This window comes from Streptomyces sp. NPDC058051 (genome assembly GCF_042885475.1).
Classification (GTDB): domain Bacteria; phylum Actinomycetota; class Actinomycetes; order Streptomycetales; family Streptomycetaceae; genus Streptomyces.
Genome location: NZ_JBHVRW010000009.1, coordinates 226,743 through 284,250 on the forward strand (window position 1 = coordinate 226,743; position 57,508 = coordinate 284,250).

49 protein-coding genes, 1 tRNA gene and 1 pseudogene (1 of these 51 running past the window's edge) are annotated in these 57,508 nt (G+C 70.2%); 17 read left to right on the forward strand and 34 right to left on the reverse strand.

Annotation, left to right across the window (positions count from 1 at the left end; translation table 11 throughout):
* From ACFVUT_RS17220 to ACFVUT_RS17245, 6 genes are all read right to left on the reverse strand, one after another.
* Positions 1 to 1,915, reverse strand: a 1,915-nt coding sequence (locus ACFVUT_RS17220; protein ID WP_389670979.1) for a tetratricopeptide repeat protein, incomplete at its 3' end; no start/stop codon positions are given.
* Positions 1,912 to 2,334, reverse strand: a complete 423-nt coding sequence (locus ACFVUT_RS17225) for a hypothetical protein (protein WP_389648755.1) — start codon at positions 2,332 to 2,334, stop codon at positions 1,912 to 1,914. The genes ACFVUT_RS17225 and ACFVUT_RS17220, both read right to left, overlap by 4 nt.
* Positions 2,335 to 2,526: 192 nt before the next feature.
* A complete protein-coding gene (locus tag ACFVUT_RS17230; RefSeq protein WP_389648752.1) occupies positions 2,527 to 2,781 on the reverse strand; it encodes a hypothetical protein in 255 nt (84 codons plus the stop codon).
* 85 nt (positions 2,782 to 2,866) lie between these two features.
* Positions 2,867 to 3,760, reverse strand: coding sequence for an SDR family oxidoreductase (locus ACFVUT_RS17235; RefSeq protein WP_389648749.1), 894 nt, complete (start codon positions 3,758 to 3,760; stop codon positions 2,867 to 2,869).
* Positions 3,757 to 4,752, reverse strand: a complete 996-nt coding sequence (locus ACFVUT_RS17240; protein WP_389648747.1) for an alpha/beta fold hydrolase — start codon at positions 4,750 to 4,752, stop codon at positions 3,757 to 3,759. Before ACFVUT_RS17240 ends, ACFVUT_RS17235 begins: the two co-directional genes overlap by 4 nt.
* Positions 4,749 to 6,338 (reverse strand): flavin-containing monooxygenase, encoded by a 1,590-nt coding sequence (locus tag ACFVUT_RS17245; RefSeq protein WP_389648744.1) that lies wholly within the window; start codon positions 6,336 to 6,338, stop codon positions 4,749 to 4,751. The genes ACFVUT_RS17240 and ACFVUT_RS17245 overlap by 4 nt, the downstream gene beginning before the upstream one ends.
* 167 nt (positions 6,339 to 6,505) lie before the next feature.
* On the opposite strand from ACFVUT_RS17245, the gene ACFVUT_RS17250 reads away from it, so the two are divergent.
* Positions 6,506 to 7,159 (forward strand): MerR family transcriptional regulator, encoded by a 654-nt coding sequence (locus ACFVUT_RS17250; RefSeq protein ID WP_389649277.1) that lies wholly within the window; start codon positions 6,506 to 6,508, stop codon positions 7,157 to 7,159.
* A 13-nt stretch (positions 7,160 to 7,172) separates the two neighbouring features.
* Here ACFVUT_RS17250 and ACFVUT_RS17255 read toward each other — a convergent pair whose 3' ends face one another.
* Positions 7,173 to 7,991 (reverse strand): exodeoxyribonuclease III, encoded by an 819-nt coding sequence (locus ACFVUT_RS17255; RefSeq protein WP_389648742.1) that lies wholly within the window; start codon positions 7,989 to 7,991, stop codon positions 7,173 to 7,175.
* Between the two features lie 50 nt (positions 7,992 to 8,041).
* On the opposite strand from ACFVUT_RS17255, the gene ACFVUT_RS17260 reads away from it, so the two are divergent.
* A complete protein-coding gene (locus tag ACFVUT_RS17260; RefSeq protein WP_389648739.1) occupies positions 8,042 to 8,521 on the forward strand; it encodes a GNAT family N-acetyltransferase in 480 nt (159 codons plus the stop codon).
* 85 nt (positions 8,522 to 8,606) lie between these two features.
* Here ACFVUT_RS17260 and ACFVUT_RS17265 read toward each other — a convergent pair whose 3' ends face one another.
* The 6 genes from ACFVUT_RS17265 to ACFVUT_RS17290 form a co-directional block, all read right to left on the reverse strand.
* Positions 8,607 to 9,392, reverse strand: a complete 786-nt coding sequence (locus ACFVUT_RS17265) for an SAM-dependent methyltransferase (RefSeq protein ID WP_389648736.1) — start codon at positions 9,390 to 9,392, stop codon at positions 8,607 to 8,609.
* A 274-nt stretch (positions 9,393 to 9,666) separates the two neighbouring features.
* Entirely contained in the window at positions 9,667 to 10,329 is a 663-nt protein-coding gene (locus ACFVUT_RS17270) for a hypothetical protein (RefSeq protein WP_389648734.1), read from the reverse strand.
* A gap of 210 nt (positions 10,330 to 10,539) precedes the next feature.
* On the reverse strand, positions 10,540 to 11,211 hold the full coding sequence (locus ACFVUT_RS17275; protein WP_389648731.1) for a response regulator: 672 nt from the start codon (positions 11,209 to 11,211) through the stop codon (positions 10,540 to 10,542).
* Positions 11,208 to 12,389 carry a sensor histidine kinase gene (locus ACFVUT_RS17280; RefSeq protein ID WP_389648728.1) on the reverse strand — a complete coding sequence of 394 codons (1,182 nt, stop codon included), beginning with the start codon at positions 12,387 to 12,389 and terminating at the stop codon, positions 11,208 to 11,210. Before ACFVUT_RS17280 ends, ACFVUT_RS17275 begins: the two co-directional genes overlap by 4 nt.
* Positions 12,390 to 12,479: 90 nt before the next feature.
* Positions 12,480 to 14,732: an MMPL family transporter gene (locus ACFVUT_RS17285; protein WP_389648725.1), complete on the reverse strand. Its 2,253-nt coding sequence runs from the start codon at positions 14,730 to 14,732 to the stop codon at positions 12,480 to 12,482.
* A gap of 213 nt (positions 14,733 to 14,945) precedes the next feature.
* Complete coding sequence (locus ACFVUT_RS17290; RefSeq protein ID WP_389649274.1) at positions 14,946 to 16,112, reverse strand: nuclear transport factor 2 family protein; 1,167 nt, start codon at positions 16,110 to 16,112, stop codon at positions 14,946 to 14,948.
* 86 nt (positions 16,113 to 16,198) lie between these two features.
* On the opposite strand from ACFVUT_RS17290, the pseudogene ACFVUT_RS17295 reads away from it, so the two are divergent.
* Positions 16,199 to 17,092 (forward strand): annotated as a pseudogene (locus ACFVUT_RS17295) (LysR family transcriptional regulator); the annotation flags it as partial.
* 573 nt (positions 17,093 to 17,665) lie between these two features.
* On the opposite strand, the gene ACFVUT_RS17300 reads toward ACFVUT_RS17295, so the two are convergent.
* The 7 genes from ACFVUT_RS17300 to galU form a co-directional block, all read right to left on the reverse strand.
* A tRNA-Ala gene (locus ACFVUT_RS17300) sits at positions 17,666 to 17,739 on the reverse strand.
* A 96-nt stretch (positions 17,740 to 17,835) separates the two neighbouring features.
* Positions 17,836 to 18,975 carry a gephyrin-like molybdotransferase receptor GlpR gene (glpR, locus tag ACFVUT_RS17305; protein ID WP_389648722.1) on the reverse strand — a complete coding sequence of 380 codons (1,140 nt, stop codon included), beginning with the start codon at positions 18,973 to 18,975 and terminating at the stop codon, positions 17,836 to 17,838.
* A 158-nt stretch (positions 18,976 to 19,133) separates the two neighbouring features.
* Positions 19,134 to 19,745 (reverse strand): GNAT family N-acetyltransferase, encoded by a 612-nt coding sequence (locus tag ACFVUT_RS17310; RefSeq protein WP_389648719.1) that lies wholly within the window; start codon positions 19,743 to 19,745, stop codon positions 19,134 to 19,136.
* 17 nt (positions 19,746 to 19,762) lie between these two features.
* On the reverse strand, positions 19,763 to 20,263 hold the full coding sequence (locus ACFVUT_RS17315; protein ID WP_389649271.1) for a molybdenum cofactor biosynthesis protein B: 501 nt from the start codon (positions 20,261 to 20,263) through the stop codon (positions 19,763 to 19,765).
* Between the two features lie 161 nt (positions 20,264 to 20,424).
* Positions 20,425 to 20,934, reverse strand: coding sequence for a cyclic pyranopterin monophosphate synthase MoaC (gene moaC / locus ACFVUT_RS17320; RefSeq protein ID WP_389648716.1), 510 nt, complete (start codon positions 20,932 to 20,934; stop codon positions 20,425 to 20,427).
* A gap of 122 nt (positions 20,935 to 21,056) precedes the next feature.
* Positions 21,057 to 22,370 (reverse strand): gephyrin-like molybdotransferase Glp, encoded by a 1,314-nt coding sequence (glp, locus tag ACFVUT_RS17325; RefSeq protein WP_389648713.1) that lies wholly within the window; start codon positions 22,368 to 22,370, stop codon positions 21,057 to 21,059.
* Positions 22,371 to 22,374: 4 nt separating this feature from the next.
* Entirely contained in the window at positions 22,375 to 23,277 is a 903-nt protein-coding gene (gene galU, locus ACFVUT_RS17330; protein ID WP_389648710.1) for a UTP--glucose-1-phosphate uridylyltransferase GalU, read from the reverse strand.
* A gap of 105 nt (positions 23,278 to 23,382) precedes the next feature.
* Here galU and ACFVUT_RS17335 point away from each other — a divergent pair, with 105 nt between their 5' ends.
* Positions 23,383 to 23,988 (forward strand): 5-formyltetrahydrofolate cyclo-ligase, encoded by a 606-nt coding sequence (locus tag ACFVUT_RS17335; protein ID WP_389648707.1) that lies wholly within the window; start codon positions 23,383 to 23,385, stop codon positions 23,986 to 23,988.
* Here ACFVUT_RS17335 and ACFVUT_RS17340 read toward each other — a convergent pair.
* Entirely contained in the window at positions 23,978 to 26,725 is a 2,748-nt protein-coding gene (locus ACFVUT_RS17340) for a penicillin acylase family protein (protein WP_389648705.1), read from the reverse strand. The genes ACFVUT_RS17335 and ACFVUT_RS17340 overlap by 11 nt on opposite strands.
* Positions 26,726 to 27,013: 288 nt before the next feature.
* On the opposite strand from ACFVUT_RS17340, the gene ACFVUT_RS17345 reads away from it, so the two are divergent.
* The 5 genes from ACFVUT_RS17345 to ACFVUT_RS17365 all read left to right on the forward strand — a co-directional run bounded on the left by ACFVUT_RS17345 (position 27,014) and on the right by ACFVUT_RS17365 (position 32,898).
* Positions 27,014 to 28,552, forward strand: coding sequence for a potassium/proton antiporter (locus ACFVUT_RS17345; RefSeq protein WP_389648703.1), 1,539 nt, complete (start codon positions 27,014 to 27,016; stop codon positions 28,550 to 28,552).
* Positions 28,553 to 29,090: 538 nt separating this feature from the next.
* A complete protein-coding gene (locus tag ACFVUT_RS17350) occupies positions 29,091 to 30,374 on the forward strand; it encodes an MFS transporter (protein ID WP_389648700.1) in 1,284 nt (427 codons plus the stop codon).
* A 66-nt stretch (positions 30,375 to 30,440) separates the two neighbouring features.
* On the forward strand, positions 30,441 to 30,794 hold the full coding sequence (locus ACFVUT_RS17355; RefSeq protein ID WP_389648698.1) for an FmdB family zinc ribbon protein: 354 nt from the start codon (positions 30,441 to 30,443) through the stop codon (positions 30,792 to 30,794).
* 190 nt (positions 30,795 to 30,984) lie between these two features.
* On the forward strand, positions 30,985 to 31,818 hold the full coding sequence (locus ACFVUT_RS17360; RefSeq protein ID WP_389648695.1) for an S-methyl-5'-thioadenosine phosphorylase: 834 nt from the start codon (positions 30,985 to 30,987) through the stop codon (positions 31,816 to 31,818).
* Positions 31,819 to 32,406: 588 nt separating this feature from the next.
* The gene (locus ACFVUT_RS17365) at positions 32,407 to 32,898 is read left to right on the forward strand and encodes a hypothetical protein (protein ID WP_389648692.1); all 492 of its coding nucleotides are present in this window, start codon (positions 32,407 to 32,409) and stop codon (positions 32,896 to 32,898) included.
* Between the two features lie 286 nt (positions 32,899 to 33,184).
* Here ACFVUT_RS17365 and ACFVUT_RS17370 read toward each other — a convergent pair whose 3' ends face one another.
* From ACFVUT_RS17370 to pflB, 8 genes are all read right to left on the reverse strand, one after another.
* Entirely contained in the window at positions 33,185 to 33,394 is a 210-nt protein-coding gene (locus ACFVUT_RS17370; RefSeq protein ID WP_389648689.1) for a hypothetical protein, read from the reverse strand.
* Between the two features lie 21 nt (positions 33,395 to 33,415).
* Positions 33,416 to 33,802, reverse strand: a complete 387-nt coding sequence (locus tag ACFVUT_RS17375) for a hypothetical protein (protein WP_389648687.1) — start codon at positions 33,800 to 33,802, stop codon at positions 33,416 to 33,418.
* Positions 33,799 to 34,533, reverse strand: coding sequence for a Rieske (2Fe-2S) protein (locus ACFVUT_RS17380; protein WP_389648684.1), 735 nt, complete (start codon positions 34,531 to 34,533; stop codon positions 33,799 to 33,801). The genes ACFVUT_RS17375 and ACFVUT_RS17380 overlap by 4 nt, the downstream gene beginning before the upstream one ends.
* Complete coding sequence (locus ACFVUT_RS17385; RefSeq protein ID WP_389648681.1) at positions 34,530 to 35,132, reverse strand: 4Fe-4S dicluster domain-containing protein; 603 nt, start codon at positions 35,130 to 35,132, stop codon at positions 34,530 to 34,532. The genes ACFVUT_RS17380 and ACFVUT_RS17385 overlap by 4 nt, the downstream gene beginning before the upstream one ends.
* A gap of 7 nt (positions 35,133 to 35,139) precedes the next feature.
* Positions 35,140 to 37,431, reverse strand: coding sequence for a molybdopterin oxidoreductase family protein (locus ACFVUT_RS17390; RefSeq protein ID WP_389648679.1), 2,292 nt, complete (start codon positions 37,429 to 37,431; stop codon positions 35,140 to 35,142).
* Positions 37,432 to 37,544: 113 nt separating this feature from the next.
* Positions 37,545 to 38,693 carry an MFS transporter gene (locus ACFVUT_RS17395; RefSeq protein ID WP_389648676.1) on the reverse strand — a complete coding sequence of 383 codons (1,149 nt, stop codon included), beginning with the start codon at positions 38,691 to 38,693 and terminating at the stop codon, positions 37,545 to 37,547.
* A 231-nt stretch (positions 38,694 to 38,924) separates the two neighbouring features.
* Entirely contained in the window at positions 38,925 to 39,752 is an 828-nt protein-coding gene (gene pflA / locus ACFVUT_RS17400) for a pyruvate formate-lyase-activating protein (RefSeq protein WP_389648674.1), read from the reverse strand.
* A gap of 224 nt (positions 39,753 to 39,976) precedes the next feature.
* Positions 39,977 to 42,247, reverse strand: coding sequence for a formate C-acetyltransferase (gene pflB, locus ACFVUT_RS17405; protein ID WP_389648672.1), 2,271 nt, complete (start codon positions 42,245 to 42,247; stop codon positions 39,977 to 39,979).
* 461 nt (positions 42,248 to 42,708) lie between these two features.
* On the opposite strand from pflB, the gene ACFVUT_RS17410 reads away from it, so the two are divergent.
* From ACFVUT_RS17410 to ACFVUT_RS17420, 3 genes are all read left to right on the forward strand, one after another.
* Positions 42,709 to 43,857, forward strand: coding sequence for a low temperature requirement protein A (locus ACFVUT_RS17410; protein ID WP_389648670.1), 1,149 nt, complete (start codon positions 42,709 to 42,711; stop codon positions 43,855 to 43,857).
* Positions 43,858 to 44,029: 172 nt separating this feature from the next.
* On the forward strand, positions 44,030 to 45,232 hold the full coding sequence (locus ACFVUT_RS17415; RefSeq protein ID WP_389648667.1) for a P1 family peptidase: 1,203 nt from the start codon (positions 44,030 to 44,032) through the stop codon (positions 45,230 to 45,232).
* 182 nt (positions 45,233 to 45,414) lie between these two features.
* A complete protein-coding gene (locus tag ACFVUT_RS17420) occupies positions 45,415 to 46,185 on the forward strand; it encodes a DUF6227 family protein (RefSeq protein WP_389648664.1) in 771 nt (256 codons plus the stop codon).
* A 222-nt stretch (positions 46,186 to 46,407) separates the two neighbouring features.
* Here ACFVUT_RS17420 and ACFVUT_RS17425 read toward each other — a convergent pair whose 3' ends face one another.
* On the reverse strand, positions 46,408 to 47,991 hold the full coding sequence (locus ACFVUT_RS17425; protein WP_389648662.1) for an MFS transporter: 1,584 nt from the start codon (positions 47,989 to 47,991) through the stop codon (positions 46,408 to 46,410).
* Positions 47,992 to 48,228: 237 nt separating this feature from the next.
* Here ACFVUT_RS17425 and ACFVUT_RS17430 point away from each other — a divergent pair, with 237 nt between their 5' ends.
* Entirely contained in the window at positions 48,229 to 49,203 is a 975-nt protein-coding gene (locus ACFVUT_RS17430; protein ID WP_389648659.1) for a helix-turn-helix transcriptional regulator, read from the forward strand.
* Between the two features lie 285 nt (positions 49,204 to 49,488).
* On the opposite strand, the gene ACFVUT_RS17435 is transcribed toward ACFVUT_RS17430, so the two are convergent.
* Positions 49,489 to 50,487 (reverse strand): RNA polymerase sigma factor RpoD/SigA, encoded by a 999-nt coding sequence (locus ACFVUT_RS17435; protein WP_389648656.1) that lies wholly within the window; start codon positions 50,485 to 50,487, stop codon positions 49,489 to 49,491.
* A 148-nt stretch (positions 50,488 to 50,635) separates the two neighbouring features.
* Here ACFVUT_RS17435 and ACFVUT_RS17440 point away from each other — a divergent pair, with 148 nt between their 5' ends.
* Together ACFVUT_RS17440 and ACFVUT_RS17445 are read left to right on the forward strand one after the other, a co-directional pair.
* Positions 50,636 to 51,175 carry a GNAT family N-acetyltransferase gene (locus tag ACFVUT_RS17440; RefSeq protein ID WP_389648653.1) on the forward strand — a complete coding sequence of 180 codons (540 nt, stop codon included), beginning with the start codon at positions 50,636 to 50,638 and terminating at the stop codon, positions 51,173 to 51,175.
* Positions 51,176 to 51,535: 360 nt separating this feature from the next.
* Positions 51,536 to 52,516 (forward strand): questin oxidase family protein, encoded by a 981-nt coding sequence (locus ACFVUT_RS17445; RefSeq protein WP_389649269.1) that lies wholly within the window; start codon positions 51,536 to 51,538, stop codon positions 52,514 to 52,516.
* Between the two features lie 106 nt (positions 52,517 to 52,622).
* On the opposite strand, the gene ACFVUT_RS17450 is transcribed toward ACFVUT_RS17445, so the two are convergent.
* The gene (locus ACFVUT_RS17450; protein WP_389648650.1) at positions 52,623 to 53,402 is read right to left on the reverse strand and encodes a dioxygenase; all 780 of its coding nucleotides are present in this window, start codon (positions 53,400 to 53,402) and stop codon (positions 52,623 to 52,625) included.
* Positions 53,403 to 53,539: 137 nt separating this feature from the next.
* Here ACFVUT_RS17450 and ACFVUT_RS17455 point away from each other — a divergent pair, with 137 nt between their 5' ends.
* The gene (locus ACFVUT_RS17455; protein WP_389648647.1) at positions 53,540 to 54,052 is read left to right on the forward strand and encodes a MarR family winged helix-turn-helix transcriptional regulator; all 513 of its coding nucleotides are present in this window, start codon (positions 53,540 to 53,542) and stop codon (positions 54,050 to 54,052) included.
* Between the two features lie 244 nt (positions 54,053 to 54,296).
* On the opposite strand, the gene ACFVUT_RS17460 is transcribed toward ACFVUT_RS17455, so the two are convergent.
* A complete protein-coding gene (locus ACFVUT_RS17460) occupies positions 54,297 to 55,829 on the reverse strand; it encodes an MFS transporter (protein ID WP_389648644.1) in 1,533 nt (510 codons plus the stop codon).
* A 259-nt stretch (positions 55,830 to 56,088) separates the two neighbouring features.
* Positions 56,089 to 56,751, reverse strand: a complete 663-nt coding sequence (locus tag ACFVUT_RS17465; RefSeq protein ID WP_389649266.1) for a TetR/AcrR family transcriptional regulator — start codon at positions 56,749 to 56,751, stop codon at positions 56,089 to 56,091.
* 311 nt (positions 56,752 to 57,062) lie between these two features.
* On the opposite strand from ACFVUT_RS17465, the gene ACFVUT_RS17470 reads away from it, so the two are divergent.
* Positions 57,063 to 57,508, forward strand: partial view of a M6 family metalloprotease domain-containing protein gene (locus ACFVUT_RS17470; RefSeq protein WP_389648642.1) — the 5' portion only. Its footprint extends 826 nt past the window's final position; 446 of the gene's 1,272 nt are visible here — the first part of the coding sequence; the start codon lies at positions 57,063 to 57,065; the stop codon falls past the right edge of the window.

Consider the following 57,508-nt stretch of genomic DNA (forward strand, 5'->3'; position numbering starts at 1 on the left):
CGGCCTCGTACAACGGGATGGCCCGACCGACATCACCCGCACTCTCGTAGGCACCGGCAAGGTTGTTGCGACTGGTCAGGGTGTCAGGGTGCATCTCACCCAAGACCTCCTCACGCTGAGCAAGAGTGACCTCGTACAACGGGATGGCCCGGCCGAGGTCGCCCGCACTCTCGTAGGCGTACGCGAGGTTGTTGCGACCGGTCAGGGTGTCGGGATGCATGTCACCCAAGACCTCCTCACGCTGAGCAAGAGTGGCCTCGTACAACGGGATGGCCCGACCGACATCACCCACACTCCCGTAGGCGTACGCAAGGTTGTTGCGGCTTGCAAGAGTGTGGGGATGCATGTCACCCAGGACCTGCTCGCTCTGGGCGAGAGTGGCCTCGTACAACGGGATGGCCCGACCGGCATCACCCGCACTCCCGTAGGCGTACGCAAGGTTGTTGCGGCTGGTCAGGGTGTCGGGGTGCATGTCACCCAAGACCTGCTCGCACTGGTCGAGGACGGCCGACAGAAAGGGGATCGCACGCGCCATCTGCCCGGCCCGTCGGGCGTGGCCAGCCGCCCGGTCGAAGAGTTCGAAGGTGGTGTCGGTGGCACTGGCCGGCGGGAGGTTGGCGGCGAGTGCGGTGACGTGGGGCATCAGTTCCTCCCACCGCCGTGTGGCGGTGGGCAGTGCCTCGTCGGGCAGAGGGAGGGCTGCCAGGAGAGCCTGCTCGGCGGCGGTTCTTCCTGAGGAGGAGTGCTCGATGCCTGCCGAGCCCGCTGTGCGCAGGACGACTTGGAGGAGGCGGTGCACGCTGATAGTGGGGCCGGACAGAGTGATCATGTTGTAGGCGTGCAGGACACCGAGCGCTTCGTCCACCGCATCGTCGGCCTCATCCGTTTCGGCGGCGAGGGACGTCAGGAGCGTGCGGGAGATGGTGTCCGGGGCGAGCCACGCCGCAGCGTCGAGGAGAGTCACGGCCAGGGGATCGCGTGCATGGATGGCGTCGATGGACTGGTTCCACACACGGGCCACGGTGCGCTCGGGGTCGATGCCCTCGGAGTGCTTGGACAGCATCCGTGGCAACGTCCTCCGGTAGGCGCCGATTTCCTTGCCGGTCTGATGGAGATAGGCACCGGCCTGTTCCAGGGCGAGCGGCAGATGACCGAGTTCCGCGGCAAGGGCTTCGGCCTCCTCCCTCTGTTCGGGAGTGGGTGTACGGCCGTTGCAGGCGAGGCGGCACAGGAGGTCCGCGGAGGCGACGGGGCCGAGGAGGTCCAACGGCAGGGTGGGACCGATGGTGTGCCAGCCGGTGGCCTTGCGGCTGGTCGCCAGATGGTGCCCGCCGGGCAGCGAACCGAGATAGGGACGCAGTTGTTCGGGGTGTTCGACGTTGTCGAAGACCAGGAGCCAGCCCGGATGCCACTGCAGCCAGGTCACCGCCCATGCCGTGCGCTCCTCGACCGTGGCGGTATGCGCCCAGTACGGGCAGAGGTGGCCGGCCAGCCCGGACAGTCCCGCCTCGATCCGCTCCGAGGTCTCGGCGTTGATCCACCACACCAGGGTGTAGGTGTCCCGGAACCGAACCGCGTAGTGCAGGGCCAAGGTGCTCTTGCCGATACCGCCCAGGCCGTGAACGGCGCCCGTCTGCGTCACCGCCGCATCACCCGCACCGGTCAGCTTGCCGCGCAGCAGGTCCAACGCGTCCTCACGGCCGACGAACACCCCCGAAGCCGATCCGGGCAGGTTGGCCGTACCGGGTGGCGCTTCCACCTCCCGTGCCCACTGCACCACTTGGGGTGGCAAGGAAACGAAGCGGGCATGGTCGCCCGAGACCGCGACCCCGATCGAGCGCGCGGCGAGCGACCTTTCACCGGACGCTTCGATTCCGCGCGGTTCGGGAACGGCACCGGGCACAGGCGCCGTCACAGCCGCAGAGTGGTGTTGTCGCCGGTGATCGCGGTGGTGATGTGCTGCGCCGCGATGGCCCGCTCACCTGACGCCGTCACCGAGACGGACCCCGGCGCTCCGGCAGGCAACAGCGCCGCCAACTCCGCCCGCAGTCCGTCGTCTTCACGCAGTGCGCGCTTGATCTGCTGGCGCAGGGCCGCCGCAGCGTCTGCGTCATCGGGCTCCTCGGCGGCGTCCCGCACGGCCGCCTCCAACGCGGCGCGCTCCGAGTTGCCCCGCCGACGCCACACCGCGTCCAGGACACGTCGGCCCACATTGGCCGTTGCATCGACTGCGGCATCCTCCGCCCGCACCAGAACCCCGGCACCGTAGGCACCCAACGCCGCCGTCAGATACGGCCCCGCCTGCTCCACCAAGGAAACGATCTCAGAATCCATGCCGGCACCCCCCGGTTCCACCACAACCTTGCGGGATCCAGTGTGGCCCACCGCGTCGTCCCCCGTTGTCGAAGACGGTGAATCCGCCGCCTCCCGGAACGCCGACGCCACCCGTCCCACGCCACGCGCAAGGGGCGCACCCGGTCTCCCGGATGCGCCCCTCACTCAGACAACGCGCAGGGTCGCGAAGCGTCAGCGGTCGAACTGCTCGCGAGTGTCGCGCGGCGCCTGCTGGGCCCTGTCACGGCCCTGCTGCGACGCCTTCGAGGCACGCTCGGACGCGTCCTGCGTCCGCTCACGACCCTCGGTGCGACCCTCGGGGCGACCCTCGGGGCGGCCGTCGTTGCGGGCCTCGTTGCGGCCCTCGTTACGGCCCTCGCCCTGCTTGCGCTTCGCCTGGTCGGCGAGCTCCTGCGCCTTGTCCTTGAACTGGTCAGCGATACCCATGCTGTTCACTCCTAGTGGGTGCGTGGGGAACGGCCTGTAACGGCCTCGACCAGAGTGACACGCCCGGACATTCAGCGCATTTCGATCACTTACTCTGCGTACGCACCGCGCGTGCTTGCTGGTCAGCGGCGCCTCCGGCGCCCACGAGCCCCTTGCCCACACTCTCCAGGCGCGCCCCGAACCGCCGCATCTCGCGCTGTCCGACGACCCCTATCACCGCGGGCAGGTATCCCCGCACGGACTGCATCCCGCGCAACCACCACTGCGCGTACACGTGCGGGGAACGCCGCTCGATCCCGGCCACGATCCGGTCGACGGCCGGGCCCAGCGGATACGTACGGTTCGTCGGCCAGGGCAGCCGCTGCCGCAGCTCCCGCATCACGTCGTCCTGGTCGGCGCCCCGCACCATGTCCGTGTCGGTCCAGGACAGGTAGCCGACCCCGACCTTTACTCCCCGGTAGCCGACCTCGGCCCGCAGGCTGTGCGCGAACGCCTCCACGCCCGACTTGGAGGCGCAGTACGCGGTCATCATCGGCGCGGGCGTCATCGCCGCGAGCGAGGCGATCTGGAGGAAGTAGCCGCGGCTCTCCATGAGCACCGGCAGGAACGCCCGCCCCGTCACCGCACCACCGATCAGATTGACCTCGATGACCCGGCGCCACGCCTCCGGATCCGAGTCGACGAACGGGCCCCCCGTCGCGACCCCGGCGTTGGCGACGACGATGTCGACCTTCCCGAACCGCTCCTTGACCTGTTCGGCGACGTGCGCCATCGCCTCGTGGTCGGTGACGTCCGCGAACCAGTGGTCACTCTCCCCGTGCAGCCGCTCCGAGACCTTCTTCAGCTCGTCCGGCTCCAGGCCGACCAGAGCGAGCTTCGCGCCGCGCGCCGAGAGTTTGCGCGCCAGCAGTTCGCCCACACCGCGCGCCGCGCCCGTGACGACGACGACCTGTCCTTCGAGACTCCGCCTGCCACTCATGCGACATCCTCCTTCTCGGCCGTACCGTCCGCACTACCCGCGCCGCCCGTACCGTCCACACTGCCCACACTGTGCGCGCCGCTCACACCGTTCCCCGGGAGGTACGCGGTGACGAGCTCCCGGATCCTCTCGGTGACCGCCTCCGGCGCCTCCACCGGTGTCATGTGACCCATGCCCGTCAGCTCGGTGAGGCCCAGGCAGTCGGGCAGTGCCGCCGCGATGGCGCGGGCGTGCAGGGGCGGCGTCAGCCGGTCCTCCGTACCCGCGATCACGGCCGTGGGCACCCGCAACTCCCTTACTCCCGCGTCGAGATCGAGATCCGCGAGGACGTGTCCCCAGGCCACCCGCGCCCCCCGCGGGCACGCGTGCACGATCCGGGCGCAGGTGTCGACCCGTTCAGGGGCCGAACCCGCGCCCATCGTGCCGTACTTGAGTATCCGCCTGGACACCGGCGTGACCGGCCCCAGCGGAGCCCGCGCCCCGAGGATCGCGCGGGTCATCCGGGTACGGACGGCCCCGGCCCGCAACGGCACCACCAGCGACTCGGAGATCAGCCGCGAACTTCCGGTACTGCACAGCAGTACGGCCGCCGCGTGCTCACGCAGCCCGGCCCGCCGCGCGGCGGCCATCATCGTCATTCCGCCCATCGAGTGCCCCGCGAGCACCGCCTTCTCCCCCGGTTCGAGGGTGGCGGCCAGCACCGCTTCGAGGTCGTCGGCGAGGGCGTCCGTGCTGTATCCCTCACGGCCGACCGCGGGCGAACCGCCGTGGCCCCGCTGGTCGTAGGCGACGACCCGGTGGTCCGCGGCAAGGTCCCGGATCTGGGCGGCCCAGAAGTGGGTGCTGCAGGTCCAGCCGTGCGACAGGACCACCGCGGGGGCACCGTCCGGCCCGTGCACCTCGACATGGATCCGGGCACCGTCGGCGGATATCGCGGTCAGTTCCCGCGCGGGGACGGGCGGGGCGTCGTCACGCCGCAGCGACCGGCTCATCCCGCGACCTCCTCGGCGACGGACTGCCCGGAGGCGGACCGCGCGGGCGCGGACTGCGCGGGCGCGGACTGCGCGGGAACGGACTGCACGGGAACGGTGGCCCGTTCCGGATCCGGCGCCCGGACGACCTCGTACTCCGCCAGGTCGACCGACCGCGTCACCTTGCGGAACTCGGAGGTGGTGCCCGGCCAGACCGTCGTGTTGCGCCCCTGGGCGTCCAGGTACCAGCTGGTGCAGCCGCCGGTGTTCCACACGGTGCGCTTCATCCGCTCCTGGACGCGGTGGTTCCACGACCCGACCGCCGAGGGGCGCGCGTCGAGTGCGACGCGTCCGCCCAGCACGTTCAACTGGCGCAGGTAGTCGGCCATGTAGTTCAGCTGGGACTCGATCATGAGGATCATCGAGGAGTTCCCCAGGCCCGTGTTGGGGCCGATGATCGTCATCCAGTTCGGGAAGCCCGCCGCGCTCGCACCGCGCAGCGCCTGCATGCCGTCCTTCCAGGACTCGGCGAGCGTGATCCCCTCCGCGCCCACCACGCGCTCGGCGATCGGCATGTCGGTCACGTGGAAGCCGGTACCGAAGACGATCGCGTCGACCTCGGCCTCCGTACCGTCGGACGCGACCACCGTGGAACCGCGCACCTCGGCCAGACCGGAGGCGACCACGTCCACATTGGGCTGGGCGAGCGCCGGGTAGTAGGCGCTGGAGAGCAGGATGCGCTTGCAGCCGATGCGGTACGAGGGGGTCAGCTTGGCCCGGAGCGCCGGGTCCTTGATGGACCGGGCCATGTTGGACTTGGCGATCCGCTCGACCACGCCCAGCTCGTTCGGGTGCTTGGTGAAGGCGCTGACCTGCAACTCCCGTATGCCCCAGAGCAGTCCACGGCGTGCGGCGCCGGTGAAGGGGAGGGTGCGGTGCAGCCAGCGTTCGGCGCCGCTGATCCTGCGGTCCATGCGCGGCATGACCCACGGCGGGGTGCGCTGGAAGAGCGTCAGCTTGGCGGCCTTCGGCTGGATCGAGGGCACGATCTGGATGGCGGAGGCGCCGGTGCCTATCATCGCGACGCGCTTGCCGGTCAGGTCGTAGTCGTGGTCCCAGCGGGCCGAGTGGAAGACCTTGCCGGGGAAGCTGTCGAGTCCGGGGATGTCCGGCGTCTTCGGGTCGGAGAGCGGACCGGTCGCGGAGACGACGACATCGGCGGCGATCGTGGCCCCGTTACCGGTCTCGATGACCCAGTGGAGCTGGTCGCGGTCCCAACTCATCTTCATCACTTCATGGTTGAGCCGGATGTGCCGGCGCAGCCCGAAGGTGTCCGCGACGTGCTCCAGGTAGGCACGGATGTGTTCCTGACCGGAGAAGGTGCGCGGCCACTCGGAGTTGGGGGCGAACGAGAACGAGTAGAGGTGCGACGGCACGTCGCAGGCGCAACCCGGGTAGCTGTTGTCACGCCAGGTGCCGCCGACGGAGTCGGCCCGTTCCAGGACGACGAAGTCCGTTATGCCTTCACGACGCAGCCGGACCGCGGCCCCGAGGCCCCCGAATCCGGATCCGATCACCGCCACTCGTACGTGCTCGTGCTGGGCCATGCTGCCGCCTCCCGCGGTACGTCACACGACTCTGCCAGCAATCACTGGCATTGTTGGGAGGGTAGAACAGCTCCGTACCGATGGGTAGGGGGCGGCAAGGGAAAGTTACCGGCGGTACAACATAGGGTGCGGGTGTGGCAGAGGGACGCGAGCACCGTGAATACCGGATGGAGGAGCTGGCCAAGGAGGCCGGCATCCCCGTACGGACCGTGCGCTTCTACCGGGAGCGCGGCCTGATCTCGCCACCCCGCCGCGAGGGCCGCATCGCCTGGTACGACGACCACCACCTGGCCCGGCTGCGCACCATCGCGGGCCTGCTGGAGCGCGGCCACACCCTCACCGGCATCGCCGATCTCGCCCGCACCTTCGAGAGCGGCCGCGATGTCGCCGAGGTGCTGGGCCTGGGCGAACCGACCGAGGAGACCCCGGTCCGCCTCACCCCGGAACAGCTCGCGGACTACTTCGAGGGCGAGGTCACCCCGGAGAATCTGGCCGCCGCCCTCAACCTGGGCTATCTGGCCACCGACGGCGACGAGATCGTCCACATCAGCCGGCGCCTCCTGGAGGTGTCGGCCCAGCTGGTGCGGGAAGGGGTGCCGCTCGCCACGGTGCTGTCGGCCGGCCGCCGGGTCCGCGAGCACGCGGACGCGCTCGCCGAACTCTTCGTCGGCGTCCTCGAAGCCCACAGCGACGCCCCGGAACCTCCGCAACTGCGCCCCCTGGCCCGCGCGGTGGTGGACGCCGAGCTCTCCATGGCCCTGGACCGGCGGCTGCGCCGCGGGAGCGCCGACGCCCCACCACCGCCCGAGCCGACGCCCTGACGGGGCCGCCCGCCTACGCCACCTCGTAGACCACCGTCACCGGAGCGTGGTCGCTCCACCGCTCGCCGTGCGTCGCGGCCCGCTCGACCCAGCCCTTCACCGCGCGCCCGGCCAGTCCGGGCGTCGCCACCTGGTAGTCGATCCGCCAGCCCGTGTCGTTGTCGAAGGCCCGCCCCCGGTAGGACCACCACGAGTACGGCCCCTCCTCCTCCGGATGCAGCGCGCGTACGACATCGACGTACGCGGCCTCGTCGAAGACCCGGGTCAGCCACGCCCGCTCCTCGGGGAGGAAGCCGGAGTTCTTCTTGTTGCCCCGCCAGTTCTTCAGGTCGGCCTCCTGGTGGGCGATGTTCCAGTCGCCGCACACCACGACCTCGCGGCCCTCGGCCGCCGCACGCTCCCTGAGGCCCTTCAGATAGGGGAGGAACGCGGCCATGAACCGCTCCTTCTCCGCCTGCTTCTCCGTGCCGACCTCACCGGACGGCAGATAGAGGCTCGCCACCGTGACACCGGGAAGATCGACCTCGATGTAGCGGCCACTCGCGTCGAACTCGTCGCTCCCGGTGTCCCCGAAGCCGCCGAACCCCGTCTGCACGCGCTCGGGGGCCCGCCGCGCATAGAGGGAAACACCGGCCCGCCCCTTGGCGGCGGCCGGAGCATGCACGGTGTGCCAGCCCTCGGGCTCGCGCACCTCCGCGGGCAGCTGCCCCGGCTCGGCCCGCACCTCCTGGAGGCAGATCACATCGGCTTCGGTGCGGGCCAGCCACTCGACAAAGCCTTTCTTGGCGGCAGCGCGGAGCCCGTTTACATTGACGGTCGTCACAGTGAGCATTCCGGCACGATACCGACACCAGCGACCCGCATACATGTACCATCGATCGCATGCTTATCCACCCTCGGCCCTTCGATCACGCCGATGCCGTCAAACTCAACGACCAGGTGCAGCTCGAATACGCGGCGCGGTACGGCGACGAGGGCGATGTCACACCGCTCGACCCCTCGATGTTCGAGCCGCCGAACGGTCTGTACCTCCTCGCCTACGATGCGCAGGGCCGCCCGGTCGCCACCGGCGGCTGGCGCTCGCAGGAACAGAACGACGAGGGCTACTCCGACGGCGACGCCGAGCTCAAGCGCATGTTCGTGATCCCCGAGGGCCGCGGCCAGGGGCTCGCCCGCCGCATCCTGGCCGCCCTGGAGGCAGACGCGCTGGCGGCGGGCCGGACCCGCATGGTGCTGGAGACCGGGGACAAGCAGCCCGAGGCGATCGCGCTGTACATATCCAGCGGGTACGCCCCGTGCCAGAAGTTCGGCCACTACCGCACGTACGAGAGCAGCCGCTGCTACGCGAAGCCGCTGCGGTGACACGCACCCGGACTCATCGGTCCGGGACCGCACTCCTTCCCGCTCAGCGCACCCGCGTTCCCGCTCAGCGCACCCGCGTTCCGGTTCAGCGCACCCGCGCGACTCCCACGTAGAAGCCACTGCGTTCCCGAACCGGTGCGGGCTCCTCCTGATACCACTCCGTGGCGAACACCAGCCCGGGATCGACCAGCTCCAGACCGTCGAAGAAGGGCTCGACCTCGCTCCGGGTACGCATCCGCAGCGGAATCGCCCCCTTCTTGTAGGCGGTCTCGGTCTCCTGCCGCAGCTCGGGATGCTGGTCGGCCGTGCCGTGCGAGAGCACCAGGAAGCTGCCCGTCGGCAGGGCCTCGACCAGCGTGCGCGTGACCCCGTACGGGTCCTGGTCATCGGGCAGGAAGTGCATCAGGGCGATCAGGGACAGCGCGACGGGCCTGCTGAAGTCCAGGCGCTCACGGGCGTGTTCGAGGATCGCCTGCGGTTGCCGTACGTCCGCGTGGATGTAGTCGGTACGCCCCTCCGGGCTGCTGACCAGCAGCGCTTCCGCGTGGCGCAGAACGATCGGGTCGTTGTCCGCGTAGACGATCCGGGCGGTCGGCGTGATGGCCTGGACGACCTGGTGCAGATTGGGTGCCGTGGGAATGCCGGTGCCGATGTCGAGGAACTGGTCGACACCGCGTTGGGCCAGCCACGCGGAGGCCCGGTGCATGAAGGCCCGGTTCCGCGCCGCGTTGCCCCGCGCCTCCTCCGGCAGCTTCTCCCCCACCTGCTGGTCGACGGGATAGTTGTCCTTGCCGCCGAGCAGCCAGTCGTAGACCCGCGCGGGGTGGGGCTTGCTGGTGTCGATCTGGAGCTTGGGTATTCCGGCCGTCACAGGACACTCCTCCGTACAGGGCCATCACGAGCAGCTGAGAACCCGGCCCGACGCGCAACCCCCGACAGAACGCGCCGAACGGGCGAGCACAGCCAGCGTAGTTGGCCCTGCCACCAACTTCACGCCACGCCCCCCGAAGAACAGCCGGGCTCATCCCCACCGGCTGTCGCCCACGCCTCGTCGAACACACCGCCCGCCCCGGAATCCACCGGGGAATCACCCAACGCGGGCCCCCGAACGGCGCCTTCACCCCCGGTCCAGAGGCGATGGCCCGTCAAGCGGCCCACGGATGGCTGATGCTCCGCCGCGGTCGCACCACCACTTCGCTGCCGATCGGAGTGAAGCCGCAGGCCAGGAAGGCACGCAGTGAGCGGGCGTTGCCCGGGGACACGGCGGCGAAGACCGGTTCGCCCTCGGGAACGAGGGAGAGGGCATCGGTGAGGAGGCCGCGCCCCTGGCCCCGGCTGCCGTTGCGGGGGGCGTGGAGTTCGATGCTCAGCTCGCGCCGTCCGGCAAGGCCGTCGGCCAGGGTGATGAGGCCCCGCTCGTCGCCGTAGACCCTGACGCCGGTGCGCAGCGCACGGGCGTGGACGACACGCGGGTGGCTGTCCGTCGCACCCGTCAGCTCGGCGAGGCGTGGGGTGCCCCCGGTGCCGCGGGTCGTGAGGGTGGCGTCGATGACACCGATCCACCCGTAGCGACCCGCGAGGTGGCGAAGGAAGTCGGGTGCCAGGGAGGCGCCGAAACCGTCGGGTTCCCGGGCGTGCACTTCGCTGTAGGCCAGAGCGGTGGCGATGACCGCGTGCCCGGTGAAGGCGACGGAGCACTCCAGTCCGCCCGGCAGTGGTGGCAGCACCGTCACGCCGCCGTCGCACGGCGGGAATCGGCCGTCGGACGCGTCGAGGAAGCGGGCCAGGAGCGGGTGCGGCTCAGTCATGCGTGGTCACCTGTGGGGTGGGAAGTCCAGCAGGGCGGTGGAGAAGTTGTTCGGGCAGCCTGAGGACTGTCCCGCGATCAACAGGCCCGCAGGCGTGTTTCGCCGGCGCGTGGACGACGGGCCGCCGTCCGGCTCCGGGTGAGCCGTCCGGTCCAGGACCACAGGGTGCGGCTCGGTCGGGTCCGTTCCCGGCAGCGGATGTACGCATGCTCAGGCTCCGCCGGCCCGGACGAGTCCGGCCTCGTAAGCCATGACGACGAGCTGGGCGCGGTCGCGGGCACCCAGTTTCGTCATCGCCCGGTTGGCGTGGGTCTTCACGGTGAGCGGGGCGACGAAGAGGCGTTCGGCGATCTCGTCGTTCGACAGGCCCATGGCAACCTGTGTCATCACCTCGCGTTCCCTCGGTGTCAGGGAGTCGAGGCGGTCCGATGCGGGGGCGCGGCTCGCGTGCGGCTGGGACAGGACCCGGGCGATGAGTTTCTGCGTGGCTGCCGGGGACAGCAGAGCTTCGCCGCCCGCCACCACGCGGATCGCGGCCAGCAGGTCGGGCGGGTCGACGCCCTTGCCGAGGAATCCGCTCGCGCCGGCGTGCAGCGCCTCGAAGACATATGCGTCGTCCTCGAAGGTGGTCAGGATCAGGACGCGCACCCCTGCGAGGTCCTCGTCCTCGCCGATGAGGCGGGTGGCGGCGATGCCGTCCGTCTCCGGCATGCGGATGTCCATGAGGATCAGGTCCGCGCGGTGGGTACGGGCCAGTTCGACGGCAGCCCGGCCGTTGGCGGCTTCGGCTACGACCTCCATGTCCGGCTCACTGTCGATGAGCAGCCGGAACGTGCCGCGCAGCAGCGCCTGGTCGTCGGCGAGCAGGATACGGATGGTCACGCGGCGTCCTTCGGTGGCTGCGGCAGGGGCAGTGTGGCGTGTACGCGGTATCCGCCGTGTGGTGCGGGTCCGGCAGTGAGGGTTCCGCCGAAGGCCGTGGCGCGCTCTCTCATGCCGATGAGCCCGTGGCCGGTGCCGGCACCCTGCTTCGCGGTACCGCGGCCGTTGTCGGCCACTGTGATCTCCAGTGTGCGTTCGCCATAGGCAAGAGTGACCTCGGTGAGAGAGGCCCTGGCGTGCTTGTGGGCGTTGGTGAGCGCTTCCTGGATGATGCGATAGGCGGCCAGATCCGTCGAGGGGGCGAGTTGCCGGGGCTTGCCGCTCCGGGCCAGCCGGATGCTCTGTCCTGCCTGCCGAAATCCGTCCACGAGGCTGTCCAGGCCGTCCAGGCCAGGGGTCGGGGCGAGGGAAAGAGGCGTGTCGTCGTCCGAATACCGCAGCAGTCCGACCGTGGCACGGAGCTCGTCCAAGGCCGAACGGCTGGTCTCCTTGATGGCGCCCAGCGCCTGGTATGCCTTCTCCGCGTCGGTGCGTACGAGGTGCTGGGCGACGCCCGCCTGGGCGTTCACCAAGGTGATGTGATGGGCGACGACATCGTGCAGTTCACGGGCGATGCGCACGCGTTCCTCGGTGACCCGGCGACGCGCCTCCGCCTCGCGGGTCTCCTCGGCGTGCACAGCCCGCGCTTCGATCGACGCCAGCCGTTCGCGGCGCACCCGCACGACGACACCGAGGCCGGTGGCCAGCATCAGCAGGTCGAACCAGAGGAGCATGTCGCCGCTGATCGCCGCCGGGCGGGCGAGCACCGTCCCGGCAGCGGAGAGGGCCGCCGCGGCGATGGCTCCCGAGATCCATGCGGTGCGCCCGGGGCGCAGCAGTCCCACGGTGTAGAGGGCGACGATGGCCGGCAGGGCGACCATGGCGCTGTTGTGTCCCACCGTCACCTGGGTGATCTGCACGGCGACGACCGCGGCCACCACATGGACCGGCCACCGGTAGCGCAGCAGCAGCGGGAAGCAGCTGAGGGCCACCCAGGCCACGCCCGCCGTGCTCGGCTGGTGCCAGTGACCGCCGGCGAAGGCGGTCGCGGGTACCGCCGCGAGCGTGATCACCAGCGGCGGTATCGCATCCCTGACCCCGGTGTGGGCTCCCAGCCACCCGCGCCGGCGGTTCTCCATGTCCTGCACTCCTTCACCGTACGTACTGAGGGCCGGGCCACGACCTCACGTCGCCGCCCGGCCCGGCTGCGCCGGTCCCCGGCGCGAGGGTCACAGCCGCACGGGTTCGGTGCCCGCCCGGTCGCCGGGCACGCGGGGCGCGGGCGGGGCGACGGTCTGACGGGCCAGGCCCTCGCCCTCGACGTCGACCTTGGGCAGGAGGCGTCCCAGCCACTTCGGCATCCACCACGCATACCGGCCGAGCAGCGCGAGGACGGCCGGTACGAAGGCCATGCGCACGACGAACGCGTCGAACAGGACGGCGACGGCGAGCCCGAAACCGATCATCTTGATCATGGATTCGCCGGCGCCGACGAATCCGGAGAACACGGCCATCATGATGAGCGCGGCGGCCACCACCACGCGGGCACTGTGGCGGAACCCGGACTCGACCGCCTGCCGGGGCTGCTCCCCGTGAACGTGCGCTTCCCGCATCCGTGAGACCAGGAACACTTCGTAGTCCATGGCGAGTCCGAAGACGATGCCGACCAGGAAGATCGGCATCATGCTCATGATCGGGCCGGTCTGCTGCACGCCCAGGAGGCCGGCGAGCCAGCCCCACTGGAAGACCGCGACGACCGCGCCGAGGGAGGCCAGCACCGACAGGAGGAAGCCGGCCGCCGCCTTGAGGGGGACGAGGACCGAGCGGAAGACGATCATCAGGAGCAGGATGGCCAGGCCGACCACGATGGCAAGGTAGGGGATCAGCGCGTCCTGGACCTTCTGGGCGACGTCGATGTTCATCGCGGTGGTGCCGGTGACCTTGAAGGTCGCGCCGGTCGACTTCTCGGTGGCGGAACGTTCCGTCCTGATGGTCTTGACGAGATCCTTGGTCTGTTCGGCGGTGGGGCCGGTCGAGGGCGTCGCGGAGAACATGGCCGTGTCACCCGCGTCGTTGAACCGGGCCGGGGTGACGGAGACGATCCCGTCGGTGTCCTTGATCTCCTGGCTGATCGTGGAGACGGCCGCCTTCGCGTCGTCGGCTCCCCGGGCGTCCACGACGATGGTCAGAGGTCCGTTGAAACCGGGGCCGAAGGCTGCCGCAAGGTCGTCGTAAGCGCGGCGCTCGGTGGTGGAAGTCGGCTGGGCCTCCGCGCCGGGCATGCCCAGTTGCAGATCCTTGGCCGGGATCGCGATCGCACCGAGCGCTGCGACGGAGGCGAGGAGGATCAGCAGCGGGCGGCGCAGTACGAAGCGGGCCCAGCGGCTGCCGCCGTTGTCGCTGCCGCCGTGATCGCCGATGCCGTTGTCCCTGCCGCCCTCTGTCGCCCGGCGGCCCTTGCGGGAACGGCGGGAGAGGACCGCGTTCGGCCAGAAGCCCAGAAGCGCGGGGACGAGGGTCAGCGCGATGAGCACGCTGACGACGATGGCACCTGCGGCGGCCAGGCCCATCTTGGTCAGCATCGGAATGCCGACCACCGAGAGCCCCGCCAGGGCGATCACGACGGTCATGCCCGCAAAGACCACGGCGGACCCGGCGGTGCCGGCGGCAAGGGCCGCCGCTTCCTGTGGCACGTGCCCCTTGGCGCGCTCCTCGCGGTAGCGGGACACGATGAACATCGCGTAGTCGATGCCGCAGGCCAGGCCCAGCATGCTGGCGAGGGTGCCGGTGGTGGCGGACAGGCCCAGCGCGCTGCCCAGGGCCATGACTGCGGCCGTGCTCACGCCGACGCCGAGGACCGCCGTCAGCAGCGGGAGCCCGGCGGCGGCGAGCGAACCGAAGGTGATCAGCAGGACGACGGCAGCGAGGACGATACCGATCACCTCGGACGACCCACCGGCCTCGACCTGCGCCGACAGAACGTCTCCGCCCGCCTCGACGCTCAGGCCCGCGTCCCGGGCGTCATCGACCGCATCCTCAAGAGCGGTCCTACTGGCGTCGCTCAGGTCGGAAGAAGCCACCTTGTAGGTCACGGTCGCGTACGCGGTCGACCCGTCATCGCTCACCGTGCCTGCGGCAAAGGGGCTCACCGCCCCGGAAACCTGCGGGGAGCTGTGGGCCGCCTCATCGACGAACGCCGTGATCGCCGCCTTGTTCGCGGCGGCGGTGACGTTCTGCCCGTCAGGGGCCACGAACACAATGCGGGCGCTCGCCCCGTCGGCCGCCGTGCCGGGGTAGCGCTGCTGGATCAGATCGAACGCCTGCTGGGCCTCGATGCCGGACATGCCGTTGGAGTCGTCGGGCGCGGCGGGCGCCATCACGGCGCCCACACCGACGGCTGCCAGTACCGCCGCCCACGCCAGGGCGAAACGCCACCGCCGCCGGAAGGCCAGCCGGGCCAGTCGATAGAGGAAAGTAGCCACGGGGAAATGTCTCCAGGGTCGGCGTCGAGGGATTCCGGTCTCCTCGACCCTCCCCGACCACCCGCCTCACGTCGTTGCCCCAGCGCAGACATCCGTATCTACTACGACCGCATCCGCGTCTACTGCGACCGCAGCAGAAGAACGGTCCGGCGGCGGCCGGCGCACCGCCTCGCCGAACAGCCGGTTCGGCGGCACGTCAGCGCCCAGTGCCCCTCAGGAGTGCCGGTGATACGCCTTGTTGGAGATGCGCCAGCCGTCGTCGACGCGGACCAGCAGGAAGATGTCCGTGAAGGTGTCCGCGCCGTGCGAGAGCGTCATGGTCGCGGTCGCGACGGTGCCGTGGACGTCGACGGTGTCGATGCGTCGGGAGCGGGCCGGTTCGTCCGGGGCCGGCCGGCCGTGGAAGAGGGCGCAGTACTCGTCCAGGGGCCACGAGACGAATGCGCCGTCCCGGATTCCCTCGATGTGGGCGGTGGGCAGGAACGCGTCACGGAAGTGGGTGGGGTCGCCCGTGGCGTGTCCGCGGATGTAGGCGCGGAGCGGTTCGAGCACGGCGTCCTCCACAGCGGGGACCGTGGCGGCAACGGCGATGTCGGCCTCAGGGCCGGCGGGGGTGTCGGCCAGGTCGGCCGCGCTGCGCAGGGGGGTGTTCGACGCGGCGGCCAGCAGAGCCATGTCCTTGGCCAGCGCACCGGTCGTGAACTCGGCCGTGGCAGCGGCCGACTGGCCGGCGAGGAAGGTGCGTTTGCGGGCCACGAGCCCGCCGAGCTGACCGAGTTCGAGGATGTCCAGCACCAAAGCCCGGGGCAGGCCGAGGGCGTCGGCCTGCCGCAGGGAGTCACGCAGCGCGAGGACGGCTCCGGCGAGGCTGCTGTTGGCGATCAGCTTGAGCGCGGCGGCGGTGGCAGCGTCGTCGACGCGCCGCACGGTGCCCAGCGCCTCCAGCACCGGTCGGACCCGATCGAGCGCTTCCTGGTCGGCGGCGGCAAGAATCCGCAGGGCACCGGCGGCGGCGGTCGGCACAGAGCCGAGTACGGGCGCGTGGACGTAGGACGGGCCGAGTCGCCGGGCCAGCTCCGACGCCTCGGCGGGGGCGATGGTGCTGGTGTTCAGCACGATCGTGTCCGCTCGCAGCGTGTCCCGGACGCCGTCGAGGACCTGCCGGCAGGCCGGGCCGTCGAACAGTGCCAGGAGCACGACGTCGGCCTTCGCCACGGCGTCGTTCGGGTCACCGGTCGTCTCGACGGCGCCTGATGTGCGCCCTGAACGTGTCCAGCCGACGACGTCCCAGTCCTGGTCGGCGAGTCGTGTCGCGATCGCGCCGCCCATGCGCCCCAGGCCGAGGACGGCGATCGTGTGCGGTGTGGTCATGTGCGCCAGAGTGGTGCACCGTGAGGGCTGCGACAAGCGCAGGTTTCGCAGGACAGCCCTGCGGTACGCGCATACCGGCCGGTCATACTGGCGCCATGGACCTGACGGTGTGGCGAACCTTCGTGACCGTGTGCCGACTCGGGTCGCTGTCGGCGGCGGCTGCCGAGCTCCATCACACGCAGTCGGCCGTCTCCCGGCAGATCGCGGGGCTGGAGCGGCAGATCGGCGTGCCCCTGATGGAGCGCCATGCGCGCGGTGTGCGTCCGACGCCCGCCGGCGAGGTGTTCCGACACCATGCCCTGGCCACGCTCAACGAGGCCGACCGCGCCGTTCGCGCCGCACGGGACGTTCGTGACGGAACGTCCGGCCGGCCGCTGGCGGTCGGTGCGACACCCTCTCTGGCCGCGGGGATCGTCCCCCAGGCGATCCGGGGCGTGCTGAGGCAAGCGCATCCCGGCTCCATCCGGTGGAGCCTGCTGCCCGGCCTGAGCGAACAGCTGCACCACCGCGTGACCACCGGCGATCTCGACATCGCCGTCGTCACCGACGCACCGCCGGGGCTCCCCCACGACCCGCGGATCGACCGACGGTTCCTCGGGCTGGACGCCATGGTCGTCGTACTGCCCGTCGACCATCCGCAGGCCGGGCGCGGCCCGGTGCACGTGCGGACGCTGGCCGACCAGACCTGGGTCGAGGACAACGACGGCTCGGCGGCACTCCTGCGCCGGCACGCCGCCCGCGCCGGAGTCAGCGCCCGCATCGACCTCACGGCGGCCGATCTGCCCGGCAAGCTGGCCCTCGTCGCGACCGGGCACGCCATCGCACTGATACCCGGGGTGCTGACGTGCGCGCTGCGGGGCGACGTGACCACCGTGGGCCTCGTCGATCCTCCGACTCGCGGTATCTACGCGATCACACCACGCCGCGACCCCCACCCCGCGGCAGCGCCCCTCCTCGACCAACTCGCCACGGCCTTCGCCCCAGTCCGGCCGCCCGAGACGGATACCCGCGCCGCCGTATCGCCGCTTCACGACGGCATCGCGGAAACGCCCCACGCCCAACCGAGTTCGCCGCATCGCCACACGCACCCCGCGCCCAGGACTCCCGCACAGCCCGGAGACGCAGAGGTCCCGCCCGACCAGAGCGATCGGACGGAATCTCCTGAACCATCCACGAGTTGACTCGCGAACGGCACCGCGGTCGGCTGTTCACGGGTACGGCCGAGGCGCACTGCCTCACCTTGGTGCGAGGTCTGTCGGCTGCTGATCCGAGAAGGCCGGCGTCCGCCGGATGCGTCTGCACGACACCCGGCACCCGTGCGGTTCGCTCCTCGCAGCCCTGGAGGTACACCCCCGGGTCGCCCTGCAGATCCTTCGGCACAGCAAGATCGCCGTGAACCATGGAGGTCTGCACGCACGTTCCCTCTGAGGCGACGCGGAAGGCGCTGCGGAAGCTCGGCAAGCACCTGGGTCAGCAAGATCCGAAGCAGTCGCTGTACTTCGCTGCTGTACGACAACTCAAAGCCCCCACCGGGTGAACCCGGTGGGGGCTTTGATGTGCGGTGGACCTGTGGGGATTTGAACCCCAGACCCCCTCGATGCGAACGAGGTGCGCTACCAGACTGCGCCACAGGCCCTTGCAACGAGTGAAACTCTAGCACCCCGGCGGGGGTGCTCGGAAATTCGGTCCGTGCTGGTCAGCAGAGTCACTGCCGCAGCGGGGACCGGACGCCTCACTCGTTGGCGGCGCGGGGGCGGTCCCCGTCCTCGTACTGGTCGAAGAGCGGGGTCCGGCCGCGCTCGCGAGAGCGGCGGGACTGGCTGGTGCGCTGACGCGGTGCCGGGTCCACGGAGGGCGGCACGGGGTGCGAGGTGCCCGTCTGGGTGGGCTCGGCGGTGCTGGAACGGGCCGCGCTCCAGGTCTCCGGATCGCCGACCTCGACGCCGCCCGTGGCGCGCGGGGCGACCGGCGCGGTGACGTAGGTCGGCAGAGGGACCGGAACCGGCTCCCAGCTGTCACCCCGGACCCGGCCGCGCTCGCGCTGCTGGTCGACCCATTCCGCGTGGTCCGTCTGCTCGACCAGAGCGCGGCGGCCGGCCTCCTGCGGGGAGACCGCCGGGACGGGCTCGGGCTCCGGACGGCGCGCTTCGGGCTCCTCGTCGGCCTCGGCGGGGGCCGCCGCGGCCGGCTGGTGCCTGCGGGGGCGGTTCTCGCGCAGATGCTGCGCCGCCACCTCGGCCCGGCGCCGGTCCATGGTGAAGGCGAACCGGCGTCGCTCCTGGGTGCGCAGATGCACGATGTACGTGCTCAGCAGTACCGCCGGAACCCCGGGCGCCCACAGGAACCCGAGGCCGCCGACCGCCGCGACGATCGCGCCGAGGGTGAAGCCGAGGAAGAGGACGACGGTGGTACGCCGACGGCGCGCGAGGACCTGGAGGCGCTGGGCCCGCCGGACACGCTCGGCGTCCTGTCCGTCGGCGCGCGGGCGCACGCGCCGCGCGGGGCCGGATTCGGGGCGCTCCCGGTCGACGCGCTCACGGTCGGCGCGCCCGGACGGGCGGACCGGATCGTGCACCCGGGCTTCCGTATGCGCCTCGGGCGCGGCGAAGGCCCGGACGTCCACGGAATCCGTTCGGTCCGTGACGACGTCCGGGTCGGCGTCGGGCGCCGCCTCCTCGGCGGTGCGTTCCCGCAGCTCCTTGGCGTAACGACGCTCCATGGCCGCCCGTCCGGACAGCAGCCGGATGGCGGTGCTGAAGCGTTCCGTCGGACGCGCTTCGTTGAGTTCGTCCTGCCTGCGGAGCCACATCGGCACCAGGTAGGCGGCCCAGGCCCCGACGATGACTGCGTAGATGAGGCCGCTGCTGCTCACGTCTCACACCGTAGAGGGGTTTGCGCGGAGGCATCCGCCAATTGGCCCGGTGTGTCGCACGATCCGGCTGATATCAAGGACTTTTTTTGTGATTGTTCGGATCAGTGGTGAGGGTTTGTGCGTTCGTTTCCGGCCACACGGCGATCGATATCGAACACTTATTTGATTTCTCGTGGTGTGCCGGGTCGTGCCTGGTGCCAGCGCCGAAGAAGCCCTTCGGGTACTTCCTCCGCGGTGAGCGCGTAGATCAGATGGTCCCGCCACGCACCGTCAATGTGGAGATAGCGCGGGCGCAGACCTTCCTCACGGAATCCGAGTTTCTGGACGACCCTTCTGCTGGGCCCGTTCTCCGGCCGAATGCACACCTCGATGCGGTGCAGTCCGACCACCCGGAAGCAGTGGTCGACGGCGAGGGCGACGGCGGTCGGCATCACACCACGGCCCGCCACGTCCTGGTCGACCCAGTAGCCGACGTGGCCCGAGCACATCGAGCCCCAGGTGATCCCGGCGACCGTCAACTGACCGACCAGACGGCCCTCGTACTCGATGACGAAGGGCAGCATCCGGCCCGCGTTGGCCTCGGAGCGCAGATGACGGACCATCTGGCGGTAGGTGGGGCGCTGGGCCGTCGGGGCGCCCGGGGCGGGCGGCGGAACGGTCGCCTCCCAGGGGCGCAGCCAGTCACGGTTGCGCCGGTTGACCTCGCGCCACACGCGCTGGTCGCGCAGTTTGATCGGACGGAGGGCGATCTCGCCGTCCTTGAGGACCACCGGCCAGGTCGGGACGTTCAGCTCGGGCTCCCCGGTCGGGGGTGATCGCCGCCGCGAAGCTGGTCGACGGCGTGCACCAGAAGACGTGTGAGGACGGCGAGGCCGTCGCGCACCCCGCCGGTGGAGCCCGGCAGGTTCACGATGAGTGTGTGGTCCGCGACGCCCGCGAGACCGCGGGAGAGCGCGGCGGTGGGCACCTTGTCGCGGCCCTCGGCGCGGATCGCCTCGGGGATGCCGGGGACCTCGTGGTCGAGGACGCGGCGGGTGGCCTCGGGGGTGCGGTCGGTGGGCGAGATGCCCGTACCGCCGGTCGTGACGATGACGTCGTACCCGGCGGCCACCCCGTCGCGCAGCGCCTGTTCGACCGGGTCGCCGTCCGGCACGACCTGGGGGCCGTCGACGGCGAAGCCGAGCTGCGTGAGCGCTTCGGCGATCAGGGGGCCGCCCTTGTCCGGGTAGACCCCGGCGGCGGCCCGGTTGGACGCGGTGACGACGAGGGCGGCGTACGGGGCGGTCAGCGCGCCGCCGAGCGGACGTCCGGCCGCCCCACCGTCACCGGGCTGCCCGTCGCCGGGAGCCGTCGCACGTTCACCCGCTCCTGCGCCGGGGGCCGTCCCGCGATCGCCTTGCCCTGTGCCGGGGGCCGTCGCGCCTCCGCCCCCTCCCGTGCCCGGCGCCGTCACGCGTCCGCCCCGTCCGGTGCCTCCGGTACCGCGCGCCGGTAGTCGCCGGACGTGCCGCCCGACTTCGACTCGACGCGCACGTCCGTGATGACCGCCGCCTTGTCGACCGCCTTGACCATGTCGATCACGGTGAGCGCGGCGACCGAGACGGCGGTCAGGGCCTCCATCTCCACGCCGGTGCGGTCGGTCGTCTTCACCGTGGCGGTGATCTCCACCGCGTCGTCGGCGACGCCCAGGTCCACCTGGACACCGGAGACGGCGAGCGGGTGGCAGAGCGGGATCAGGTCGGGGGTGCGTTTGGCGCCCATGATCCCGGCGATACGGGCGGTGGCGAGGGCGTCGCCCTTGGGGACTCCTTCGCCGCGGAGCAGTTCGACGACGCGCGGCGAGACCAGGACCCGGCCGCTCGCGCGGGCGACGCGCGCGGTGACGTCCTTCTCGGACACGTCGACCATGCGGGCCGCGCCCGCCTCGTCGATGTGCGTCAGCCTGTTCTGCGTACTCAACTCACTCCGCCTCGCGGTAGGGCGCCGGGGGTCCGCTCGGCCCGCACCGGGGTGCGGGCCGGGGCCCGGGGGTGTCCCCGGGACGGCACAGCGGCAGATACCGTACCGCCACCGCCCGGGGATCAGCGGAGCAGGATCACCTCGGTGTCCGCGCCGGGCTCGGCGGAGGTGACGTCCTCGGGCAGCACGATCAGCGCGTCGGCCCGGGCGAGCGCGGCGACCAAATACGATCCGGAGCCGCCGACCGGAGTGACGGTGCCGGCCTCCGCGTCGTACGTGCCGCGCAGGAACTGTCGCTTCCCGGACGGCGACGTGAGTGCCTTTTCGCTGCTGAGGGTGGCCCGGACGGTGGGGCGGTTCACGTCCTTGAGACCCATCAGGGCGCGGATCACGGGCCGTACGAACAGCTCGAAGGAGACGTACGACGAGACGGGGTTGCCCGGGAGCGCCAGCAGCGGCGTGTGTTCGGGGCCGATCGTGCCGAAGCCCTGCGGTTTGCCGGGCTGCATGGCGAGCTTGCGGAAGGCGATGCCGCTGCCGGGCTCGTCCTCGTCGTCGCCCACCGACGACAGGGCTTCCTTGACGACGTCGTACGCGCCGACGCTGACGCCGCCGGTGGTGACGACGATGTCGGCACGGATCAACTGGTCCTCGATCGTGGCCCGGAGCGTGTCCGCGTCGTCGGTGACGGCGCCGACCCGGTAGGCGATCGCTCCGGCGTCCCGGGCGGCGGCCGTCAGCGCGTAGCTGTTCGAGTCGTAGATCCGACCGGCGGTCAGCTCCTCGCCCGGCTGCACCAGTTCGCTGCCGGTGGAGATGACGACGACGCGCGGCCGGGGCCGCACCCTGACCGTCGAACGGCCGATCGCGGCGAGCAGCCCGATCTGCGGCGGCCCGATCACCGACCCGGCGCTCAGGGCCAGGTCGCCCGGCTTCACGTCGCTGCCCCGGGCCCTGACATGGGCGCGGGCCTCCACGGAGCGGTGGACGCGGACTTCGCCGCTCGCCCCCTCGGGGGCGTCGCTGTGGGCGCGCATGGTGTCGGCGGGGCCGCCGCCCGTGCCGCCGTCGGTCCACTCGACCGGGACCACGGCCTCGGCACCGGCCGGCAACGGGGCACCGGTCATGATGCGGGCGGCCTCTCCCGGGCCCACGCTCCGGTCGCCGGGCAGCCCCTCGCTGCCGGCCGCGACGTCACCGATCACGGCGAGCACCGCGGGGAACTCCTCGTCGGCGGCCTCGACATCGGCGACGCGGACCGCGTACCCGTCCATCGAGCTGTTGTCGAACGGCGGCAGGGCGACCCCCACGACGACGTCCTCGACGAGGACGCAGCCCTGGGCGTCGTGCAGGTGCAGCTCGATGGGTTCGAGCGGCCGCACCGCGCCGAGAATGTCTTCCAGGTGCTCGTCCACCGACCAGACCGTGCTGCTCAAGGTGCTACATCTCCTCGGTGACGTAACTGCGGAGCCAGGCCCTGAAGTCGGGGCCCAGGTCTTCACGTTCGCACGCGAGCCTGACAATGGCACGGAGGTAGTCGCCCCGGTCACCGGTGTCATAGCGGCGTCCCGTGAAGACGATGCCGTGCACGGGGCCGCCGACCTTCTCGTCCTCGGCGAGGAGTTGCAGGGCGTCGGTGAGCTGGATCTCGCCACCGCGGCCCGGTTCGGTCCTGCGGAGTATGCCGAAGACCGCGGGGTCCAGGACGTACCGGCCGATGACGGCGAGGTTGCTGGGCGCGTCGGCCGGGTCGGGCTTCTCGATCAGACCGGTGACACGCACCACATCGCCCTCGCCGGTGGGCTCGACGGCCGCGCAGCCGTACAGGTGGATCTGCTCCGGCTCGACCTCCATCAACGCGATGACGCTGCCGCCCTCGCGCTCCTGGACGTCGACCATACGGGCCAGCAGCGGGTCGCGCGGGTCGATCAGGTCGTCGCCGAGAAGGACCGCGAACGGCTGGTCGCCGACGTGCGGTGCGGCGCACAGCACGGCGTGGCCGAGTCCGCGCGGGTCTCCCTGCCGGACGTAGTGCATGGTGGCCAGGTCGCTCGATTCCTGGACCTTCCGCAGCCGTTCGGCGTCTCCCTTGCGGGTGAGGGCGGACTCCAGCTCGTAATTGCGGTCGAAATGGTCTTCCAGTGGACGCTTGTTGCGACCGGTGACCATCAGTACGTCGGAGAGCCCCGCGGTCACCGCCTCCTCGACGACGTACTGGATCGCGGGCTTGTCGACCACAGGCAGCATCTCCTTGGGAGTGGCTTTGGTGGCCGGCAGGAAGCGGGTACCGAGCCCTGCGGCCGGAATGACAGCCTTGCTGATCCTGGGGTGCGACTGAGTCATGCGCAGAACCATAACCGGCGCGTATGGGAGAAAGATGAGACTCCGGTTAACTTTGTACGGCTATATGCACATACACGAGATCCAAGGTTCCCGTTGAATACCGACATGTCCCAAAAAGCGCTTCTGAGACGCGAACTACTGGCCGCACGACATCATCTGACCAGGGAAGACGTGGAGAACGCCGGGACGGTTCTGTCTCGGGCCGCATTGAGTCTTCCGGAGCTGTCCGAGGCACGCACCGTCGCCGCGTACGTCTCGGTGGGGAGCGAGCCGGGCACCCGCGCCCTGCTGGACGCGCTGCGCGAGCGGGGCGTACGGGTGCTGCTGCCGGTGCTCCTCGCGGACAACGATCTGGACTGGGCGGTGTACGAAGGAGCCGATCGCCTGGTCCGGGCCGGTCGCGGGCTGCTGGAGCCCGGCGGGGAGCGGCTCGGCCCGGACGCGGTCCTGGACGCCGACGCGGTCCTGCTGCCGGGTCTCGCGGCGGACCCGCGCGGGATGCGGCTCGGCCGCGGCGGCGGAAGCTACGACCGGGTGCTGGCCCGGCTCGCCGCGGCGGGGGCGCACCCGGCGCTGGTCGTGCTGCTGTACGACAACGAGGTGGTCGCGCGGGTTCCCGAGGAACCGCACGACCACCCCGTGGACGTGGTGGTGACACCCGCCGGCGTGCGCCGGACCGGCCCGGACCGTGGGGCCGGTCCTACGGTTTGAGGGTCAGGGTGTCGGTCGTCGACTGACCGACGGCGTTCGTCCCGAAGGACCAGTCGAGCAGTTCACCGTTGACCCACTTGTCGGTCTGATCGGTGTAGTGCGCGCTGAACGCGTGCCCGGAGGCGCCGGTGAGGTTGATCCAGCGGGACTTGTCCCAGTCCCCGACGTTGACGACCATCCTCATCGACGGAACCCAGATGACGTCGTACCCGCCCGCCGCGTTCCAGCCGCTGGCGTTCACCGCGGCCTCTCCACCGCCGAGGTTCCACGGCCCCCGGTTGAGGACCCGCTGGAGCAGACCGGGGCCCTCGGTGCCGAGGGTCTGGTTCTTCAGCGTCAACTGGTGCAGCCGGCCCCAGTTCCAGCTGGTGATGTCCTTGCCGAGCTTGGCGGTCAGCTCCCAGCGGGCGTCCTTCATCGCGCGGGCGAAGAGCTGGTCCTGGTTCTCCGTCGCCGTGTCCCGGCCGTTCCTGGGCGACTTCCACCACTCGCTGTCCGGGTCGTCCAGCAGGTTGGCGACCACCTGGTACCAGCGGTCACCACCGTCCGGCTGCGCCGTGTCCGCGTCGCGCTGGCCGCACTCGCGCACCAGCTTGCCCTGCTCGTCGACCGGGCCCGAGGTGTCGGCCCGGGTCACGTTGAGGCACTCGCCCTCGACCCGGAGCTCCTTGGGCAGCTTGTCGCCGAAGGCCAGTTTGAGGATGTTGCGCCAGACCGCGTTGAAGTACGCCGCCGCGGCCGAGTCGGATTCCTGGGTGTAGTCCCAGCCCTCCAGCAGCTTCTGCGCCTCGCGGATGCTCTTGTCAGAGATGTTGATCTTCAGCAGCTTGGGCACCAGCAGCGCGGCGATCTCGCTGGTGTTGTCCATCTGCATCTTCTGCATGTCCTCGGTCGAGATCTTCCCGCCGCCCTTGATCTTCGACTTGATGAGGTCGTTGATCCGCTGGCTGCGGGTGCCGTAGCCCCAGTCCTCGGTGAGCAGGTGGGCGTAGTCCTTGCCGATGACCGCCTGGTTGGCGGTGACGATGTAGCCGCGCTCGGGGTTGTACTCGTAGGGCAGCTCGTCGAACGGGATCGGGTCCTTCTCCCAGCCGTACGCCGAGGACCAGCCGGGGCTGGGCATCGTGCCGTCGCCCTGGAGGCGGACCGGGATCTTGCCGGGGGCCTGGTAGCCGATGTTGCCCTTGGTGTCGGCGTAGATCAGGTTCTGCGAGGGGACCTCGAAGTGCGCCGCCGCCTTGCGGAAGGACGCGAAGTCCTTGGCCCGGTTCAGCTCGAAGACGGCGTCCATGGAGTGGCCGGGATCCAGCGCGGTCCACTTCAGGGCGACCGCGTAACCGTCGGCCCGGTCCGGGGCCGCGTTGGTGACGGGGGCCTTCTGGCCGACCTTCTCCAGTTCGCTGCTGCGGTCGGAGACCAGCGGACCGTTGTTGGTCTCGCGGATGGTGATCTTCCGGCTCTTCCCGCCTGCGACCTTGATGGTCTCCTCACGGACGGTGAAGGGCTTGACCTTGCCGTCGTACAGGTAGCCCTCGGCGGAGACCTTCTCCAGGAAGAGGTCGGTGACGTCCGCGCCGAGGTTGGTGAAGCCCCAGGCGACGTCCTGGTTGTGGCCGATGATCACGCCGGGCATGCCGGAGAAGGTGTAGCCGGCGGTGTCGTACTGGCACTTCGCCGAGATCTCGCGGCAGTGCAGCCCCATCTGGTACCAGAGCGAGGGCAGTTGCGGCGCCAGGTGCGGGTCGTTGGCGAGCAGCGGCTTACCGGTCGTCGTGTACGTGCCGGAGACCACCCAGGAGTTGGACCCGATGCCGTTGCCGTTCGGGCCGAGCAGGGCCGGGATCTCGTCGAGGGTCTCGGAGAGCGAGGCGAGCTGGGTGTTCAGGCCCTCGGTGGCGCCCGCCGCGGTGTTCGAGCCGACGGTGCCGGACGAGGTCGCCTCCGGGTCGAACTTCCCGGTGACCGTGGAGATCCCACCGCCGCTGACGATCGGGTCGTGCTTGCTGTACGGGTACGCCGGGTAGAGGTCGTCGATCTGCTTCGCGTCGAGCCTGCTGGTCATCAGCGAGCGGTCGATCTCGTCCTGCATGTTCCCGCGCAGGTCCCAGGCCATGGCCTTGAGCCAGGCGACCGAGTCGACCGGGGTCCACTCGGTCGGCTTGTAGTCGTTGGTGAGGCCGAGGGCGGCGTACTCGACGGAGATGTCCTTGCCGTCGCGCCCCTTGAGGTAGGCGTTCACGCCGTCCGCGTACGCCTGGAGGTTCTTCTTGGTCTCCTCGGACAGGACGTCGTCGTACTCCTCCTGCGCGACCTTGCGCCAGCCGAGCGTGCGCAGGAAGGAGTCCGTCTCGACCTGCCCGGAGCCGAACATCTCGGAGAGCCGGCCCGCCGTCATGTGACGGCGGACGTCCATCTCCCAGAAGCGGTCCTGCGCCTGCACGAAGCCCTGGGCGCGGAAGAGGTCGGCATCGGAGTCCGCGTACAACTGCGGGATTCCATAGGCGTCGCGCTTGACGTCGACCGAGCCGTCGAGGCCGTCGAGCGTCAGGGAGCCGGTCGTCTGCGGGTACGAGGCCCGCACGGTCGATACGGACCAGAACGCGCCGTAACCGATACCCGCGACAAGCGCCAGCACCAGGACGATCACGATCAGGCGGGCACGTCGCCCCTTCTTCCTGCCGGTCTTCCCACCGGCGGACCCGGTAGTGCCGGAAGGGGCGGTTGTGTTGGCGGGCATCGCTGTCCTTCGAGGGGCAGGTGGTCCTGGGAGTGCAGGAGCAACCATAGGCGCAGCGGCCGGGCGGCTCCGACGCGGCATCGTCCTGATTCGAATTGCCCAGCGATCGTACGAATACTCGAACGCGTCAAGAAAGCGTTAAAGATTAGGTAAGGTAACGAAGTACCGGCCGTCCACGGCCGATGCCGAGGATGGATTCGGCAGGCGCACGCAGGGAAGGAACGGCCACTGACTGTCCACACGCTCAACGAGCTCCTGCTCGTCTGCTCACTCGTCCTGCTCGTCGCCGTGGCGGCGGTGCGTGTCTCCTCCCGCAGCGGACTGCCCAGCCTGCTCCTGTACCTCGGCATCGGGGTCGTCATGGGGCAGGACGGCATCTTCGACGTCAAGTTCAACAATGCGGAACTGACGCAGGTGATCGGTTATGCCGCACTGGTCGTGATCCTCGCCGAGGGTGGCCTGGGCACGAAGTGGAAAGAGATCAAGCCCGCGCTGCCGGCCGCGGCGCTGCTCTCGACCGCCGGCGTCGCCGTGAGCGTCGGCGTCACCGCGGCCGGCGCGCACTATCTGGTCGGTCTGGACTGGCGCCAGGCACTGATCATCGGCGCGGTGGTCTCGTCGACGGACGCCGCCGCGGTCTTCTCCGTGCTGCGCAAGGTGCCGCTGCCCGCCCGGGTCACCGGTGTGCTGGAGGCCGAGTCGGGCTTCAACGACGCCCCCGTCGTGATCCTGGTGGTGGCCTTCTCGACCAGGGGGCCGGTGGAGCACTGGTACGTGCTGATCGGTGAGATAGCGCTGGAGCTCGCGATCGGCGCGGCCGTCGGTCTCGCGGTCGGCTGGCTCGGCTCGTTCGGACTGCGTCATGTGGCGCTGCCCGCGTCCGGCCTGTACCCGATCGCCGTGATGGCGATCGCGGTGTCCGCGTACGCGGCGGGCGCCCTGGCCCACGGAAGCGGCTTCCTCGCCGTGTACCTGGCCGCGATGATCCTCGGCAACGCCAAACTGCCCCACTGGCCCGCCACCCGCGGCTTCGCCGACGGGCTCGGCTGGCTGGCCCAGATCGGCATGTTCGTGCTGCTCGGACTCCTCGTCACCCCGCACGATCTGGGGGACGACTTCTGGCCCGCGGTCATCGTGGGGCTGGTGCTGACCGTGGTGGCCCGTCCGCTGGAGGTCTTCATCTCGCTGGTGCCGTTCCGGCTGCCCTGGCAGGAGAAGGCGTTCATGTCATGGGCGGGCCTGCGCGGCGCCGTACCCATCATCCTGGCGACCATTCCGATGGTGTCCGGGATCGAGGGCTCCACCCGGGTCTTCAACATCGTCTTCGTTCTCGTGGTCGTCTACACGCTCATCCAGGGACCGACCCTGCCCTGGATGGCGAAGATCCTGAAGATCGCCGACGATCCGGCGGAAGCCGCCGACCTGGGCATCGAGTCCGCGCCGCTGGAGCGGCTGCGCGGCCATCTGCTGTCGGTGGCTATCCCTCCGAAGTCGAAGATGCACGGCGTGGAGGTGGCGGAGCTGCGGCTGCCCGCCGGAGCGGCGGTCACCCTGGTCGTGCGGGACGAGAAGAGCTTCGTGCCGGCGCCGTCGACCGTGCTGCGGCACGGCGACGAACTGCTGGTGGTCACCACCGATCCGGTGCGCGACGCGGCGGAGGAACGGCTGCGCGCGGTCGGCGAGGGCGGCAAGCTCGCGGGCTGGCTCGGCACGAGCGGCAGCGGCGGCGAGAGCCTCGCCGGACAGCACGTGGCACAGGATGTGGCGCACGCGCTGAAGTCCGTGCGGCGTACGGGGAAGACGGACGGGCCGAAGGCGCATCGCTGACACCGGCTCACCGCGCAGGACGCGGGGTGCGGCGTGCGGTGGGCACAGTGCGGGCGGCGCGGTGTGCGCGGGCGGGCTGCGCGGTGTGCGGGTGCGCGGTGCGGGCGGTCATTGCCGTGTGTGGCGGGTGGCATGGGATGCCACCCGCCGTGCACGACGTGCTGTGCGTCGCATGTCGCATCACATGCCGCATGGAGTCGATTGCTGTCGATCCGAGGCAGGAGCGCGGGTCCTGCGCACATTCAGAGGTGTGCGGGAAGGACTGCCTGTATCATGAAGGAGATTTGGCCGGTCTCCGCGTCGAGGCCGGCCGACCCGATCGACCCGATCGACCAACCTGAACGACCAACTCTGCCTGAAGCAGAGCTGGCGCGACCGTATGGCGGTCGTGGCGTCCTCCGCCTCTGCTGAGCGCCCGGCATCTACCGCAGTTCCGCGCGAAGAGGACAGCTCTCGGCACAGCACCCGCACGAGCCCGCACCACCCGTGCCGGCCCGGACCGGGAGCTCGGCCACCAGGCGGCAGAAAGGCATGGACCGTGGCGCCCACGGTCTCCGACCGCCCCGGTTACGGGCAGTTGCTGCGCACTCCTGGTGCGTGGACGTTTCTCCTTCCGGGCTTCGCCGCACGGCAGCCCTTCGCGATGCTGACCATCGGCATCGTGCTCCTGGTGCAGCACACCACCGGCTCGTACGGCAGCGCGGGCTCCGTCGCCGCCGTCACGGGTGTCTCCATGGCCCTGTTCGCGCCGCAGACCGGCAAGCTCGCCGACCGTTTCGGCCAGCGCGCCGTGCTGCTGCCCGGCGTCCTGGTGCACACGGTCTCCGTTTCGGCGCTGACGGCGCTGGCGCTGGCGGACGCGCCCCTGTGGGCCCTGTTCGCGGCGGCCGTGCCGACCGGGGCGTCCGTCCCGCAGATCGGGCCGATGGTACGGGCCCGCTGGGCGGCGGTACTGGGCGCGGCACCGGGCCGCCCGGCCTCGCCGCTGATGTCCACCGCGGCCGCCTTCGAATCGGTGACGGACGAGTTCACCTTCGTCATCGGCCCGGTGCTCGCCACCGCGCTGTGCACCGGGGTGCACCCGGCGGCAGGTCTGCTCACGGAGGCCGGGCTGACCCTGGTCGGCGGGCTGCTCTTCGCCGCGCAGCGCCGCACCCAGCCTGTGGTGCGCGGCACCGCGTCGGGCGCCTCCGAGCGGCGCGTGTCCGCCCTGTCCGTCCCGGGTGTACGGGTGCTGGCGGTGGCCTTCCTGGGAATCGGCGCGGTCTTCGGCGGCATGCAGGTCTCGCTGACCGCCTTCGCCGAGGAGATCGGCCGGCCCGGGGCGAACGGTCTGCTGTACGGGGTCTTCGCGGCCGGCAACATGCTGGCCGGGATCGCCTGCGGCGCCATCGCCTGGAAGAGCGGGCCGCGACGACGGCTGATCGTCGGATACACGGCGCTCACCCTGACCGCCTCCGGACTGTGGGCGATGCACTCCGTGCCCCTGCTGGCCGGGCTCGGACTGCTGGTCGGCCTCTCCATCGCTCCGGCCCTGATCAGCGGCTACACGCTGGTCGAGGCACTGGTGCCGGGATCTGCCCGGACCGAGGCGTTCACCTGGCTGACGGGCTCGGTCGCCCTCGGCCAGGCAGCCGCCGTGACGGTCGCCGGGCAACTCGCCGACGCACACGGTGCGAGCACCGGATTCGTCGTGCCGCTGGTGGGAACCGTACTGGCGCTGACCACCCTGGTGGCGCTGCGTTCCCGGCTCGCACCCCCTGCCCCGGGACGGACCGTGGCACGTGGTATCGGTCACCGCGAGCCGGTCACAGTGGACTGATCCAGCGGAATACGTCAGTATGGAGCGTCGTTAGCACTCATTGAGTCAGAGTGCCAGGAGGAGCAAGTGCCGACCTATCAGTACCAGTGCACCGAATGTGGCGAGGGCCTTGAGGCGGTGCAGAAGTTCACCGATGATGCCCTGACCGTGTGCCCGAGCTGCGAAGGACGCCTGAAGAAGGTGTTCTCGGCGGTCGGTATCGTCTTCAAGGGTTCCGGTTTCTACCGGAACGACAGCCGTGGCTCCTCGTCGAGCAGCACGTCGGCGTCGTCCTCGACGAAGGCATCCGGTTCCGCTTCGTCCGATTCATCATCGTCGTCGTCGGGTTCGGACACGAAGTCGTCCGCTTCTTCCTCGCCTGCCGCCTCCTCTTCCGCGTCCTCCTCGTCGTCCTCGACGAGTGGTTCGTCGGCCGCCTGAGCCGAACCGCTCTTCCCCGAGGACCCCACCGAGAGGATCGGCGGGGTCCTCGGTCTTTTCTGTACCGTTGGCTTTCTGTGCCAGTGGACTTTCTGCGCCTCCGCCTTTCTGCACTCCTGACTTTCTGGGCCGCCGGCTCTTCTGCGCCACTGGCCTGAGCGGCACTTCCGCACGCCAGTACTGTGACCGCATGGCGAACGCAGAGATCGGTGTCATCGGCGGCTCGGGCTTGTACTCCTTCCTGGAGGACGTCACGGAGGTGCGTGTGGACACCCCGTACGGACAGCCGAGCGACTCCCTTTTCCTCGGTGAGGTGGGCGGTCGCCGGGTCGCCTTCCTGCCCCGCCACGGACGCGGCCATCATCTGCCGCCGCACCGCATCAACTACCGGGCCAACCTGTGGGCGCTGCGCTCCGTGGGCGTGCGTCAGGTGCTCGGTCCGTGTGCGGTGGGGGGCCTGCGTCCGGAGTACGGACCGGGCACCCTGCTCGTGCCCGACCAGATGGTGGACCGCACCAAGGCCCGGACGCAGACGTACTACGACGGGCAGACCCGGGCCGACGGGGCAGAGCCGAACGTCCTGCACCTGGGATTCGCCGACCCGTACTGCCCCGAAGGACGCAGGGCCGCGCTGGCGGCGGCTCGCGCGAAGAACTGGGAGCCGGTGGACGGCGGGACGCTGGTGGTCGTCGAGGGGCCACGCTTCTCGACCCGGGCGGAATCGCGCTGGCATGCGGCGATGGGCTGGTCGGTGGTCGGGATGACCGGGCACCCGGAGGCAATCCTCGCCCGTGAACTGGGCCTCTGCTACACGACGATGACACTGGTGACGGATCTCGACGCGGGCGCGGAAGCCGGAGAGGGCGTCTCGCACGCGGAGGTGCTGAAGGTGTTCGCGGCCAACGTGGACCGGCTGCGTGCGGTGCTCTTCGATGTGGTGGCCGGTCTCCCCGCAGAGGCGGACCGCGACTGCCCGTGCTCGCATGCGCTGGACGGGATGGAAACGGGGATCGAGCTTCCTTAGCGGCGGCGGGCGGGTGGGCCCGGGCTGGCGGATGAGCGCGCGGGCTGGCGAGCGGGTGAGCGCGCGGGCTGGCGGGTGAGCGCGCGGGCTGGCGGGTGAGCGCGCGGGCTGGCGGGTGAGCGCGCGGGCTGGCGGGCGGGTGAGCGAAAGTGGCGGGGGGTATGGGGCTGTGAGTCAGGCGTGCGGTGTGGGTGGGTGACGGGGATATCCACATTCCCGCGGCCGTCCACAGGCCCCGGCGGGATACGCGTGGACGGTGGATCGTGAGGGGTGTCCGTCCGGAACTCCTCACGGTAGGTGGTGTCGACCATGTTCCCGTCGTCCAGGCCGTCTCGGTCTCAGTCCGCGTTCCCGTCGCCCGGGCTGCTGTCTCCGTGGCCTTCAGATCCTCCGGGCCGTCCAGAGCCTCCGGGGCTTCCGGGACTTCCGGGACTTCCGGCACCTCCTGAGCCTCCAGGTCATCCGGGGCTGTCGGCACCTCCAGGGCCTCCAGGTCGTCCAGAACCTTCCGGGCCCCCGGGGTCTCCGGGCCATCCAGAGCCTCCTGGACCCCCAGGGTCTCCGGCGTCGGCTCCCCCGCCCTGCGGTGTGCCCTTGTTCGAGCCGCTGCGGGTGCGCGGCTGCGGCGGACACCGACTGCGGCAGGCACTGTGGCGGCAGCGCCGCGCCCTGGCCGCCGGGCTGGCTCTGACGGCTGCCGGCCTGGCCGCGACGGGTGTGGGCGCCGACGGCGCGGGCAGCAGCGCGGCACATGGGGCAGGGGCGGGGGGTACGAGCGGGGTGGCGTCCCAGGTGGCGCGGCGGCCGGTTCCGTTGGTGTCGGCGCCGGTCCGGATCGCGGATGCGGGGACGGTGCGGTTGCTACGGCCGGGCGACCGAGTCGACGTGATCGCTGCCGACGGGGCCGGGGCTGCGGCCCGGGTAGTGGCGAAGGGGGCACGGGTGGCAGACGTACCGCAGGCCGTGGTCGAAGGTCCCGCGGAGGGCGGTGCGCTGATCGTGCTGTCGGTCCCCCGTGGCACGGCCGCTTCCCTGGCCGGTGCGGGCATGTCGACCAAGCTGGCGGTGACCCTGTGCTGATCCGTACTGATGAGCTGTCACACCACCGACCCGAAGGCGGGCGAGGCCGACCGGAATCTCGGTCGTCGAACCCTCGGTCGTCGAACCCTCGGTCACCGGAACCTCGGTCGCCAGAACGCCGGTCGGCCGAGGTCGCGGCCAGGAGCGCGATACGCGAAAACAGGAGGACCGCAGGAGGACTGCAGGAGGACTGCAGGAGGACTGCAGGAGGACTGCAGGAGGACTGCAGGAGCAGCACCGCAGGAGGACCGGCAGCAGCCTCGTCGAACCACCACCGAGCGGGGACTCAGATGTGGTGGGGCGGCTTCTCGTCGAGGAAGCGCGCCAGATCGGCGGCGCTGCCGCCGGCCGGGGCCCGCTCGCCCCACCCTCGGTCCGTATCGTCCGCGGACTGCTGGTCCAACGGATCGTCGAAGACCAGGGCCGGTTTCGGTTTCGGCTGTTCCGGCTGATTCGGCTTCGAATCGCGCGGGCCGGGGGCGGGGGCGGTGCTCATGACTCCAGGGTACGGCGGTGGTCATCGATCCCTCGGGTCGAGCGCCCACAGCCCGAGGACGACGAGGAACGACAGACAGAGGAAGCCGGCGCCCCACCAGGCCGTGCCGGTGTTTCCCTCCATCCACGCGTCGATGACGACGGTCAGTCCCCAGAGCTGTCCGATGACCACGGTCATCGCCAGCGCCAGCCGGGCCGTCAGTTTCGAGGAGCGTTCGGGTTCCTGTTCGGCGCCCGCCCCCGGACCGGGACCGGTGTGGCGGACCCGGGGGTCGCCGTAGCCGCTGGTGGCACGGATCTGTGGATAGCGCTCGTGGACGGGGCGGTTGAGTTCGGGTCGGGCGCTCCCCGGGTGGTAGTCCGGGTACGTGGGGGACTCCTGGTCGCGGGGCTGCCGGGCGTCGGTCATGTCCGCCTGCCGGGGAGCTCGTTCTCCGCTGCCGCCCGGGAACGGGGCGTACCGGCTCCTGGGCCTGCGGCACCGGACGCCGCGGGTGTCCGCGTGGCGGCGGGGGCCTCTGCGCCTCCACCCTTCACCGCGGGGCAGCCGATGCGGGACGCGAGATCCGGACGGTCGGTGTTGAGCTGGCGGCACAGGCCGTGCTCGATGCTCTCGCCCGACCGGGTCGTGCCGACCGCCCAGACACTGCCGTCGGCCTGCTCGGTGAGCACCACCTTGGGCAGTGCCCGGGGCGGTGGCCCGGCAGTGACCTCGCCGGTGCGGGCATCGAAGATTCCTTCGTGGCAGGGGCAGTACAGCTCGCCCTCGGATCCGCGGTCCTTGCGCCAGAGCACGGCGCACGCCAGGTGGGTACAGATGGCGGAGTAGCCGACGAGCGAGCCGTCGTCGAGCCGGACGGCAACCGCCCGATCCTCTTCCTCCGGGTAATCGAAGGCGATGGACTCGCCAGGAAGGAGCTGAGCGGTGATCTTCTTCGGAGTGGGCGCCTTGGCGTCCTCGGTGTCTCCGTGACGTGGAAGGATTCCGGCGGCCACGCCGAGGCCGCCGACGGCGAGTCCACCGGAGACCGTCGTGACGATCCGGAGATAGTCGCGCCGGGTGGTGAGGGAATCAGCGGCGATCCGGTCGTGCAGGGCTTCGCGCGGATCCCCGGAGGGAGGCTGGTCGGTGACGCTCATCGGCGGACGTCCTTCCCGTTGATCTCGACGACGGGAAGGCCGCCGGGCACCGGCCACTGGACCCTGTCCGCGGGCACGACCATGGCGACGCCGGTGCGGACCTCGCTCCGGCCGAAGACGAAGGTGTCGGCGACCTGGACGCCGGGGCGCTCGGCCTGGAGTTCCTCGACGGTCCCGTAGAACAGCGCTCCCGTCGGGCAGACGGTCGCGCACATGGGGGCGAGACCGTAGGCGGTGCGGTCGTAGCAGAGGTTGCACTTCATCTGCAGCTTCGCCTGCAGATCGATCTTCGGGACACCGAAGGGGCAGGCGTTGACGCAGTTGGCACAGCCGATGCACCGGGTGGTGTCGGCCTGCTGCACCACACCGTCGGCGGTCACCAGGATCGCGTCGGCGGGACATACCTCGGCGCACGGGGCGACAGGGTCCTCGCAGTGCATGCAGACCGTGGGGAGGGAGGCCACGGACCGGCCCTCGTCGGTGTAGTCGAGGTGGATCATCGACTTGCCGCGGTGCGAGTCGCATTCCCGGCAGGCCGAGACACAGGCCTGGCAGCCGATGCAGCGGCCGGGGTCGATGAAGATCGTTCTGCCCATCATGCGGTGATCAGCCCCTCTCCGAGGTGCCACGGCCCTGGGGCGACGTGGGTGGCAGCGGGTCGGTTCGGGAGACCTGGGTCTCCGGGTAGGCGACATGGCCGGGTGCGACCGGGGGTGCGGGAACCTCGTCGATCGAGCCGGCGTGCTCGATGCGGCAGGCGCACACCTTGTACTCGGGGATCTTGGAGCGGGGGTCGAGGGCGTCGATGGTCAGGGCGTTGGCCGCGGTGGGGACGGGCCAGTGGTACGGGATGAAGACGGTGTCGGGGCGGATCGCCTCGGTGACCAGGGCGGGGAAGACCTCGCTTCCGCGCCGGGTGACGACGCGGACCGGTTCGCCGTTGCGGAAGCCGTGGGAGGGATGAAGCTCGGCCCAGGGGCGGGGGGTCTGTTCGACGAGGGCGCCCAGGCGTCGGGTCTGGTTGCCGGAGAGGAAGTGGGCGACGGTGCGTCCGGTGGTCAGCGACATGGGGTGCTCGTCGTCGTACGGGTCCATCGGCGGGTGCCACTCGACGACCTGGAGGTGGATCTTGCCGTCGGGGTGATAGGTCTTCCCGTCCTCGAAGAGCCGGGGGGTTCCGGGGTGGTCGGTGGAGGGGCAGGGCCACGCGATGCCGCCGGTCTCCTCCAGCCGCTCGTAGGTGATGCCGTAGTAGTCGTTGACGGTGCCGGCGGAGGCGATCCGCAGCTCGTCGAAGACCTCGCGGGAGTCCGCGAAGGCGAACTTGTCGCCCGCGCCCAGGCGCCTGGCGAGTTCGCACATCACCCAGGTGTCGGTCCGTACGCCGGGGGGCGGGTCCTGGGCCTTGTTGTGCTTGACCACCCGGGCCTCGGCGTTGGCCATCACCCCTTCGTCCTCGGCCCAGGTGGTGACGGGGAAGACGACATGCGCGTTGGCGGCGGTCTCGGAAAGGAAGAAGTCGAATTGGGCATGGAACTCTGTGGCGTCGTAGCCCTCCTTGACCACCTTGTAGTTGGGGAGGGAGACGAAGGGGTTGTTGCAGATGCCGATCAGTCCACGGATCTCCTGGCGCTGCATCTGCCAGACCATTTCCATCATCGAGGTGCCGGCGGGAGGGAGTTCGGACTCCTCGATGCCCCAGATCTCGCAGATCTGCCTGCGGTGCTCCTCGTTCATGATCGAGCGGCCGCCGGGAAGAAGATCGGCCTTCTGGCCGTGCTCGCGACCGCCCTGCCCGTTGCCCTGGCCGGTGAGGGTGCCGTACCCGGCGCCGGGCTTGCCGATGTTGCCGGTGGCGGCGCACAGGTTGATCACGGTGAGGCAGTTCTCGACGCCCTGCGAGTGGTGTTCGATGCCACGGGCGTGCCAGGCCATGGCCTTGGGGGCGCGGGCGAAGACGCGGGCGACCTGAACGATCTGCTCGGCGGGCACACCGCAGATCTCGGCGGCGCGGGACGGCGGGTACGCGGCGGCCTTGGCCTTCACCTCCTCCCAGCCGGTGGTGTGGGCGGCGAGATAGGCCGCGTCGGTCAGGCCCTCCTCGATGACCACGTTCAGCACGGAGTTGAAGAAGGCCGAGTCGGTACCGGGTTTGAGTGCGACATGGATGTCGGCGGTGCGGGCGATGGCGGTCTGCCGCGGGTCGATGACGATCAGGCTCGCACCGCGGTCCCGGGCCCCCCACACGTACTGGGTCATCACGGGGAAGCACTCGCCGACGTTGGAGCCCGCGATCAGCAGGCAGTCGGTGAGCAGGATGTCGGAGAAGGGGTTGCCGGCCCGGTCGATGCCGAAGGCGAGCTTGTTGGCACCGGCGGCGCTCACCATGCAGAGTCGGCCGTTGTAGTCGACATGCCGGGATTTGAGGGCGACCCGGGCGAACTTGCCGACCAGATAGGTCTTTTCGGAGAAGAGGCTGGCGCCGCCGAGGAGCCCGAAGGCGTCGTTCCCGTACGTCTGCTGAATGCGCTTGATCTCGGAGACGGTGAAGTCGAGTGCCTCGTCCCAGGACACCTCGCGGAAGTCCTCGTCACGGGTACGGCGCATGAGCGGGGCGGTGAGCCGGTCGGGGTGGTTGACCTGCTGGTACGCGTTGATGCCCTTGGGGCACAGCCGCATCCGGTTGATGTCGTGGTTACGGGGTTCGACGCCGAAGACCTTGCCGCCTCGGTCGACACGCAGGTACATCCCGCACTGGACCCCGCAGAAGCAGCAGTGGGTGGGGACGAGCGTCTCGCCCTCCTGGTCGGCGTGCCAGCGGTCGGCCGGGATACCTCCCGCGTCCCGGAAGGCGCGGGTGCCGGGCGGTGCGAGGGAAGGGTCGAGAGGAACGACCATATGGGGATCTGCACGTGGATCTGCACGTGGATCTGCACGTGGATCTGCACGTGGATCTGCACGGGCATCCGTACCGGGATCCGTACGGGAATCTGCCGCTCGCGGTTCCGAGGTCACTGGAAGCCCTTCTTCACCTGGGAGAGGTAGGCGCTGCCGCGCAGCACCCGCTTGCAGCGCGGGCAGTATTCGGCCCACTCGTCGAAGTCGAGGCTGAGGTCGCGCATGGTGCCACGGAGGTTCTGGACGTACGGCCCGGTATCGATGGGCTCTTCGCAGCGGCGGCAGGCGAAGACCTCCTGGCCCTGCCGCGCCGTGTATTTGAACAGCTGCATGCCGACCGCGGCCGGGCGCTGGACGATGTGGAAGAACTTCCCGAAGGGGATGTAGATGAGGGTGAAGACGACCGACACCATGTGCAGGATCGCCAGGAACTGGTAGCCGCCACCGTGCAGGAAGATCGACGAGAAGGTGAGCAGCAGGCCGGTCACGGAGATGACGATCAGAGCGATCAGCGGCACCAGGTCGTAGGCGAAGCGCTGACCGGTGATGGCTCCGCGGTCCTTCATCCGCCGCCAGAGGAAGTACGCGGCGCCGGGGATGACGAGCACGGCGGCGATGTCCAGTCCGTGGAACATCAGCCAGCCCAGGATGTTCAGGGAGTCGAATCCGATGATCTTGAAGCCCCAGATGCGCATCTCGTATCCGGGGCCCGAACCGGAACCGGAGGTGAAGGTGAACCAGCCCCAGGTCAGGGGGAAGGTGATCAGGGAGGCGAGAATGCAGCCCCAGAAGATCAGCTGGTGGGCGGCCCAGCGGGCATGGGAGCGGGCTCCGAGGAATTTCTGGAAGCCCAGATAGGTGGCGATCATTCTGGGCAGGGCGGTCGGGGCCTTGCGGAAGTTGGCCACGGAGAAGAAGCTCCGCCACCCCTGCTTGAACAGGCGCCGGGCGCCGGGCGCGGAAACCCAGACCGTGTAGCGGTAGGCGACGCCGAAGGCGAGGAAGACGGTGGCGACGGCGTAAGGGAGGAGGGCGGAGTCGAAGTTCTCCAGCAGGCGGCTGCCGAACACGATCGCGAGGATCAGCAGGGCGGAGACGAGCGCGCCGGCCGCGGTCGCACGGGCGGTGACGGAGCGGGGTACCGCGACCGGGGATCCGGTGGCCCCGGCAGGCGGCGGGTTGCCGGGCGCTCCGTCGGAGCCGGTGCGTGCACCGGGGGCGGGCTGCGCGACTGCGGCGGATGCGTCTGTTGGCTCGGTCACCCAGCCACCGTATGGCCATATGGGACATTTGGTCCTGTTTTGCGGCTCCCAGGGTGAGCCGCTCACCCGGCCCTCCCTCAGCGCGTCGGGCAGCCTGCGGCGCACCGGCGCGTGGGGCAGCCCGCCGTGCGCCAGCCCGTAGGTCAGCCTGCCGTGCGCCAGCGCGTGAGACACGCCCGCCGTGCGCCAGCGCGTCGGGCTGCCCGCGGTGCGGCGGCCCTTCGCGGTGCGTCAGACCGCTCGCAGTCCGCGGGATGCGAAGATCTCGCGGGCCGAGGCGACCTCTTCGGGGGTGGGTGACGGGGTGTCGTGCAGGGTGAAGGGCTTGCCCAGTGCCTGCCACTTCGCCTCGCCGAGCTTGTGGAAGGGCAGGACGTCGACGCGGGAGACATTGCCGAGGGAGGCCGCGAAGGAGGCGACCCCGTCGACGTTGACCGGATCGTCGGTCAGGCCCGGCACCAGCACGAAGCGGACGTGCACCTCTTTGCCGAGCTCCGCCAGGCGGCGGGCGAAGTCCAGGGTCGGCTCCAGCGGACGACCGGTGACCTTGCGGTAGGTGGCCCGGTCCCACGACTTGATGTCGAGCAGGACCAGATCGACATCGCGCAGCAGGGCGTCGGTGGCGCGGGCGCCCAGGAAGCCGCTGGTGTCCAGGGCGGTGTGCAGCCCGAGCTCGTTCTTGAAGCGGTGGAAGAGCTCACCGGCGAAGACCGGCTGGAGCAGGGGTTCGCCGCCGCTGATGGTGGCGCCGCCGCCTGCGGCCCGGATGAAGGTCGTGTACGTGCTCGCTTCGGCGATGAGGTCGTCCGCCGACGTCCGGGTACCGCTGCGCATCCTCAGGGTGTCGGGGTTGTGGCAGTAGAGGCAGGCCAGCGGGCAGCCGGCCAGGAAGGTGACGAAGCGGGTTCCGGGTCCGTCGACGCCCGTCGACAGATCCCAGGAGTGGACCGACCCGGAGATCGGCCGCCGTGTCGCCGCGCCCGCCGGAGTGACGGGGGTACCGACGGTGTCGACGCAGTCGGTGGTGTCGAAGTCGATGTCGTCGAGGAGTGCGGCCATGGCAGGGCCTCCTGTGCGGGGCGGGTCGTTCGGTGGCCGGGTTCGGCAGGAGTGGAGCGCGCGGCGCCGGGGCCCCACGGGGGATGGGCGTCCGACGCCGCGCGGTTCGGGGGGCTCGGAACGATCAGGACGGGTCGGGTCGGGTCGGGACGGGTCGGGACGGGTCGGGACGGGACGGGACGGGGCAGGTCAGGTCAGAACGCGTCAGGACGGATCAGGACGGATCAGAGCGAGCCATGGAAGGTGCGGTTGATGACGTCGAGCTGCTGCTCACGCGTCAGCCGAACGAAGTTGACCGCGTATCCGGAGACCCGGACGGTCAGCTGCGGATAGTCCTCCGGATGCTCCATGGCGTCTTCGAGAGTCGCCTTGTCGAGCACGTTGACGTTCATGTGGAAGCCGCCGCTCTCCGTGTATCCGTCCAGGACACCGGCAAGGTTGTGCACCCGCTCCTCGGGGGTGCGTCCGAGCGCGTCCGGCGTGATGGTGTTGGTCAGCGAGATGCCGTCCTCGGCGTCGTCGTACGGCAGCTTGGCGACCGACAGGGCGGAGGCGATGTAGCCGTGCTCGTCGCGCCCGTTCATCGGGTTGGCGCCCGGGGCGAACGGGGTGCCGGAGCGGCGGCCGTCTGGGGTGTTGCCGGTCTTCTTGCCGTAGACGACGTTGGAGGTGATGGTCAGCACCGACTGGGTGTGGACCGCGCCCCGGTAGGTCGGGTGCTCACGGACCTTCTCCATGAAGTCGTGGACGATGCCGCGGGCGATGGCGTCGGCACGGTCGTCGTTGTTGCCGTACGCCGGGTAGTCGCCCTCGATCTCGTAGTCCGTCGCAAGGCCCGTCTCGTCCCGGATCACCCTGACCCGGGCGTACTTCATGGCGGAGAGCGAGTCGGCGGCGACGGACAGGCCGGCGATGCCGCAGGCCATGGTGCGCAGGATCTCCTGGTCGTGGAGGGCCATCTCCAGACGCTCGTACGCGTACTTGTCGTGCATGTAGTGGATGACGTTGAGCGCGTGCACATACGTCCTGGCCAACCAGCCCAGCATCGCGTCGTACCGCTCGGCGACGGTCGCGTGATCGAGGTACTCGCCGGTGACCGGTTCGAAGCCGCTCACGACGAGCTTGCCCGTCCTCTCGTCACGGCCGCCGTTGATCGCGTACAGCAGCGCCTTGGCGACGTTGACGCGGGCGCCGAAGAACTGCATCTGCTTGCCCATCGCCATCGCGGAGACGCAGCAGGCGATCGCCGTGTCGTCGCCGTACTTCGGGCGCATCAGCTCGTCCGACTCGAACTGGAGGGCCGAGGTGTCGATCGCGACCTTCGCGGCGAACTCCTTGAATCCGGCGGGGAGTCGCCGCGACCAGAAGACCGTGAGGTTCGGCTCGGGGGCCGGGCCCAGGTTGTAGAGGGTCTGCAAGGCCCGGAAGGTCGTACGGGAGACGAGCGGACGGCCGTCCTCACCGATGCCGGCCATCGACCAGGTGACCCAGGTCGGGTCGCCGGAGTACAGCTCGTTGTACTCCGGGGTGCGCAGGAAGCGGACGATACGGAGCTTGATGACGAAGTCGTCGATGAACTCCTGTGCCCGCTCCTCCGTGATGAGTCCGCGTTCGATGTCACGCTGGAGGTAGATGTCGAGGAAGTTGTCGATGCGGCCGATCGACATGGCCGCGCCGTTCTGCTCCTTCACGGCGCCGAGATAGCCGAAGTACAGCCACTGCACGGCCTCGCGGCCGGTGCGGGCGGGTCCGGCGATGTCGTAGCCGTACGACAGCGCCATCGCCTTGAGCTCATCGAGAGCCTTGATCTGTTCGGCGATCTCCTCGCGGTCCCTGATGACGTGCTCGGTCGGCCACTGCTCACCGAGGGCGGTCTTGTCGGCCTCCTTGGCCGCGATGAGCCGGTCGACGCCGTAGAGGGCGACGCGCCGGTAGTCCCCGATGATGCGACCGCGACCGTAGGCGTCCGGCAGTCCTGTGATGATGCCGGAGGAGCGGCACGCCCGGATCTCGGGCGTGTACGCGTCGAAGACACCTTCGTTGTGGGTCTTGCGGAGACGGGTGTAGATCTCCCTGACTTCCGGGTCGGCCTCGTAGCCGTACGCGTTCAGGGCGCCCTCGACCATCCGCCAGCCCCCGTTCGGCATGATGGCGCGCTTGAGCGGGGCGTCGGTCTGGAGCCCGACGATCAGATCGCGGTCGGCGTCGATGTAACCGGGCCCGAAGGCGTCGATCCGGGACGGGGTCCTCACGTCGACGTCGTGGACGCCTCGGGCGGTCTCGTCCGGGAACATCGTAAGGAGCCTCCGCCACACCTCGGTGGTCCGGGCGGTCGGACCGGCGAGGAAGGAACTGTCGCCCTCGTACAGGGTGTAGTTCCGCTGGACGAAGTCACGGACGTCGATGGCGTCGCGCCACAGCCCGCCCCTGAAGCCTTCCCAGGCCCCACTGCCCGTCGTCGCCCCCGCCGCAGGCACCGTCTCTGCCGCAGGCATCGTCCCTGCCGTAGGCGTCGTCCCTGCCGTAGGCACCGTCCCCGCCGCTGGCACCGTCTCTGCCGCACTCGCCGTCTCCACCGCAGGCACCGTCTCTGCCGCACTCGCCGTCTCCACCGCAGGCACCGTCTCTGCCGCAGGCATCGTCTCCGCCGCACTCGCCGTCATGGTCCGCACCGCACCTTCCGGGATCGTCCGTGCTCCCCATCGCGTCATTGCGCTTGCGTCCATTGCACTCCCGATTTCCGCGATCGCGGGCCCGCGATGGTCCCTGCTGAAGGGCCCAAGGTCCCGTCAGACGGCGGCAGCATGCGCACACAGCGGCGCTGACCTGTGGTTTCCGTAGGGACTTTGGACCCTCATACCCTTGTGAACACATTCACAAGAATTTTCCGGATCACGCCCGGGGCGCGTCCCCGAAGGCCGCCGACCCCTCTGGTGTGCTGATCCCCATGGCCAGAATGACTGCCCGAAGCCGCACGGAGAAGCACCGCGCGTCGACTCCGCTGGAACTCTTCTTCGACCTCTGCTTCGTCGTCGCCGTGGCCCAGGCCGGCAAGCGACTGCTGCCCGCCGTCGCCGAGGGCCACGCCGCCACCGGAATCGCCAGCTACGCGGCCGTGTTCTTCGCGATCTGGTGGGCCTGGGTCAACTTCACCTGGTTCGCCTCGGCCTACGACACCGACGACCCGATCTACCGCGTGGTCACGTTCGTCCAGATCGCCGGGGTGCTCATCCTCGCCGCCGGGGTGCCGCGCGCCTTCGACTCGGGCGACTGGACGGTCGGCCTGGCCGGCTATGTCGTGATGCGGCTCGCCATGACCAGCCAGTGGCTGCGCGTCGCGTACCGCACCCGGGGTTCCGAGCGGCGCGTCGCGGTGCGGTACGCCGTCGGGATCGCCGTGGTACAGCTGGGCTGGATCGGCATGGTGGCCCTGACCGGCGACAAGGGCGAAGCACGTGCCGCCGCCTACGTCGTGCTCGTGCTGGCGGAGCTCTCCGTCCCGGCGTTCGCCGAGCACGACCGCGCGACGAGCTGGCATCCGCACCACATCGGCGAGCGCTACGGCCTGTTCACGATCATCGTGCTGGGCGAGACGGTCGCGGCGGCCACGGTCGCGGTCCAGGAGGCGCTGGACGAACATGAGGCTTTCGCGGAGCTGCTGCCGATCGCCGCGGGCGGGCTGCTGATCGTCTTCTCCGCCTGGTGGATCTATTTCGCCGTGCCGATCCATGATTACCTGCGCGGCAGCAGGGAAGCGTTCGTCTGGGGATACGGGCACTTCCTGATCTTCGGTGCCGCTGCCGCGATCGGCTCGGGCATCGAGGTCGCGGTGGAGGAGGCCGTGGGCCAGGCCCACGTCTCGGACACGGTGGCTGCCGCCGCGGTGACCGTTCCCTCCGCACTCTTCCTGCTGACCGTGTGGGCGCTGCACGTCCGCCATTTCAAGCGCGATCTCGCCGAGCAACTGCTTCTCCCCGTGGCCTCGCTGGCCATCCTGGTCTGTACGGGCGCCGGGGGGTGGGCGGTGTTCGCGGCGGGCCTGGTGGCGGCGGCGACCGTGGCCGTGGGGGTGACGTTGTCCCGACGGCCCGCTCCGGCACGGTGAGCACGCGGGCGGGGATCAACGCGGCAGGCGGCGGGCGGTGTGCGACACGTGACGGGCGGCATGCCGTGTACGGCACGTGGAGAGTGGCAGGGCGCGTGCGGCACGTAGAGAGCAGCAGGGCGCGTGCGGCACGTGGAGCGTCGCACGGGATGAATTCGGTGAGGAGCACGTGATGGCGAGAGATCCGCAGAAATCGACCGGCCCCTCCACACCACCGCATGCCACTGACCAGCATGCCACCCACCCGCTCGACCCGCTCGACGCGCTGACCGATGCCTCGGAGCCACTCGACACGCCCACCGACGCCACGGGACCACTGGACGCGCTGACCGACGTCGCAGGACCACTGGACGCGCTGACCGACGTCGCGGGGCTGCGCGTCGGGCACGCGCGGGTGGCGGGCGCCGGGGCGCTGAGCGGCACCACCGTCGTTCTCGCCCCCGAGGGCGGCGTGATCGCGGCCGTCGACGTCCGCGGCGGCGGCCCCGGCACCCGGGAGACGGACGCCCTCGACCCACGCAATCTGGTCCAGCGCATCGATGCCGTCGTCCTGACGGGCGGCAGTGCGTACGGCCTGGATGCGGCGTCGGGCGTGATGGCGTGGCTGGAGGAGCGGGGGCGCGGGGTGCGGGTGGGCCCCGACCCGGCGCAGGTGGTGCCGGTGGTCCCCGCAGCGTGCGTCTTCGACCTGGGCCGGGGCGGCGACTGGAAGGCCCGCCCCGACGCCTCGACCGGCCGCGCCGCGGTGGAGGACGCGGCGGGTACGGAACCGGGGGCGCCGGTCGTCGAGGGGAGTGTGGGCGCCGGTACGGGCGCGGTGGCCGGACAGCTCAAGGGCGGAGTGGGCACGGCGAGCGTGCGGCTGCCGTCCGGGATCACGGTGGGCGCACTCGTCGTGGTGAACGCGGCGGGTTCGGTCGTCGACCCGCGTACCGGAACGCTGTACGGGGAGTACGGCGCCGCCGAACCGCCGGTGCGCCCCGCGCCAGAGGTCCACCGGGCGGCGCAGCGGCGCCTGGCCGAGGTACGGGAGGCGGACGCGCGGCCTCCGCTCAACACCACGCTCGCTGTCGTCGCCACGGACGCGGATCTCACCCGGGCCCAGGCGCAGAAGCTCGCGGGTACGGCGCACGACGGGCTGGCGCGCGCCGTCCGCCCCGTACATCTCCTGACCGACGGGGACACCGTCTTCGCCCTCGCCACCGGCACCCGGCCGCTGGATCCGCGGAACCCGGTGGCGCTCAACGGTCTGCTGGCGGCCGGCGCGGAAGCGGTGAGCCGCGCCATCGTGAAGGCCGTCCGGGCAGCTCAGAGCGTCGACGGCTGCCGTTATCCCGCCTACAGCGATCTCTACGACGCGCACAGGCCGCCGTAACGGCCGCCGCCACCGAGCCACCCGGACCCCGACTCGCCTGTCCGGTAAGGAAGTTCGGGCGAATCGTCAGGAACCATCCGCGTACGCCAAACGTTTTCCTGAACCCCGGTCACGATGTCCGACCCAGGGACTACGTTAAGCACGCACCTAGTAACACGAGGCGACGGCCTGGAGACAGCACCTTGAGCGATCCGTACGAGACAACCGAGCAGCACCTCGAGCGACTCCTGCGACGCGCACTCAACTCTTTCGACCTGCCCGACAGCACGGTCGAGAGACTCGGTACCGCACTCGCCCACAGCAGTTCCCTGCACTCCTCGCACCACAGTTCCGTACTCCACCGCGAGACCTACCGGCATACATATCTGCTGACCGACGGCACCCCGCTCACCTTGTGGGAGCTGGTGCACGGCGGTCAGCGGAGTGCGGAGGAGCAGCGTCCGGGGACGAGGCCCGTCCTCCGGCACCACGAGCTGTACGACGACGAGGCCGACGCCCATATCGCCGCCGCCAGGTTGACCGGCGGCTTCGGCGAGGTCCCCGTGTTCGGGGACGACGGGCCGCAGGCCGACCTGGAGATACTCACGGTCCTGATGGCGGCTCCCCCGGCCCCGCTGCCCCGTATGTACGCCCCGGACAACTCCGCCGACCACGCCCGTCGCGTCCTGCGCCGCGCCGAGAACAGCGACGGGCCCGGCGAGGAGACCGCCCGGCTGCTGCGCGCCGCCTTCGCCCACCACATCACCCAGGTGTTCGGCCGGCAGTGCCGGGTGGACGGGCGGGACGCCGGATTCACACTGTACGAGCACGCCTTCCTCCTCCTCGACGGCAGCGAGACGAGCCTGTGGGAGGTCGAGCACACGGCCACACCGGACGGCCGCCACATGTGTGAGGTGTACGGCGACGAGGACTCCGCGCGCGGAGCCATGGAGAGCCGCACGCGCATCTGCTGACGGGACCGAAGGCAGGCCGGGCCGGACCTGAGGCAAACCGGGCGGGGGCCAAACCGGGCCGGACCTGAGGCAAACCGGGCCGGACACCGATGGCCGGAGACACACGCGACGGTGCCCGCACCCCATCGGGGGTGCGGGCACCGTCGCACACATCACACGTGATCAAGACGTCGTCACGGGCGTCACGGCGTCAGCGCGGGCGCCACGGCGTCGTCACGGGCGTCACGGCGTCAGCGCGGGCGCCTTGCCCAGCTCGGCCCCGGGCCCACCCGCGGTGTCCACCGACTCCGTCCGCGCGGACGCGGCGTCCACACCCTCGCCGCCGCCCTCCACGTGCTGCCTCGACCGCGCCGGAAGCGCGAACATCAACAGGAAGATCACTGCGAGCACCCCGGCCACCCACCACAGCGCGTGCTGGAACGCCTCCACATACGCCGGGCCCACTTGCTGCAGCGTCAGCCGGTCCGCGATCGAGCCGAAGAAGACGACCGAGACCAGTCCGAGTCCGAGCGCATTGCCCATCTGCTGCAGGGTGTTGATCAGTCCGGACGCCGAACCCGAGTGCTCCTTCGGCACCTCGGACAGCACCGCGTCCGTCAGCGGGGCCACGATCAGCCCCATGCCAATGCCCATGACCAGCAGCGGCAACGCCATCTGCCAGGACGTGATGCCCATGCCGTAACGGTCGGACTCCCAGATGTAGAGGAGCAGGCCGGCGACCATCAGCAGCGCGCCCGCCTGGAGAACCTTCCGCCCGAAACGGGGCACCAGCTTCTGTACGGAGATACCGGCGGCGAACGAGACGGCGACCGAGAACGGGATACCGGTCGTACCGGCCCGCAGCGCGCTCCAGCCCAGGCCCACCTGCATGTAGAGCGTCCAGACCAGGAAGAAGGTACCGAGACCGATACCGAAGGTCAGCTGCACGGCGATGCCGGCCGCGAAGCTCTTGACCCGGAACAGCGACAGCTCGATCAGCGGCGAACCGTCCTTGTGTGCCTTCCTCCGCTCGAACACGACCAGCACCAGGAACACCAGAAGGCTGCCCGCCATGCACACATGGCCCCAGACCGGCCAGCCCAGCTCCCGCCCACGGGTGAGCGGGTAGATCAGCATCAGCAGCCCCAGCGTCACCAGGGCGACACCGGTCAGGTCGAGCCGGAGCGCCTTGGGGGCCTTCGACTCGGTGATGAACCGACCGCCGAGGATCAGGCCCGCGATACCGACCGGCAGATTGATCAGGAAGATCGGCCGCCATTCGAGACCGGCGATGTTCCACTCGGTGAGCAGCGCGCCCAGCAGCGGCCCCGAGACCGCGCCGAGGCCGACTATCGCGCCGAAGAGGCCGAAGACCTTGCCGCGCTCGTGCGCCGGGAAGGTGGCGTGCACGATCGAGAGCACCTGCGGAACCATCAGCGCGGCGGTCCCGCCCTGGAGAATGCGGGAGGCGACCAGCATCTCCGGGTTCGCGGCGAAACCGCAGAGCGCGGAGGCCAGTGTGAAGCCGCCTATTCCGATGAGGAACAGCCGCTTGCGGCCGTAGATGTCGCCCAGGCGACCACCGGTGATCAGACCGGCCGCGAAAGCCAGGGCGTAACCGGCGGTGATCCACTGGATCGAGCTGAACGAGGCGCCGGTGTCCCGCTGAATGCTCGGGATGGCGACGTTGACGATCGTGACGTCGACCAGGTCCATGAAGGCCGCGGTCATCACGATGGCGAGCGCGAACCAGCGTCGCCGGTCCGACGGTTGCGAGGACACCGCGGGCCCGGATGTCGTGGACGACAGAGAGGGGGAGGAAGTCATGAAGAGAAGATAAACAGCCATTAGGTCAGTTCATGACCTAATGAAGAGGCACCCTGAGAGGGAGATGACCGAAACCCCGACCCAGGGGCCTGACACCCATGACCGAGACCCGACCCAGGACCCTGGCGCCCATGGCCGAGACCCCGGGAAGAGGTCGATACCCATGGCCGAGACCCAGAACCAGAACCAGAACCAGACCCGGACCCAGACCCAGACCCGGACAAGAGGCTGGCACTCATGACCGACACCCCGGCACGACTGCTGAATCTTCTGTCGCTCCTCCAGACACCGCGCGAATGGCCGGGCAGCGAGCTCTCCGAGCGGCTCGACGTCAGCCAGCGCACCATCAGGCGCGACATCGACAGGCTCCGCGCGCTCGGCTATCCGGTCGAGGCGTCGCGCGGGTCGGTGGGCGGCTACCGCCTCGTCGCGGGCACCGCCATGCCGCCGCTGCTCCTCGACGACGAGGAGGCGGTGGCCATCGCGGTGGGTCTGCGAGCGGGCGCCGGCCACGCCATCGAGGGGGTGGACGAGGCGTCCGTCCGGGCTCTGGCGAAGCTGGAGCAGGTGCTGCCGTCTCGGTTGCGGCACCGGGTCTCGACGCTGCAGAACGCGACGATGCCGCTGACCCGAGGTGACGGCTCGACGGTCGACCCGCACACGCTGACGGTGATGGCGGCGGCGGTCACCGGGCGGGAGCGCCTGCGGTTCGCGTACCGGGCGGGTGACGGCGCCGAGACGAAACGGGAGGCCGAGCCGTACCGGCTGGTGAGCACGGGGTGGCGCTGGTATCTCGTGGCGTACGACCTGGGACGCGAGGACTGGCGTACGTTCCGGGTCGACCGGGTCACCGAGCCGTTCGCGACCGGGGCGCGTTTCACCCCGCGTGAGCTGCCCACGGGCGACGCGGCGGAGTTCCTCAGCAGTTCCATCGCCCGACGGCAGCCGGAGCGGGCTCTGGCCCTGGCTGTCGAGGTGAGCTTCGCGGCCCCGGTCGACTTCGTGTCCGCGCGGCTGCCGGCCTCGATCGGCCCGGTGGAGGGGACCGGTGAGAACAGCTGCCGGCTGCGGGCCGTCCTGTCGGACTCGCTGGAGTGGGTGGCCGTGCGACTGGCACTCGTGGACTGCGAGTTCACCGTGCACGAACCGCCGCAGCTGGTGGAACACCTGGGCCGTCTGGGCGCCCGCCTGAGCCGCGCGGCAACCCGCTGACAAGCAACCTGCTGACACACCCGGCAGCACCACCCCCACCACACCAGCCACCGCCAACACACCAGCGCCTCAGCACCCCAGCACCCCAGCACCCCAGCACCCCAGCACACCGTCACCCGAAATGCGGCACCGCCAGAAGAACTCCCCCTGGCACCGGAAAGAACCCGAACAACGCCGGCCCGGCACCGGAAAAGAATGAGCCCCGGCGCCAGGGGGGGGTGGGCGCCGGGACTCAGCTCGGGGGTCACACGAAGCGACCTATTTCGGAGGTTACTGGACTCGCGCTCACGCCGCAGCGTCAAAACCCGTGTCGTGAGCCATTCGCTTCAGTTCGAGCAGCGCGTGCTTCTCTATCTGGCGGATCCGCTCCCGGGTCAGCCCGTGCTGCTTGCCCACCTCGGTGAGGGTCCGCTCACGGCCGTCCTCGATGCCGTACCGCATGCGGATGATCGACGCGGTGCGGTTGTCGAGCTTGCCGATCAGGTCCTCCAGCTCCTCGCTGCGCAACAGCGTCATCACCGACTGCTCGGGCGACACCGCGGAGGTGTCCTCCAGCAGATCGCCGAACTGCGTCTCACCCTCGTCGTCCACGGACATGTTTAGGCTGACCGGGTCACGGGCCCAGTCCAGGACGTCACCCACGCGCTCCGGTGTGGAGCCCAGATCGGCGGCTATCTCCGCGTGCTCCGGCTCGCGTCCGTGCTCACGGTTGAACTCGCGCTGGACCCGGCGGATCCGGCCGAGCTCCTCCACCAGGTGGACGGGGAGCCGGATCGTACGGGACTGGTCGGCTATGGAACGGGTGATGGCCTGGCGGATCCACCATGTCGCGTACGTGGAGAACTTGAAGCCCTTGGCGTAGTCGAACTTCTCGACCGCGCGCACCAGACCCGCGTTGCCCTCCTGGATCAGGTCGAGCAGGGGCAGCCCGGCCCGCGGGTAGCGGCGGGCGACGGCAACGACGAGCCGGAGGTTGGATCGGATGAATATGTCCTTGGCGCGCTCGCCCTCGGCGACCAGCGCCTCCAGCTCCTCGCGCGCGGCTCCACCGGCTTCGCTCTCCACCACACCGTCGAGAATCTGCCGCGCGAAGACACCCGCTTCGACGATCTGCGACAGCTCGACCTCCTTTGCGGCATCGAGCAGCGGTGTACGCGCGATCTCGTCCAGGTACATGCCGACCAGGTCGCGATCGGCGATCTCTCCGCCCGCTGCGCGAACACTGCTTGCCCGGCCGGTCCCACCGGTGGCGGACGAACGACGGGCGACGGCACGGGTTGCCATGCGTGCTCCCTTGCTGAGTAGGTCGCGACACCCTCTCGGGTGCCCTGCATCCGATGGAAACAACGACTGGAATCCGGACAGAATTCCCATGCCTGGCATTCATTTTCGCGATCATGCAGTACCCTGTTCCGCCGCGAAGGGAGCGATCATGCCGAGCATCCGCTCAGACGTGCAGGTCAGGCCGGGGGCCGCAGGTGATTTGGTGGCGCTCACCGACATCTACAACCATTACGTCCGTGAGACCGCGGTCACATTCGACACGACCCCCTTTACACCTGAACAGCGGCTGCCGTGGCTTCGTTCCCATCCCGAAGACGGCCCCCACCGCCTCCTGGTTGCTCAGGATGTCCGCATTGTCGGCCCTTCTTCAGTTCTGGGGTTCGCCACCAGCAGCGTTTTTCGGCCCAAGGCCGCGTATTCGACCTCGGTCGAGGTGAGCGTGTACTGCGCCCCGCAAGCCGTCGGCCGCGGCATCGGCACGCTTCTCTACTCGTCCCTGTTCGACGCGTTGGCCGACGAGAACCTGCATCGCGCGTACGCGGGCATCACCCAGCCCAACGACGCCTCCGTCCGGCTGCACGAGCGCTTCGGTTTCCGCCACGTCGGAACGTACGCCGAGGTCGGCCGGAAGCTCGACACGTACTGGGACGTGGCCTGGTACGAGAAGCGACTGGGACCACAGTCCTAGGGCCCGGTGTGGTCGCGACATAGGTCCGCGGCCCGTTACGCGCCGCGGGCGCCGCGCCTAGCGTTCTGCCGCATGAGCGATGCGACGAACGGGAACGGGAACGGCACACCTGGCAGGAACGAGAAGGCAGGCGGGAACGAGAAAGCCGGCGGGAACGGGAAGGCCGTCACCGACAGCACGGCGGACGGGGACGGCAAGGCCGCCAACGACAGCACGGCGGACAGGGCCCGGACAGCCGGCGACGGCACGGCGGACAGGGCCCGGACAGCCGGCGACGGCACGGCGGACAGGGCCCGGACAGCCGGCGACGGCACGGCGGACAGGGGCGCCGACGACACCACGGGCACGCTCGACGAAGCGCTGGAACGCCTCCACGCCGCAGGTCCCGAACGGAACGGCTGGCTGAGCAACCACGGCCCGATGGCCGTGGAGGCACTGGTCCGGCACGGCCAGGCACCGGCCGTCCACCGATGGCTCGACTACTACAGCGGCAAGCTGGAGGACATGCCGGACACCACGACGCGGGTGACCGCCGAGAACTGGCGCGAGGCCCTGGGCGACCCGCGCCGTATCGCGGACTGGACGGTGTACTTCGAGCGGGAGACGGCCGAACGCCCCTGGCGCGACGTCCTGACCGAGTGGTGGCCACGACTGCTGCCCGGCATCGCGGCGGGCGCCACCCACCCCGTGATCCGGGTCGGCCACTCCGTACGCACCCTGCTCGTCGGCGAGGCGAGCGCGCCGCGCGTCACCGAGCTCGCCCACGGCCTCGGCTACTGGGCCGCCCGCCACCAGCCGCTGCCGGCGCTGACGCCCCTGGCACCCGCGCCGAGCGCCGCGGACGCACTGGCCTCCGTTCCACCGGTGCCCGAGCAGAGCGGCGGCATCCGGGACCGACTGGCGCAGCTCACCGCGTTCCCGGTGTGGCCGCAAGGGTTCACCGACGACCCGGACGAGGCACGGGCCCGGCTGGTGGAGCTGGTGCGGGCCGCCGTCCATCGCTACGCCACACACGGGTACGGCGAACCGACCATGCTGGTGCACGCCGCGACCGCGCCCAACGCCGTACTGCGCACGCTGCCCGCGCTCCCCCGCGCCTTGTGGGCGCCGAGCCTGACGGCCGCCTGGGCGGCGAGCGCCGCGGTCACCGCCGCGTACGACCCGACCGAGCCGGCCCCGTACACACCGACGGCGGCGTCCGCGGAAGAGCTCTTCGCACGTGCGGCTGCGCACGGCGACGACCACACGATCAAGTTCACGGACACCGCGCTGGACATCGGCGACGCGACGGCCCTCGCCGCCGCACTCCGTTCGATCGAGCTGAACGCGCCGGCCCTGTAAGCGCCGCAGCAGTCCCTGGCCGGACGGCCTCGATCCGCATCCCAGCCGAACCACACCTGTCCTCAGCCGAGCCCCGGCCACCCCCGGCCGGACCGCGCCCCCGGCCTCAGCCGAACTGCACCGACCGCTTCGCGAGCCCCATCCAGAAGCCGTCGATGACACTGCGGCCCTGGTCCAGCTCGCCCTCCGAGGCGCCGAGCGTCACGAAGAGCGGTGCGAAGTGCTCGGTGCGGGGGTGGGCCAGTCGGCCGGCCGGGGACTTGTGCTCGAAGTCCAGAAGCGCGTCGACGTCCCGGGCCTGGAGCGCCCGGTTCCCCCAGTCGTCGAACTCGGCCGACCAGCCGGGGGTGCCGCCCGCGTGGCGCAGGGCGGCCAGGTTGTGGGTGAAGAAGCCGCTGCCGATGATCAGGACGCCCTCGTCGCGCAGGGGTGCGAGTTTGCGCCCGATGTCCATCAGCTTCTGCGGGTCCAGCGTCGGCATGGAGATCTGGAGGACGGGGATGTCGGCGCCGGGGAACATCTCCACCAGCGGAACGTATGCCCCGTGGTCGAGCCCGCGGTCCGGGATGTCCTGCACCGGCGTACCGGCTCCGCGCAGCAGTTTGCGTACGTTCTCCGCCAGCGCCGGGGCGCCCGGGGCGGCGTACCGCACCTGGTAGTAGTGCTCGGGAAAACCCCAGAAGTCATAGACGAGCGGAACCGCCTCCGTCGCACCGAGGGCGAGCGGAGCCTCCTCCCAGTGCGCGGAGACCATCAGGATCGCGCGGGGGCGGGGCAGGCCGGCGGACCAGGCGGCCAGTTCGCCGGGCCAGACGGGGTCGTCGGCCAGCGGCGGTGCGCCGTGGGAGAGGTAGAGGGCGGGCATGCGCTCCGCGGTGACAGTCATGGCACTCCCCATCCGCTGCTGCTCAAGGTATGTCTTCTAGTGGTCCGTATTGAGAAGGAAGCATTCTTTAATCTTCAAGCTCCTACTCCCAGAGACCTTAGCTCTATCTAGTTAAACTTTCAAGAAAAGGTCGTACAGTGGAGTACATGACCACGGCACCCCCCGGCGAGCCCCGTTGGCTCTCCGACCAAGAACAGAGCGTCTGGCGTGCGTATCTCCACGCCACCACGCTCCTGGAGGACCACCTCGACCGCCAGCTGCAGCGCGATGCGGGCATGCCGCACATCTATTACGGGCTGCTCGTCCAGCTCTCCCAGGCGCCGCGCCACCAGAAGCGGATGACCGAACTGGCCAAGGACGCCAAGATCACCCGCTCGCGGCTCTCGCATGCTGTGGCACGGCTGGAGAAGAGCGGCTGGGTGCGTCGCGAGAACTGCCCGTCCGACAAGCGCGGCCAGAACGCGGTCCTCACCGACGAGGGCTACGAGATGCTCCGCCGGTCGGCGCCGGGCCACGTCAGTGCCGTACGCCAGGCGATGTTCGACCGGCTCACACCCGAGCAGGTGCGCTCGCTCGGCGAGATCATGCAGGTCGTCGCCGCCGGACTGCAACCGGAAGGCACGGACGCGGACCTGCCCTGGCTGCGCTGAGCCGCGCACCGCGCCCGCGCAGACACCACGTACGCACCCGCGCACATCCCGTACGCGCACGACCCACGCAGCGCGTACGCACTGAGCACCAAGCGCACCGAGCACCGAGCGCGCACGACACCGACGCGGCTCTGCCCCGGTTCCGTCGAACGGAACCGGGGCAGAGCCGCGTTCACCTCGCTTCACGACCACATGGCTTCACGTCACACCGTGTCTCACACCGTGTCACGCCACATGGCGCGCGTCAGTGGGCGACGACCGGGATCTCGAACTCGTCCTCGATACGGTCGGCAGTGCCCGAACCGGAGGTTCCGGTCGTCGTGGTCATCGAGGGACGTCCGGCGTTGATGAAGGTCACAGCGATCGCGGAGGCGGCCACCAGGATGCCGACGGCCCACCAGATGGCACCGGTGAAGCCGTGCACCATCGACTGGAGCTTCAGCAGCTCCGGGTCGGTGGCACCGAGCGCGGCGTGCGAGGTGGCGTACGCCGTCGCGGCGGACGCGGCGATGGTGTTCAGCAGCGCCGTACCGATCGCACCGCCCACCTGCTGCGAGGTGTTGACCATCGCGGAGGCGACCCCCGAGTCACGCGGCTCGACGCCGTGCGTGGCCAGCGACATGGCCGGCATGAACGCCGTGCCCATGCCCAGGCCCAGCAGGAGCTGCCCGGGCAGGATGACCGCGGTGTAGGAGGAACCGACCTCCAGCCGCGTCAGCAGCAGCATGCCGACGGCTGCGACCAGGAAGCCGGGGCCCATGAGCGCGCGCGCCGGAACCCGGGTCATCAGCCGGGCGCCGATCTGCGTCGAGCCGGTGATCATGCCCGCGATCATCGGGAGGAAGGCGAAGCCGGTCCTGATCGGCGAGTAGCCCTTCACGACCTGCAGGTAGTACGTGAGGAAGAGGAACAGCCCGAACATCGCGATGATGGCCAGCCCCAGCGAGAGGTAGACACCACCGCGGTTGCGGTCGAGCAGGACGCGCAGCGGCAGCAGCGGCGACGCGACCCGGGCCTCGATCAGGACGAACGCCAGGAGCAGCACGCCGGACGCGACGAACATGCCGATGGTCAGCGAGTCCGACCAGCCGGCGGACTCGGCACGGGTGAATCCGTACACCAGCGAGACCAGACCCAGCGCGGACAGGACGACGCCCGGGATGTCGAGCGACGAACGGTTACGGCTGCCGGCCGGCTCACGGATCACGAAGTACGCGCCCGCCGCCGCGATGATCGCGAACGGGATGTTGACGAAGAACGTCCAGCGCCAGTTCAGCGCCTGGGTGAGGAAGCCGCCGAGAATCAGGCCGACGGCGCCACCGCCACCGGCGATCGCACCGTAGATGCCGAACGCCTTGGCGCGCTCCTTGGCATCGGTGAACATCACGGCGAGCAGCGACAGGGCCGCGGGGGCGAGCAGCGCGCCGAAAACGCCCTGGAGCGCGCGCGAGCCGAACAGCATGCCCTGGTTCTGCGCCGCCCCACCGAGCGCGGAGGCCAGCGCGAAGCCGATCAGGCCGACGACGAAGGTCCGCTTGCGGCCCCAGAGGTCGGCGATCCGGCCCCCGAAGAGCAGCAGCCCGCCGAAGGCGAGGGCATAGGCCGTAATGACCCACTGCTTGTTGGCGTCGGAAATCCCCAGGGCTGTCTGGGCGTGCGGCAGTGCGATGTTCACGATCGTGGCATCGAGCACGACCATCAGCTGCGCGAGGGCGATGAACGCCAGCGCTTTCCAGCGACTGGGGTCCGGAAGTCGTATATCGGCTGTTTTTGACATGGAGGTATCCACCTAAGGACGCGCAGGGGCGCGCGAGGTCGTGAACCGAGAGATCGGTGAACGGGCGGTCGGTCGAGGACGGTCGACAGGACGACGGTCGATGTCGGCGGTCGGCGGTCGGCGGTCGGCGGTCGGCGGTCGGCGGTCGGCGGTCGAATGTGTGGTGAAAGGGAGTGCGGTGAGAGGGACAGGGGTGGTCAAGGCGTGGCGGCGGCGCGCTGCCGCGAGCCCTGCTCAAGGGCCCGGTCCGGCGCGTGCGTCATGGCCGACGCCGCAGATCCTCCAAAGTCGCCGCCGTTCCGGGAAGTTGTGACCGGGCCGGAGCCTCCAGCCCGTCCAGGAACAGCTGTAGATGGCGGTGGGTGAACCGGTCGATGTCCAGGCAGCCGATGCCGGGCAGCGGCCGGGTGAGCTGGGAGAGGGCGACCACTACGTCACCGACGGCGATGTCGGTACGCAGGCGCCCTGCGGTCATGGCACTCGCCACGAGCCCCTCGACGGCCTCTTCGAGGCGTCGGCGCTCGGCGAGCAGTTCGGGATGGTCCTTGTCGAAGCCGCCGGACAGCATCGGGCACAGCGCACCGATCCGTTCGTCGGCCGCCGCGTGCACGAAGCGGCTGAGAGCGGCGAAGGGGTCGTCCTCTTCGGCCGCCGCCTCCCGCGCACGGTCGGTGGTGCGGGAGGTGACCGAGAGCACGACCTCGTGCGTCAGCGCCGCCCGGTCGGGGAAGTTCCGGTAGAGCGTGGCATTGCCGACGCCGGCGCGGCGAGCGACCTCGTCGAGCGGCACATCGGGCCCGAACTCGACGAACATCTCTCGCGCGGCCGTCACGATCCGCTCCCGGTTGCGCAACGCGTCGGCCCGCGGACGGGTTGCCCGGGTCTGCGCTGCTCCCGTGGTGGTGCGGGTGACGGTGTCCACGACTGCTGCCCCTGCCTTCCGGCTCTTCCGGTCCTCGTTGCGACGCCCCCGGTCCTGGCGACGCCGTTTGTTCATCGTGGCTCCCCCATTCCGTAACCGGGGAACGCCTCCCCGCTTTCGCGGAGACACAGGTTCAAACGGGGAAGGGATCCCCGGTTATTTCTCACCACCATGTGACCTGGGACACATGCCAAAAACAGGAAAACCAACCGATTGGCGCACCCAACGAGCGGTGCCGCACCACCCGCCACAGGCTGAGCCGCAGAGGGCAGTCCGGGCCGGCGGACTGCCGCGGACCCCGAGGCGCCTCTATGCAAAAGCCCCGCCACCGGATACGCCGCCACCCGATCGCTCTCGGCTCGGCAACAGCCCTGTTCATAGCCGTCACCACCACGGCCAGCGGCAATCTGCCGATACCCAGCCGGGCCACGGCCGGCCCGACGTCACTGGCCCGTACGGTGGGGATCGCGCCGTGCCGAATAGCGGCGACGATGGGCGTGCAGATGTCGGAGGGCATGCCGACTCCGGCCCACTACGCCCGCTCCACCGGCAAGGTCCACGCCCTCAACCTGATGATCGACTTCCCGGACGCACCCGGCACCGAACCGGCGATGGACCGGTACGACGAATTCTTCCCGCAGACCGCCAAGTGGTTCCGGACCTCCTCGTACGGGCGACTCACCTACATACCCGACGCCCCCGTGAAATCCTGGCTGCGGATGCCGATGCCGTTCTCGGACTACGGGATCGACCGCGG

Bases quoted from the DNA above. Each gene is read 5' to 3' on its own strand.
- ACFVUT_RS17225 (WP_389648755.1), bottom strand. From the start codon at position 2,334: ATGGATTCTGAGATCGTTTCCTTGGTGGAGCAGGCGGGGCCGTATCTG.
- ACFVUT_RS17230 (WP_389648752.1), bottom strand. From the start codon at position 2,781: ATGGGTATCGCTGACCAGTTCAAGGACAAGGCGCAGGAGCTCGCCGAC.
- ACFVUT_RS17235 (WP_389648749.1), bottom strand. From the start codon at position 3,760: ATGAGTGGCAGGCGGAGTCTCGAAGGACAGGTCGTCGTCGTCACGGGC.
- ACFVUT_RS17240 (WP_389648747.1), bottom strand. From the start codon at position 4,752: ATGAGCCGGTCGCTGCGGCGTGACGACGCCCCGCCCGTCCCCGCGCGG.
- ACFVUT_RS17245 (WP_389648744.1), bottom strand. From the start codon at position 6,338: ATGGCCCAGCACGAGCACGTACGAGTGGCGGTGATCGGATCCGGATTC.
- ACFVUT_RS17250 (WP_389649277.1), top strand. From the start codon at position 6,506: ATGGAGGAGCTGGCCAAGGAGGCCGGCATCCCCGTACGGACCGTGCGC.
- ACFVUT_RS17255 (WP_389648742.1), bottom strand. From the start codon at position 7,991: ATGCTCACTGTGACGACCGTCAATGTAAACGGGCTCCGCGCTGCCGCC.
- ACFVUT_RS17260 (WP_389648739.1), top strand. From the start codon at position 8,042: ATGCTTATCCACCCTCGGCCCTTCGATCACGCCGATGCCGTCAAACTC.
- ACFVUT_RS17270 (WP_389648734.1), bottom strand. From the start codon at position 10,329: ATGACTGAGCCGCACCCGCTCCTGGCCCGCTTCCTCGACGCGTCCGAC.
- ACFVUT_RS17280 (WP_389648728.1), bottom strand. From the start codon at position 12,389: ATGGAGAACCGCCGGCGCGGGTGGCTGGGAGCCCACACCGGGGTCAGG.
- galU (WP_389648710.1), bottom strand. From the start codon at position 23,277: ATGACTCAGTCGCACCCCAGGATCAGCAAGGCTGTCATTCCGGCCGCA.
- ACFVUT_RS17335 (WP_389648707.1), top strand. From the start codon at position 23,383: ATGTCCCAAAAAGCGCTTCTGAGACGCGAACTACTGGCCGCACGACAT.
- ACFVUT_RS17340 (WP_389648705.1), bottom strand. From the start codon at position 26,725: ATGCCCGCCAACACAACCGCCCCTTCCGGCACTACCGGGTCCGCCGGT.
- ACFVUT_RS17360 (WP_389648695.1), top strand. From the start codon at position 30,985: ATGGCGAACGCAGAGATCGGTGTCATCGGCGGCTCGGGCTTGTACTCC.
- ACFVUT_RS17370 (WP_389648689.1), bottom strand. From the start codon at position 33,394: ATGAGCACCGCCCCCGCCCCCGGCCCGCGCGATTCGAAGCCGAATCAG.
- ACFVUT_RS17375 (WP_389648687.1), bottom strand. From the start codon at position 33,802: ATGACCGACGCCCGGCAGCCCCGCGACCAGGAGTCCCCCACGTACCCG.
- ACFVUT_RS17380 (WP_389648684.1), bottom strand. From the start codon at position 34,533: ATGAGCGTCACCGACCAGCCTCCCTCCGGGGATCCGCGCGAAGCCCTG.
- ACFVUT_RS17385 (WP_389648681.1), bottom strand. From the start codon at position 35,132: ATGATGGGCAGAACGATCTTCATCGACCCCGGCCGCTGCATCGGCTGC.
- ACFVUT_RS17390 (WP_389648679.1), bottom strand. From the start codon at position 37,431: ATGGTCGTTCCTCTCGACCCTTCCCTCGCACCGCCCGGCACCCGCGCC.
- pflA (WP_389648674.1), bottom strand. From the start codon at position 39,752: ATGGCCGCACTCCTCGACGACATCGACTTCGACACCACCGACTGCGTC.
- pflB (WP_389648672.1), bottom strand. From the start codon at position 42,247: ATGCCTGCGGCAGAGACGGTGCCTGCGGCGGGGGCGACGACGGGCAGT.
- ACFVUT_RS17410 (WP_389648670.1), top strand. From the start codon at position 42,709: ATGACTGCCCGAAGCCGCACGGAGAAGCACCGCGCGTCGACTCCGCTG.
- ACFVUT_RS17415 (WP_389648667.1), top strand. From the start codon at position 44,030: ATGGCGAGAGATCCGCAGAAATCGACCGGCCCCTCCACACCACCGCAT.
- ACFVUT_RS17425 (WP_389648662.1), bottom strand. From the start codon at position 47,991: ATGACTTCCTCCCCCTCTCTGTCGTCCACGACATCCGGGCCCGCGGTG.
- ACFVUT_RS17430 (WP_389648659.1), top strand. From the start codon at position 48,229: ATGACCGACACCCCGGCACGACTGCTGAATCTTCTGTCGCTCCTCCAG.
- ACFVUT_RS17435 (WP_389648656.1), bottom strand. From the start codon at position 50,487: ATGGCAACCCGTGCCGTCGCCCGTCGTTCGTCCGCCACCGGTGGGACC.
- ACFVUT_RS17440 (WP_389648653.1), top strand. From the start codon at position 50,636: ATGCCGAGCATCCGCTCAGACGTGCAGGTCAGGCCGGGGGCCGCAGGT.
- ACFVUT_RS17450 (WP_389648650.1), bottom strand. From the start codon at position 53,402: ATGACTGTCACCGCGGAGCGCATGCCCGCCCTCTACCTCTCCCACGGC.
- ACFVUT_RS17460 (WP_389648644.1), bottom strand. From the start codon at position 55,829: ATGTCAAAAACAGCCGATATACGACTTCCGGACCCCAGTCGCTGGAAA.